The organism is Tateyamaria sp. Alg231-49 (assembly GCF_900143535.1).
Lineage (GTDB): Bacteria > Pseudomonadota > Alphaproteobacteria > Rhodobacterales > Rhodobacteraceae > Tateyamaria.
On sequence record NZ_FRFA01000017.1, the window covers coordinates 1 to 56,518 of the forward strand.

At 56.8% G+C, this 56,518-nt stretch carries 58 protein-coding genes, 1 tRNA gene and 1 pseudogene (1 of these 60 cut by a window edge); 22 read left to right on the top strand and 38 right to left on the bottom strand.

Annotation, left to right across the window (positions count from 1 at the left end; translation table 11 throughout):
- The 7 genes and pseudogenes from DHN60_RS18410 to DHN60_RS18440 form a co-directional block, all read right to left on the bottom strand.
- Nucleotides 1-192: pseudogene (locus DHN60_RS18410) on the bottom strand (IS481 family transposase); the annotation flags it as partial.
- 114 nt (nucleotides 193-306) lie between these two features.
- A complete protein-coding gene (locus tag DHN60_RS18415) occupies nucleotides 307-984 on the bottom strand; it encodes an aspartate/glutamate racemase family protein (protein ID WP_108838789.1) in 678 nt (225 codons plus the stop codon).
- A gap of 6 nt (nucleotides 985-990) precedes the next feature.
- Nucleotides 991-1,713: an ABC transporter ATP-binding protein gene (locus DHN60_RS18420; RefSeq protein WP_108838790.1), complete on the bottom strand. Its 723-nt coding sequence runs from the start codon at nucleotides 1,711-1,713 to the stop codon at nucleotides 991-993.
- A gap of 3 nt (nucleotides 1,714-1,716) precedes the next feature.
- Nucleotides 1,717-2,499: an ABC transporter ATP-binding protein gene (locus tag DHN60_RS18425; RefSeq protein ID WP_108838791.1), complete on the bottom strand. Its 783-nt coding sequence runs from the start codon at nucleotides 2,497-2,499 to the stop codon at nucleotides 1,717-1,719.
- A complete protein-coding gene (locus tag DHN60_RS18430; protein ID WP_108838864.1) occupies nucleotides 2,496-3,473 on the bottom strand; it encodes a branched-chain amino acid ABC transporter permease in 978 nt (325 codons plus the stop codon). The genes DHN60_RS18425 and DHN60_RS18430 overlap by 4 nt, the downstream gene beginning before the upstream one ends.
- 7 nt (nucleotides 3,474-3,480) lie before the next feature.
- On the bottom strand, nucleotides 3,481-4,350 hold the full coding sequence (locus tag DHN60_RS18435; protein ID WP_108838792.1) for a branched-chain amino acid ABC transporter permease: 870 nt from the start codon (nucleotides 4,348-4,350) through the stop codon (nucleotides 3,481-3,483).
- Between the two features lie 92 nt (nucleotides 4,351-4,442).
- On the bottom strand, nucleotides 4,443-5,630 hold the full coding sequence (locus DHN60_RS18440) for an ABC transporter substrate-binding protein (protein ID WP_108838793.1): 1,188 nt from the start codon (nucleotides 5,628-5,630) through the stop codon (nucleotides 4,443-4,445).
- A 230-nt stretch (nucleotides 5,631-5,860) separates the two neighbouring features.
- Between DHN60_RS18440 and DHN60_RS18445 the strand changes: the two genes are divergently transcribed.
- Nucleotides 5,861-6,580, top strand: a complete 720-nt coding sequence (locus DHN60_RS18445; RefSeq protein WP_108838794.1) for a GntR family transcriptional regulator — start codon at nucleotides 5,861-5,863, stop codon at nucleotides 6,578-6,580.
- Nucleotides 6,581-6,685: 105 nt separating this feature from the next.
- Here DHN60_RS18445 and DHN60_RS18450 read toward each other — a convergent pair whose 3' ends face one another.
- The 7 genes from DHN60_RS18450 to DHN60_RS18480 form a co-directional block, all read right to left on the bottom strand.
- The gene (locus DHN60_RS18450) at nucleotides 6,686-7,393 is read right to left on the bottom strand and encodes an IS6 family transposase (RefSeq protein ID WP_108838795.1); all 708 of its coding nucleotides are present in this window, start codon (nucleotides 7,391-7,393) and stop codon (nucleotides 6,686-6,688) included.
- 182 nt (nucleotides 7,394-7,575) lie between these two features.
- Complete coding sequence (locus DHN60_RS18455) at nucleotides 7,576-8,958, bottom strand: FAD-binding protein (RefSeq protein ID WP_108838796.1); 1,383 nt, start codon at nucleotides 8,956-8,958, stop codon at nucleotides 7,576-7,578.
- Complete coding sequence (locus DHN60_RS18460) at nucleotides 8,942-9,805, bottom strand: oxaloacetate decarboxylase (protein WP_108838797.1); 864 nt, start codon at nucleotides 9,803-9,805, stop codon at nucleotides 8,942-8,944. The genes DHN60_RS18455 and DHN60_RS18460 overlap by 17 nt, the downstream gene beginning before the upstream one ends.
- On the bottom strand, nucleotides 9,802-10,422 hold the full coding sequence (locus DHN60_RS18465) for a cysteine hydrolase family protein (RefSeq protein ID WP_108838798.1): 621 nt from the start codon (nucleotides 10,420-10,422) through the stop codon (nucleotides 9,802-9,804). The genes DHN60_RS18460 and DHN60_RS18465 overlap by 4 nt, the downstream gene beginning before the upstream one ends.
- Entirely contained in the window at nucleotides 10,419-12,482 is a 2,064-nt protein-coding gene (locus DHN60_RS18470; RefSeq protein ID WP_108838799.1) for a hydantoinase/oxoprolinase family protein, read from the bottom strand. The genes DHN60_RS18465 and DHN60_RS18470 overlap by 4 nt, the downstream gene beginning before the upstream one ends.
- On the bottom strand, nucleotides 12,479-14,173 hold the full coding sequence (locus DHN60_RS18475) for a hydantoinase B/oxoprolinase family protein (protein WP_108838800.1): 1,695 nt from the start codon (nucleotides 14,171-14,173) through the stop codon (nucleotides 12,479-12,481). Before DHN60_RS18475 ends, DHN60_RS18470 begins: the two co-directional genes overlap by 4 nt.
- Entirely contained in the window at nucleotides 14,170-14,736 is a 567-nt protein-coding gene (locus DHN60_RS18480) for a tautomerase family protein (RefSeq protein WP_108838801.1), read from the bottom strand. Before DHN60_RS18480 ends, DHN60_RS18475 begins: the two co-directional genes overlap by 4 nt.
- A gap of 170 nt (nucleotides 14,737-14,906) precedes the next feature.
- Between DHN60_RS18480 and DHN60_RS18485 the strand changes: the two genes are divergently transcribed.
- From DHN60_RS18485 to DHN60_RS18510, 6 genes are read left to right on the top strand one after another with little or no spacing between them, the layout of a single operon-like run.
- The gene (locus DHN60_RS18485; RefSeq protein WP_199913700.1) at nucleotides 14,907-15,701 is read left to right on the top strand and encodes a GntR family transcriptional regulator; all 795 of its coding nucleotides are present in this window, start codon (nucleotides 14,907-14,909) and stop codon (nucleotides 15,699-15,701) included.
- The gene (leuC, locus tag DHN60_RS18490) at nucleotides 15,698-17,104 is read left to right on the top strand and encodes a 3-isopropylmalate dehydratase large subunit (protein ID WP_108838803.1); all 1,407 of its coding nucleotides are present in this window, start codon (nucleotides 15,698-15,700) and stop codon (nucleotides 17,102-17,104) included. The genes DHN60_RS18485 and leuC overlap by 4 nt, the downstream gene beginning before the upstream one ends.
- Nucleotides 17,104-17,781: a 3-isopropylmalate dehydratase small subunit gene (gene leuD / locus DHN60_RS18495; RefSeq protein ID WP_108838804.1), complete on the top strand. Its 678-nt coding sequence runs from the start codon at nucleotides 17,104-17,106 to the stop codon at nucleotides 17,779-17,781. Before leuC ends, leuD begins: the two co-directional genes overlap by 1 nt.
- 30 nt (nucleotides 17,782-17,811) lie before the next feature.
- Complete coding sequence (dctP, locus tag DHN60_RS18500; RefSeq protein WP_108838865.1) at nucleotides 17,812-18,825, top strand: TRAP transporter substrate-binding protein DctP; 1,014 nt, start codon at nucleotides 17,812-17,814, stop codon at nucleotides 18,823-18,825.
- Nucleotides 18,826-18,880: 55 nt separating this feature from the next.
- Nucleotides 18,881-19,387 carry a TRAP transporter small permease gene (locus DHN60_RS18505; protein WP_108838805.1) on the top strand — a complete coding sequence of 169 codons (507 nt, stop codon included), beginning with the start codon at nucleotides 18,881-18,883 and terminating at the stop codon, nucleotides 19,385-19,387.
- Nucleotides 19,387-20,694 carry a TRAP transporter large permease gene (locus DHN60_RS18510; protein WP_108838806.1) on the top strand — a complete coding sequence of 436 codons (1,308 nt, stop codon included), beginning with the start codon at nucleotides 19,387-19,389 and terminating at the stop codon, nucleotides 20,692-20,694. Before DHN60_RS18505 ends, DHN60_RS18510 begins: the two co-directional genes overlap by 1 nt.
- A gap of 95 nt (nucleotides 20,695-20,789) precedes the next feature.
- On the opposite strand, the gene DHN60_RS18515 is transcribed toward DHN60_RS18510, so the two are convergent.
- Nucleotides 20,790-21,494 carry an IS6 family transposase gene (locus tag DHN60_RS18515; RefSeq protein ID WP_108838807.1) on the bottom strand — a complete coding sequence of 235 codons (705 nt, stop codon included), beginning with the start codon at nucleotides 21,492-21,494 and terminating at the stop codon, nucleotides 20,790-20,792.
- Here DHN60_RS18515 and DHN60_RS18520 point away from each other — a divergent pair.
- Nucleotides 21,487-23,010: a recombinase family protein gene (locus tag DHN60_RS18520; RefSeq protein ID WP_234423709.1), complete on the top strand. Its 1,524-nt coding sequence runs from the start codon at nucleotides 21,487-21,489 to the stop codon at nucleotides 23,008-23,010. The two genes, DHN60_RS18515 and DHN60_RS18520, sit on opposite strands and share 8 nt — an antisense overlap.
- Nucleotides 23,011-23,360: 350 nt before the next feature.
- Here the strand turns inward: DHN60_RS18520 and DHN60_RS18525 are convergent.
- The 4 genes from DHN60_RS18525 to DHN60_RS18540 form a co-directional block, all read right to left on the bottom strand.
- Nucleotides 23,361-23,437, bottom strand: a tRNA-Arg gene (locus DHN60_RS18525).
- Nucleotides 23,438-23,507: 70 nt separating this feature from the next.
- Complete coding sequence (locus DHN60_RS18530) at nucleotides 23,508-24,890, bottom strand: HAMP domain-containing sensor histidine kinase (RefSeq protein ID WP_108838809.1); 1,383 nt, start codon at nucleotides 24,888-24,890, stop codon at nucleotides 23,508-23,510.
- A 12-nt stretch (nucleotides 24,891-24,902) separates the two neighbouring features.
- A complete protein-coding gene (locus tag DHN60_RS18535; protein ID WP_108838810.1) occupies nucleotides 24,903-26,321 on the bottom strand; it encodes an NAD(P)/FAD-dependent oxidoreductase in 1,419 nt (472 codons plus the stop codon).
- A 5-nt stretch (nucleotides 26,322-26,326) separates the two neighbouring features.
- Complete coding sequence (locus tag DHN60_RS18540; RefSeq protein WP_108838866.1) at nucleotides 26,327-27,085, bottom strand: TVP38/TMEM64 family protein; 759 nt, start codon at nucleotides 27,083-27,085, stop codon at nucleotides 26,327-26,329.
- 274 nt (nucleotides 27,086-27,359) lie between these two features.
- Here DHN60_RS18540 and rpmH point away from each other — a divergent pair, with 274 nt between their 5' ends.
- The 3 genes from rpmH to yidD are packed head-to-tail and all read left to right on the top strand — an operon-like array spanning nucleotide 27,360 to nucleotide 28,144.
- Nucleotides 27,360-27,494, top strand: a complete 135-nt coding sequence (gene rpmH, locus DHN60_RS18545; RefSeq protein WP_012177012.1) for a 50S ribosomal protein L34 — start codon at nucleotides 27,360-27,362, stop codon at nucleotides 27,492-27,494.
- Between the two features lie 24 nt (nucleotides 27,495-27,518).
- Entirely contained in the window at nucleotides 27,519-27,914 is a 396-nt protein-coding gene (gene rnpA / locus DHN60_RS18550) for a ribonuclease P protein component (RefSeq protein ID WP_108838811.1), read from the top strand.
- On the top strand, nucleotides 27,911-28,144 hold the full coding sequence (gene yidD / locus DHN60_RS18555) for a membrane protein insertion efficiency factor YidD (protein ID WP_108838812.1): 234 nt from the start codon (nucleotides 27,911-27,913) through the stop codon (nucleotides 28,142-28,144). Before rnpA ends, yidD begins: the two co-directional genes overlap by 4 nt.
- Here yidD and DHN60_RS18560 read toward each other — a convergent pair whose 3' ends face one another.
- The gene (locus DHN60_RS18560; protein WP_108838813.1) at nucleotides 28,145-28,669 is read right to left on the bottom strand and encodes a DUF3833 domain-containing protein; all 525 of its coding nucleotides are present in this window, start codon (nucleotides 28,667-28,669) and stop codon (nucleotides 28,145-28,147) included.
- Between the two features lie 100 nt (nucleotides 28,670-28,769).
- On the opposite strand from DHN60_RS18560, the gene ttcA reads away from it, so the two are divergent.
- The 9 genes from ttcA to DHN60_RS18605 all read left to right on the top strand — a co-directional run bounded on the left by ttcA (nucleotide 28,770) and on the right by DHN60_RS18605 (nucleotide 37,657).
- Complete coding sequence (ttcA, locus tag DHN60_RS18565; RefSeq protein WP_108838814.1) at nucleotides 28,770-29,648, top strand: tRNA 2-thiocytidine(32) synthetase TtcA; 879 nt, start codon at nucleotides 28,770-28,772, stop codon at nucleotides 29,646-29,648.
- A 73-nt stretch (nucleotides 29,649-29,721) separates the two neighbouring features.
- The gene (locus DHN60_RS18570; protein ID WP_234423710.1) at nucleotides 29,722-31,269 is read left to right on the top strand and encodes a bifunctional diguanylate cyclase/phosphodiesterase; all 1,548 of its coding nucleotides are present in this window, start codon (nucleotides 29,722-29,724) and stop codon (nucleotides 31,267-31,269) included.
- A gap of 215 nt (nucleotides 31,270-31,484) precedes the next feature.
- On the top strand, nucleotides 31,485-33,347 hold the full coding sequence (yidC, locus tag DHN60_RS18575) for a membrane protein insertase YidC (protein ID WP_108838816.1): 1,863 nt from the start codon (nucleotides 31,485-31,487) through the stop codon (nucleotides 33,345-33,347).
- 2 nt (nucleotides 33,348-33,349) lie between these two features.
- The gene (locus DHN60_RS18580; RefSeq protein ID WP_108838817.1) at nucleotides 33,350-34,102 is read left to right on the top strand and encodes an MOSC domain-containing protein; all 753 of its coding nucleotides are present in this window, start codon (nucleotides 33,350-33,352) and stop codon (nucleotides 34,100-34,102) included.
- Entirely contained in the window at nucleotides 34,102-34,752 is a 651-nt protein-coding gene (yihA, locus tag DHN60_RS18585; RefSeq protein WP_108838818.1) for a ribosome biogenesis GTP-binding protein YihA/YsxC, read from the top strand. The genes DHN60_RS18580 and yihA overlap by 1 nt, the downstream gene beginning before the upstream one ends.
- Before the next feature lie 87 nt (nucleotides 34,753-34,839).
- The gene (gene argB / locus DHN60_RS18590) at nucleotides 34,840-35,703 is read left to right on the top strand and encodes an acetylglutamate kinase (RefSeq protein ID WP_199913699.1); all 864 of its coding nucleotides are present in this window, start codon (nucleotides 34,840-34,842) and stop codon (nucleotides 35,701-35,703) included.
- A gap of 57 nt (nucleotides 35,704-35,760) precedes the next feature.
- Nucleotides 35,761-36,555, top strand: coding sequence for a sterol desaturase family protein (locus DHN60_RS18595; protein WP_108838819.1), 795 nt, complete (start codon nucleotides 35,761-35,763; stop codon nucleotides 36,553-36,555).
- On the top strand, nucleotides 36,552-37,166 hold the full coding sequence (locus DHN60_RS18600) for a ferredoxin (protein ID WP_108838820.1): 615 nt from the start codon (nucleotides 36,552-36,554) through the stop codon (nucleotides 37,164-37,166). Before DHN60_RS18595 ends, DHN60_RS18600 begins: the two co-directional genes overlap by 4 nt.
- Entirely contained in the window at nucleotides 37,163-37,657 is a 495-nt protein-coding gene (locus DHN60_RS18605) for a histidine phosphatase family protein (protein WP_108838821.1), read from the top strand. Before DHN60_RS18600 ends, DHN60_RS18605 begins: the two co-directional genes overlap by 4 nt.
- A gap of 27 nt (nucleotides 37,658-37,684) precedes the next feature.
- Here DHN60_RS18605 and DHN60_RS18610 read toward each other — a convergent pair whose 3' ends face one another.
- The 17 genes from DHN60_RS18610 to rplO all read right to left on the bottom strand — a co-directional run bounded on the left by DHN60_RS18610 (nucleotide 37,685) and on the right by rplO (nucleotide 53,266).
- Nucleotides 37,685-38,452, bottom strand: a complete 768-nt coding sequence (locus DHN60_RS18610) for an amino acid ABC transporter ATP-binding protein (RefSeq protein WP_108838822.1) — start codon at nucleotides 38,450-38,452, stop codon at nucleotides 37,685-37,687.
- A gap of 15 nt (nucleotides 38,453-38,467) precedes the next feature.
- Entirely contained in the window at nucleotides 38,468-39,766 is a 1,299-nt protein-coding gene (locus DHN60_RS18615) for an amino acid ABC transporter permease (protein WP_108838823.1), read from the bottom strand.
- 3 nt (nucleotides 39,767-39,769) lie between these two features.
- Nucleotides 39,770-40,984 carry an amino acid ABC transporter permease gene (locus DHN60_RS18620; RefSeq protein ID WP_108838824.1) on the bottom strand — a complete coding sequence of 405 codons (1,215 nt, stop codon included), beginning with the start codon at nucleotides 40,982-40,984 and terminating at the stop codon, nucleotides 39,770-39,772.
- Between the two features lie 167 nt (nucleotides 40,985-41,151).
- On the bottom strand, nucleotides 41,152-42,168 hold the full coding sequence (locus tag DHN60_RS18625) for an amino acid ABC transporter substrate-binding protein (RefSeq protein WP_108838868.1): 1,017 nt from the start codon (nucleotides 42,166-42,168) through the stop codon (nucleotides 41,152-41,154).
- A gap of 225 nt (nucleotides 42,169-42,393) precedes the next feature.
- Entirely contained in the window at nucleotides 42,394-43,098 is a 705-nt protein-coding gene (locus DHN60_RS18630; protein ID WP_108838825.1) for an ATP12 family chaperone protein, read from the bottom strand.
- Nucleotides 43,095-43,754, bottom strand: a complete 660-nt coding sequence (locus DHN60_RS18635) for an HAD-IA family hydrolase (protein ID WP_108838826.1) — start codon at nucleotides 43,752-43,754, stop codon at nucleotides 43,095-43,097. Before DHN60_RS18635 ends, DHN60_RS18630 begins: the two co-directional genes overlap by 4 nt.
- On the bottom strand, nucleotides 43,754-44,791 hold the full coding sequence (locus DHN60_RS18640; protein ID WP_108838827.1) for an RluA family pseudouridine synthase: 1,038 nt from the start codon (nucleotides 44,789-44,791) through the stop codon (nucleotides 43,754-43,756). The genes DHN60_RS18635 and DHN60_RS18640 overlap by 1 nt, the downstream gene beginning before the upstream one ends.
- Nucleotides 44,788-45,168, bottom strand: coding sequence for a fluoride efflux transporter CrcB (gene crcB / locus DHN60_RS18645; protein ID WP_108838828.1), 381 nt, complete (start codon nucleotides 45,166-45,168; stop codon nucleotides 44,788-44,790). Before crcB ends, DHN60_RS18640 begins: the two co-directional genes overlap by 4 nt.
- Nucleotides 45,169-45,199: 31 nt before the next feature.
- Nucleotides 45,200-46,504: a replication-associated recombination protein A gene (locus DHN60_RS18650; protein WP_108838829.1), complete on the bottom strand. Its 1,305-nt coding sequence runs from the start codon at nucleotides 46,502-46,504 to the stop codon at nucleotides 45,200-45,202.
- Nucleotides 46,505-47,881 (bottom strand): trypsin-like peptidase domain-containing protein, encoded by a 1,377-nt coding sequence (locus tag DHN60_RS18655; protein WP_108838869.1) that lies wholly within the window; start codon nucleotides 47,879-47,881, stop codon nucleotides 46,505-46,507.
- 125 nt (nucleotides 47,882-48,006) lie between these two features.
- Nucleotides 48,007-48,426: a 50S ribosomal protein L17 gene (gene rplQ / locus DHN60_RS18660; RefSeq protein ID WP_108838830.1), complete on the bottom strand. Its 420-nt coding sequence runs from the start codon at nucleotides 48,424-48,426 to the stop codon at nucleotides 48,007-48,009.
- 194 nt (nucleotides 48,427-48,620) lie between these two features.
- Complete coding sequence (locus DHN60_RS18665) at nucleotides 48,621-49,637, bottom strand: DNA-directed RNA polymerase subunit alpha (RefSeq protein WP_108838870.1); 1,017 nt, start codon at nucleotides 49,635-49,637, stop codon at nucleotides 48,621-48,623.
- A gap of 116 nt (nucleotides 49,638-49,753) precedes the next feature.
- Nucleotides 49,754-50,146 (bottom strand): 30S ribosomal protein S11, encoded by a 393-nt coding sequence (gene rpsK / locus DHN60_RS18670; protein ID WP_108838831.1) that lies wholly within the window; start codon nucleotides 50,144-50,146, stop codon nucleotides 49,754-49,756.
- A 12-nt stretch (nucleotides 50,147-50,158) separates the two neighbouring features.
- On the bottom strand, nucleotides 50,159-50,527 hold the full coding sequence (gene rpsM, locus DHN60_RS18675; RefSeq protein WP_108838832.1) for a 30S ribosomal protein S13: 369 nt from the start codon (nucleotides 50,525-50,527) through the stop codon (nucleotides 50,159-50,161).
- A gap of 183 nt (nucleotides 50,528-50,710) precedes the next feature.
- A complete protein-coding gene (locus tag DHN60_RS18680) occupies nucleotides 50,711-51,289 on the bottom strand; it encodes an adenylate kinase (RefSeq protein ID WP_108838833.1) in 579 nt (192 codons plus the stop codon).
- A 24-nt stretch (nucleotides 51,290-51,313) separates the two neighbouring features.
- The gene (gene secY, locus DHN60_RS18685; protein ID WP_108838834.1) at nucleotides 51,314-52,678 is read right to left on the bottom strand and encodes a preprotein translocase subunit SecY; all 1,365 of its coding nucleotides are present in this window, start codon (nucleotides 52,676-52,678) and stop codon (nucleotides 51,314-51,316) included.
- Between the two features lie 117 nt (nucleotides 52,679-52,795).
- Nucleotides 52,796-53,266: a 50S ribosomal protein L15 gene (gene rplO / locus DHN60_RS18690; RefSeq protein WP_108838835.1), complete on the bottom strand. Its 471-nt coding sequence runs from the start codon at nucleotides 53,264-53,266 to the stop codon at nucleotides 52,796-52,798.
- Between the two features lie 395 nt (nucleotides 53,267-53,661).
- Here rplO and DHN60_RS18695 point away from each other — a divergent pair, with 395 nt between their 5' ends.
- The gene (locus tag DHN60_RS18695) at nucleotides 53,662-54,843 is read left to right on the top strand and encodes an ammonium transporter (protein ID WP_108838836.1); all 1,182 of its coding nucleotides are present in this window, start codon (nucleotides 53,662-53,664) and stop codon (nucleotides 54,841-54,843) included.
- Nucleotides 54,844-55,449: 606 nt separating this feature from the next.
- A complete protein-coding gene (locus DHN60_RS18700) occupies nucleotides 55,450-56,157 on the top strand; it encodes a hypothetical protein (protein WP_108838837.1) in 708 nt (235 codons plus the stop codon).
- On the opposite strand, the gene DHN60_RS18705 is transcribed toward DHN60_RS18700, so the two are convergent.
- A protein-coding gene (locus DHN60_RS18705) for a 2-hydroxychromene-2-carboxylate isomerase (RefSeq protein WP_108838838.1) crosses the window boundary here: on the bottom strand, nucleotides 56,123-56,518 show its 3' portion. Its footprint extends 258 nt past the window's final position; 396 of the gene's 654 nt are visible here — the last part of the coding sequence; the start codon falls outside the window, past its right edge; its stop codon occupies nucleotides 56,123-56,125. The two genes, DHN60_RS18700 and DHN60_RS18705, sit on opposite strands and share 35 nt — an antisense overlap.

Below are 56,518 nucleotides of genomic sequence, written 5' to 3' on the forward strand. Positions count from 1 at the left end.
GAGAACGGTTGAGCGCGGCTCTTTTGGCCCGGTCTTCAAGTCCTCCACCGTCGCCCGCTTGCGCCACTTTGCAACGGTCTTGGGGTTGATACCCAACTCCTTGCTTAGCTGCGCGAGCGAAGCTTGCGATCGCTGTATTGCAGCTCTGACGGCGTGCGTTGTCGTGGCGCTCCCGTGACGAACTTGTCCCATAATGCTTCCTTCCAAGCCTGAGAAAGGATCGCACCATCAAACCGCGGGATCAAACACCTAATGTCGCTACTACAAGTTTCCACATTTTGTTTCCTTCATCTTGACAACTCCCCGTTAGGCATAGGCTCCAATTTTTGACGTGCTCAACTGGTTGTTCACGAGCGCTTCTGCAAAGGTAACACCAGCTGCAACACCATCGATTACTGGTAGCCCAAATTCCTCGCTGAGCTCCGCCATAAGGGCCGCCATCCCCGCACATCCCAGAACGATTGCTTCTGTATTGTCTTGAGCGATTGAGTCGCGAATTTCAGACCTGATTTTGAACAATGTTGCCGGATCGCCCTCTTCCAGTTTCAGGACGGGAATGTCGGTTGCCCGAACGCTTGCGCATTTCTGGGCCAATCCATAGCGCATTAGGTTGTTTTCCAGACCAGGTACAGAGCGTGAGAGCGTTGTGATGACGCTGAACTTGTTGGCGATCATGCTGGCTGCGTGATAGCCAGCCTCGCCGATGCCTAAAACGGGTACTTTGACCAACGTCCGCACCGCATCAACGCCGGTGTCATCGAAACAGGCGATCACAATCGCATCCACATCGGGATGCCGCGCAACTTCGGCCAGCAGGCCGGGAATGCAGGTCGCGACATCCAGAAAACCCTGAATGCTGGCCGGTCCATCTTGCGAGTTGGTGGCGATGATCTTGGTATCCTGGCGGGCAACGGCCCTTGCAGCAATCGCAATTTTATCCGTCATGGAGCTGGTTGTGTTCGGGTTAACAACTAGGATTTTCATATCAGCTCACACCTCGCCGCCAAGATAGGCGGCCTTGATCCGGTCATCGTGCAGCAATTCCTTGGAGTTACCTTCGATGACAACGTTTCCGGTGGCCATGGCGTAGGCACGGTGCGAAATACTCAGCGCCATGCGGGAGTTCTGTTCCACCAGCAGAACAGACACACCTTCGTCGCGGTTGATCGCAACAATTGAACGGGCAATGTCCTGCACCAGCTTGGGGGCTATCCCAAGACTTGGCTCATCCAGCAGCAACAGTTTGGGCTTTGCCATCAACGCGCGGCCGATCACCATCATTTGTTGTTCACCGCCAGATAGCGTCCCTGCCGCCTGAGAGTAGCGTTCTTTCAGGCGAGGAAAGCGGGTCAGGATGCTATCGAGGGTAAGCTGAATGTCTGCTTTGTCGCTTCGGGTGAAGGCCCCCATCATCAGGTTGTCTTTGACCGACATGAACGGGAACACGCGGCGACCTTCGGGCACCATGGCGATGCCGCGTTTGACGATGTCCGAAGGATCGGCGCCGTCCACGCGCTCGCCTTGGAATGTCACAGAGCCCTTCACAGGCTTTGCCAACCCAGTGATGGAGCGCAAGATTGATGACTTGCCCGCCCCATTAGCCCCGATCAGGGCAACGGTTTCACCTTGGTTCACGTGCAAGGACACACCTTTCAGCGCGTAAACATGATCGTAGTAGAGTTCGACGTCTTTGAAATCCAACATGGCTGTCATGATTTACATCCCGATCTCATCGTCGACGCTGCCAAGATAGGCCTCGATGACTTTTTCATTGTTCTGGATTTCAGACGGCGTGCCCTCGGCGATTTTTTCGCCAAAGTTCAGGACCACAATCCGATCCGAGATATTCATGACGGCAGGCATATCGTGCTCCACCAGCATGACCGTCACGCCGCGTTCATCCCGCACAGAGCGCACCAGATTGACCATATTCATGGTTTCATCATGGTTCATCCCCGCAAATGGTTCGTCTAGCAGCAGCACCTTTGGGTCCGTCGCAAGGCCGATCGCAATGCCAAGCGCGCGCAGGCTGCCCTGCGGCAAATTGCTGGCTTGTTCATTGCTGATCTCGGACATGCCCAGAAAATCCAGCAACTCGTCCGCATATTTTTCAAAGGCGGTCACATCGTCCTTGGCCGTCTTTGACCCCCAAAAATATCCCGCCAGCGAGGCCTTGGCGCGCAGGTGCTGCGCCACCACGACGCTTTCACGCACTGTCATGCTTTTGAAAATCGTGGTTTCCTGAAACGTGCGCACGACGCCTTTGCGCGCCACGATATGCGGCTTGAGGTTCGAAATTCGCTCGCCCTGATAAGTCACTTCGCCAGATGTAGTCGGCGTGAATGATGCAATCATTTTGAACAGCGTGGATTTGCCCGCGCCGTTTGGGCCAATCACTGACAGGATCTCGTTCTCCGCCACGTCGAAGCTGATCGCATTATTGGCGATCAATCCACCGTATTTCTTGGTGACGTCCTTGACCTGAATGAGCGCAGTCATTTGCCACCTCCCTTGCCGAACCGAACACTAAGCAGGCCGTTTGGCAAAAAGCGGATGATAAGGATCAGGAGCGTCGCATAAATCAACATTTGATATTTTCCGAACTCGAACAGAAGGTCCCACCCGAAGTAGAGAACCAGCGTGCCGAGCATGGGACCAAAGACATAGCCCAAGCCTCCGAGGAAACAGTTCAGCATGAAGTCAACTGAGTCCTTTACCACGAAGGTCGCAGGGTAGACCGACTGCGAAATCGACCCGAACATCGCTCCACCAAGGCCACCGAAAAAGCTAGAGATCGCAAAGATCAGGATCCGGATGTAGGTAATGTTCACTCCGATCGAGCTGGCCAGCTCTTCGTTCTGCTGCATGGAACGGCACAAATGCCCCAGACGCGAGTTCACCAATCGGTAGAGCGCCGCATAAGTGATGACCATCAAGATGGTTGCCGTGAAATAGAACGCCATCCTCGAGTTTTCCAAAGTGGAGAAATCAGGAACCAGGGGGATGCCAAAGATCGAGATTGCGCCGGGCAGAGGAATATTGGTGATTCCCTTGGCGCCGTTCGTGATGGGCAAGGCCAGCGCAGTCAACGTCGCCACTTGGGTTAACACCAGCGTGATCATTGCAAAATAGACCCCGCGCAGGCGCAGGATTGGCAGTCCAATCAAAACTGCAATCAATGCAGCGAACAATCCCGCCGCCGGCAGTGATATCCAAAAAGACCAACCAGCCTTGACCACAAGGATCGCAGAGACATAAGCACCGACCAGCGCAAAGGCGCCCTGTCCAATATTGATCCGGCCGATATAGAACGTCAGCCAGACCCCCGCACTTGCAATGGCCAGAAGCGCCACAGAAGTAAGTGTGAAGTAGAAGTCCGATCGGCCTGTGGCTGCGATGAATAGGGGCACGCCCACAAAGACAACGGCCAGAAAGGCGGCAACGCCGAAGATTTGGGTTTTTGAAAAGTTCAACACGCCATCACCCCCACGGTTTGCCCATTAGACCCTGAGGCCGGATAGCGAGGAAAATCATCAGCGATACAAAGATCAGGAGATAGGTGATGTCGCCATATTGCGACAGGTAGGCCAGGCCGAAGGCTTCCATGAAGCCAAGGATAAAGCCGCCCCATATCGCGCCTGAGATGACGCCTGCACCGCCGATCATTACCATCATAAACGCCTTGATCGATGTCGGACCGCCCATGCCAAGGTTGACGCCCGTGATCGTGACCAGCAAGCCGCCCACAAGACCAGCAAGCATTGCGCCAAGCGCGAAACCGATCATCGAATAGCGGTCAACGTTGACGCCCATCAGCTGTGCGGCTGTGCGGTCTTGTGCCAGCGCACGCAGCGCTCGGCCTGTCTTGGAATATTGCATCAAGGCGATAAAGGCGACGATAGAGAGGATTGCGAGAACACAGATCAATATGCGGTCATAGGGCATGATCAGACGGAAATCCCAGTTGAAAACCCCATCGACGATTTTGGGAACACCCCGCTGCTTTTCGCCAAAAATCAACAGGATCAGAGCATCCAGCAGGAATGCGATACCCGCTGCAAGAAGCATCGTGCTTTCTTCCCGCGCAGAGCCTTTGATAACCGGGGCGAACAAGTATCGTTCAATGAGCGCGCCGACAATGGCCAGAGTAATGCAGGACATGAACAGCGCCAGCACAAACGGCACACCCCATTGTCCATAAAATGTATATGTGACGAACCCGCCGATGACATACATCTGCCCGTGGGCAAAGTTGAGCACATTCATAAGGGCGAAAATCAGGGTCAATCCGAGTGCGATCATCGCATACTGAGAGCCCAGATAGACCCCATTGGCCATTACCTGTTCCATGAGCATCTTCTTTCTATGATAAACCTCGACTTAAACGCCGAGCGGAAACTGCTTCCGGAACATGCCGGAAGCAGTGTGTCGTGCGCGGTGATTTAGTCGACGCGTGCGATGAACATCGTTTCGAATGCACCGTCTTGATAGACATTGACCACCAGCGGGACCGCGATCTGACGCTTTTGACCAAAGGAGGTCATGCCCACATATTTCAGCTTTTCATCACCATTCATGTATGGGTTTGGTGCCTCAAAGCCGTCCATTGACGCTTGGAAGGCAGCCACGTCGTCGATGGCTTCCGGCGTGGCTTTGAGTGTTTCAAGGATATACTCAAGCGCGTAGACCTTGGTGTTGGACTCGTCGTTGTATTCACCGAACATGGATGTGTAACGCTCGACGAATTCGTTCATCATCGGTGACGCCAGCTCAGGTGTGGATGCACCACCAACCGAGATAAAGCCATTGGCCAGATCACCGGCACCTTCAGCCAGAACGCCCGCGTCCTGAGCGGTTTCGGTCGAAATCATGCCTTCAAAACCCAACTCGCGCGCTGAGCGAAGCAGCTGTGGTGCGTTGGCAGGGGACACACCAGACAACACGAGCAGGTCAGGGCGCGTGCGCAGGATTGGCGTCAGCACCGGGGTGAAGTCTGTCGTGTCCACTTGGTAAGTGACGTTGTCAGAAACGACTTCGAGGCCCAGTTCTTTTGCTGCGGCCACGCCACTGTCGCGCTGGCTCAGCGGATCAGACTCATTAGCGGCAATGAAAGCAACCGTTTTGACACCTTCGTTGTCCATCAGGTGCTTATAGATCGCGGGACCTGACTGGTAGTTGGCGATCATACCCAGCACAGCGTTTGACGCAGGTGCTGAATACAGTTCTTTCGGAAAAGCATATGGGAAGTACATGATGTCGTTGGCTTCGGCCACCGGACGCACGGCTGCCGCCCCATCGTCAACGTTTGGTCCGACGACGTAGTGAATTCCCTCTTGAGCCATTTTTTCCATGCCCGCGATCGCACGCTTGGGGTCCTTCTGGTCATCAAATGACACAATTTCAATGTCATAGGTCGTGCCGCCGATGGTGTAACCTCCGGTCTCATTAATCCAAGCCGCACGCGCTTCCATCGACCGTTGATTGGAAATTCCCCACGCCGCAGCAGGGCCGCTGGTCACGCCAACAAACCCAATTTTCAAAACTGGGTTCTCAGCGAAGGCAGCAGTTGCGCCAAACGCTGTCAGTGTTGCCGCCGTTAAAGCCGCTTTCACTAGTGATCTTCGTTGCATTTCTTAACTCCCGTTGATTCAGATTTCGACGCGTTTCGCGCCATTCTTGGCCGGCAGTTAGATGGAATCCCCATGCATGCCGCATCATCAGTTCACGATTGTTAACAATCCTTGTCAACGTTTTTTACATTTTGGTCGACAAATTCTAAAGCTTGGCCGTACACTGATTGAAGTTTAAGTGTTTACGTCCAACCCAAGTCGGAAAATCCGTCAATCTTGAAAGTCATCTTGTGTCGTCCAACCCGCAGCAAAGCAGAATAGCTACATCGGACCCAAAGTCGGGATCAGATGAAAACACCATTGTTGAACGTATCTACAAGGCCGTCATGGAACAACGTTTGGCCCCGAATACCAAACTGAGTGAGGCGCGCCTGTGTGAGACATTCGGTGTCGGTCGCATGCGCGTTCGGCGCGCACTGCTTCTGCTCTCAAGTCAGGGCATCATTGAGCTTCAGTCAAATCGAGGTGCTTATGTCGCCTGCCCCGACAAGTCCGAGGCGAACGATGTATTCGCGGCCCGGATGTTGATTGAGCCACCACTCGTACGGCAACTAGCTCAGAACTCGGATGATTGTAATCTGGAACTCCTCATAAACCACATTGCTCTCGAGGATGCGGCCCGCGAGAAAAAAGAACGTACTGAAATTATTCGACTTTCAGGTGAGTTTCACACAAAAATCGCCCAAGCGTCCGGAAACAAATTCATTTTCCGTATGATGCGCGAATTGGTCACGCGGACGTCACTCATAGTCGGCCTCTTCGGATCATCAGAAAACGCCAGTTGCCCAGATGATGAACACAGCAACATCCTGAAGGCGATCCAGTCCCATAACCCGGAACTCGCCGAGCAGTTACTCATATCTCATCTCAACCACATTCAAAGCGGTCTCGATATGGAAGCGCGCCAGGAGGCCCCGGATGACTTGGCAACTATTCTTGGATCGGATTGATCAAGGTTGACTGCGAATTTCAGTAGCGCAGAACAGTTTGATGCGCCCAGGGGGTGCTGTCAGACGAATTCGAACCAGTCTCAGTTTTCCTCGGAATACGTGAACCTATCCGGAACAAAGCTGACGCCACTCGGAGAGAGCAGCGCTTCGGCCCAGTTTGAAATTGTCTCGTGAGTAAAGATGTCGCTCCTGATTGAAGTGGTTATGGACCGAAGAATGAACGGCGGCGAATTTCTGCAAACATCGCATTTGCCTGAAGCGGAGCATCGCCCGTTCTCGTCGTCGAAACGGCAGGTGAGAATTCTCAGCACGATTGTTCAACCAGCGACCCGTTTCCTGTTTCGTTACGTTTCCAATGTCCTTCATCGCAGCACCGTAGGATCGGAGTTTGTCCGTAACGATAACTTCTGGGCTGCCGTATCGTTTCATTGATTTCCTGAGGAATTTCAACGCAGCTTTGCGGTCCCGACGCTTAGTAACATAGCTTTCCAGCACTTCGCCTTCGTGGTCCACAGCACGCCACAGGTAATGCGTATCGCCGTTGATCTTCACGAATACCTCGTCCATGTGCCACTGCCAGTTCGAATAGGATCGCATACGGCTGACCCTGTTTCTGCGGATTTCGGCGGCGAACATCGGGCCAAATCTATTCCACCAGAACCGAACCGTTTCGTGGCTGATTTCAATGCCCCGTTCATGTAGCAGGTCTTCAACGTTGCGAAGAGACAGAGGAAATCGAACGTACATCATTACCGCCAGGCGGATGATCTCAGGGCTGGTTTTGAAGTAGCGAAAAGGGTTGGGTTTTGTCATCCGACAACGCTAGGTGACCGCCCCGCCCGCCTCAAGCCGATTTGCTCTGACAATGCCTCACGGCTCGTTTTGAAATAGCGAAATGGATCAGGTTTGTTCATCCAACGAGGCTACGAAACCACCCTGCCCGTCTCAAGCTAATTTGCTCTGACAGTACCCCACCGTCGCCTTCGCGTTGTGTTTCAAGAAAGGCTTAGGGTGGTCTGACCAGAAATCCGCCCTAATACCAATGCGCTGAGAAGGCCGTTGCCGGACAAATACCCACTGTCGCTGCTTCCAGACACACCGCAGGCTGCACCCCCACCAGCGAACAACGTGTTAAAAAGCGAACCGTCAGTTCTCAGAACTTGCCCGAATTGGTTCACGCGCAATCCACCTTGCGTATGAAACAGCGCGCCCGTAACCCGCACGCCATAAAAGGGCTGGGCAAGCGGCGTTTCTTTGAAGCTCCGACCGAACGCGTCAAGCGCTCCAAGCGGAAGGCTCGACAGCGTTTCGCATAACTCCCTCGCGGGTAAGCCCAAAATATCTGCTAAACCTTCAATACTCTCACTTTTTTTTACGGCACCTACGGCCTCGGCGCGCTTAAAGTCTTCGAATTGCCGCGCGATCGCGGCGATACGGTCATCAAATATTGCGAAGGCTTCGCCACCGGGCTGGGCTAGCACTGCGCGGGCGGCTTCGGAATATCCCTGGGCTTCATTCCAAAAACGGTGCCCATCTCGGTTAACTTGAAATCCGCCCTCAGTGATGACCGCCCAAGTGATCAAAATCCCATGCGGATGGGCCACATTTCCGTGCCCTTGATACGCGCCTAGATGCTCCGTCTGTGCCCCAATAAGTTCGGCCCAAAGAACGGCCTCTCCACGATTGCCATCATGCCCAAACCAAAGGGCATCTTCGATCTCTGGCATGTGTTGCGCCACCAGATCGCGATTACCGCCGAAGCCATTGCACGCAAGGATGAGCCGCCCGCAACCGATAGTCTCGACCCCACCATCGGGGCGTGTGACGCGAACACCAGTGATTTCGCGGTTGTCATAAAACAACGCCTGCGCGCGCCTCTCGCAGATGATATATATCTCAAGCACTTCACAACGCGTGCGTAAGGCGTCGATGAGTTCCGCGCCTGAGCGTGTGGGAAGCCCGTGCATACGGCGGCGCGAATGACCCGGATAATCGAAATCGGACACAACCGAAAACGGTAGGCCGTGTGTGTCAGTCAGCCAATCAATAACCTCGGCAGCATGGCCTGCCATCAGATCGACCAACCTTTGATCGTTCTCACCCTTTGCTTTGGCCTGAATGTCCTGCGCGAATAAGCCCGCGCTATCCTCGATACCCGCAGCACATTGGACATTGGTGCCTGCTGCCGGGATCAATCCGGCCGACAACGCAGTTGATCCGCTTGGCACCGCATCGGCTTCGATTAACAGAACCTGCTGGCCTGCTTCATGAGCCGACAAAGCCGCGACCATGCCGCAGGCTCCCGCGCCGATAATCAGGGTTTCGCAGGTGATGTCATAACTGTCTGGCGGGGGCAGAACCTCAGTCTTTTGTGCCATATCGCACCCCAAGTTCGAGCTGCTCTTTCGTACCGATCACATCGTTCAATCCGCCAAAATCAAACATGCGGTCGGCAAATTGTTTGTTGGAGCCATTTGCATGCAGGCTTTGATAATAGTCCCGCGCCGTGCGCGCCAAAGCCCGAACAATTCCACCCGGGAAAATCACGATTGAGAAGCCTCGCTGTTCAAGATCGCCTGCTCCCGTGATCGGTGTCGAGCCACCTTCGACCATATTGGCCAAGAGCGGAATGCGGTCCGCGAATTGAGCGCCGATTGCTACCAGCTGCTCGCGCGTCTGTGGCGCCTCGACGAAAAGGATGTCTGCTCCAGCTTCGACATAAGCCTCAGCGCGATCCAAAGCGGCCGAGAAGCCTTCAACGGCGATGGCATCCGTGCGGGCGACGATCAGCGTCTCATCGCTGGCGCGGGCATCGGCCATAGCAGCGATCTTCCCGGCCATCTCTGTGGTGGAGATCAGAGACTTGTCGGCAAGGTGGCCGCAGCGTTTGGGATAAGTTTGATCCTCTAATTGCAACGCAGATGCACCCGCACGCTCATAAACACGCATGGTCCGTTGCGCATTCAACGCGTTGCCAAAACCGGTGTCCGCATCAATGATTACAGGCAAAGGCGTTCGGTCCGCGATCAGCGCCATGGTGTCCGCCATCTCACTGGCAGTGCTGAGCCCAATGTCGGGTCGTCCAAGGCGGGTATAGGCAACTGCAGCGCCACTAAGATACAAAGCCTCAAACCCTGCATCGGTCGCCAGGGCTGCGGTCAGGCCATCGTAGACCCCCGGTGCCACGAGTATTTCGTTCTTTTGAAGCCGCCCTTTCAGGCTCATGTCGAACCCTCCAGCCATTTTTGCGCATCGGCACAGATCATCTGATGCGTGACCGTTCCCAGAGACAGAAGCGTGGCATCATGTACATCTTGCTTGAAGGCCGCGCACCCATCGCTCAGCATAACAGTCTCAATGTTGCGCAGATGTGCGTCGCGCAGGGTTGAAGCCACACCACCGTTGGTAACGATCCCACCGACGATAAGGTGATCTATTCCAACCGCGCGCATGATATATTCCAACCGTGTTTGATAGAAGGCGGAATAGGCGACCTTCTCGATCACGAAATCTGCTGGATGCAGGGTGTCTACAACCGTGTGGCCGAACGATCCCGGGGCGAAATCCCCTTTGCCAAGGAACGGACGAAGCTCTTTAAGGTGCGGTGCGATCAATGGCGTCCCGTCGCGGTCCGGCACCAACGTGAATTGAGCTGAGAAGTATCGCCCCCCCTTCGCGTGAAGTGCTGCAACAAGCGGGGCCACGCGACTGGGCAAAGCCGCAATCGACGCCGCTGATCGGCCCGCGCGTCCGTAGGCCCCTTCGGGATGGATAAAGTCGTTTTGCAAATCAATGGTCAACAACGCTGTGCGGGATAGGTCCCATGTCTTTGGATCGCTCATGACGTGGCCTTCTGAGGTTCAATGATAGTGTTGCCAAATGCGTCTATGCGACCTTGCAAATCAGGTTCGATCAGCACTGTGGTATCGGGTTGCGTTAGAATTGCAGGGCCTTTGATTACGGCGCCGACAGGTAAGGACAGCCGGTCATAGATGGCCGTGTCGTGCCACTGGTTGCCGAAATGGACGGGTCGCGTCGAAGTGGGTGTAACATCGCCTCGCGACGTCGGAGCCAAGGTCGCCAAGTCGAACTTGGGGCGTTTGCCGGTCACGGCGCTGCGCAGGTTCAGAATGCGTCGCACGCCGCCGTTTAACAGCCGCCCAAAGGTTGCCTGATAGGCCGTATCAAACGCCCGTTCGATCTGCGCTTTTGTAGGTGACGTGACGGTGCCGCCTGTTACCGTGACATCAATAGGAACCGAGACCGTATGGGTTTGGCCGATATAGGCCATGTCCAACTCAAAGCTCAAAACACGACTGTCGAACTTCGTTCGCGAGGTTTCAAGCAAGGCCATACCCTGATCGACATGCGACTGCATAAACTCTGCAAGCGCACCCTCGTCCAACGTGCCGACTAGCGTATTAATGGTCTGCACAAAGTCCTGCCGCATATCCGCAATCACGCAGCCCATAGCCGAGGTAACGCCAGGGTAGCGTGGCACAATCGCGCGAGAAATGCCTGTTTCCGCGAGCATGGCTCCGGCATGCAGCGCCCCCCCGCCCCCAAAGGGCATGAAGGCAAACCGTTTCGGATCAAACCCGCGCTCGATCCCGACAAGTCGGATCGCCCCTGCCATGCGGCTGTTTGCAACCGTCAAAATTGCCTCTGCAGCCTCCAATGTCGTCAGTTCCAAGAGTTTTCCGACGTGTTTATCAATTGCTTTCGATGCCGCTTCGACATCAAGGCGTTCCAGCTTGCCCCCGATAGGATTGTCCGGATCAATGCGGCCCAACACGACATTGGCGTCAGTCACAGTCGGGCGGTCATTACCAAGCCCATAGGCGACCGGGCCGGGGTTTGAGCCCGCACTTTCCGGCCCAATGTTCAGCAAACCGCCCTTGTCGACCCACGCAATAGAGCCTCCACCCGCGCCAATTGTTGTGATCTCGATCATCGGCGTGCGAACAACCATGCCGAAATCGATCGAGGTTTGGGGCGACAGAATTGATTGGCCATCATGGATCAGAGAGACGTCAAAGCTTGTCCCGCCCATGTCCCCTGTGATGACGTTGTCAAATCCTGCCGACCCGGCAATGTATCCAGCCGCAATCACGCCCGCCGCTGGTCCAGACAAAGCGGTGCGCACTGGCAGCTGGCAAGCCGTGTCAACCGCCATCACGCCACCATTGGACTGGACGATCATAAATTCGCCGTCAAACCCACCGTCGCGCAGCGCCGATTCCAACCGGCCCAGATACCCTGATATTTCCGGCTGCAAATAGGCATTCAAGGCGGTCGTCGAAAACCGCTCAAACTCGCGAATTTCGGGCAAGATTTCGTGGCTTGCCGAGACGTGCGCGTTTGGCCAAACTTCCCGCACCACAGAAACGGCTGCCGCTTCGTTCGCAGGATTGGCATAGGCGTTGGCAAACAAGATGGCCACCGCCTCGCAACCATCGTCTTGCAACCGTTTGGCCGCAGCACGCACGGCATCCAGGTCAACCTGCGTGCGGATGGAGCCGTCTGCCAATGTACGCTCTGGCACCTCAAGTCGATTGCGCCGGTCGACAACGGGATCAAAATCTCCGCGCAGACCCCAAGTCCGAGGCCTATCACGCCGCCGCATTTCAAGCACATCGCGCAAGCCTTCGGTGCAGATAACCCCCGTTTTCGCGCCCTTGCGTTCTAACAATGCGTTTGTGCCAGCCGTCGTGCCATGCACAACGACCGAGACTTCCGAAAAATCGTCCACCTCGCGGCCGATCCCGTCGAGAAAACCACCCGACTGATCTGGCCGCGTCGTCGGCACCTTGGCCACTGTCGCCGTGCCGTCCGTTTCGTTCAAAACAAAAACATCCGTGAATGTGCCGCCCACATCAACACCGATCATACGTTTGCTCATAATGCCACCTCGCGCCATGCAGTGCCGTAGGTTTGATCCGCAGCCTCTGAACTCACCAATCCCCGCGCGACGTCCCGCGCAATGTCAGCAGCTGCGCGGGCTCCAACCGGGCCATACCCGCCACCGCCGGGTGTTTCCAAGCGCACCGCCTGGCCTTGTCGTAGCTTTATCCCGCGCATCTTTGAAACGAGCGGCGGGTTTTCCCAACCCGCGTATTGTTCATAGGAAAAGACGTTCATAGCACCATCCCCCCCCTCCGCGATGCCTTTCGGGGCGAACCGCCCCCGTTCCCCGAACAGGAAAGCTTCCGCGCCGTTTTCCTCCAAAACCTCAATCTCATAGATTGCACCGACACCGCCCCGATGTGCGCCATGCCCACCACTGTCAGGCCGCAACCCCCAAGTGCGGAACATCACAGGATAGGCCGCCTCAAGTATCTCCATTGGTGGGATTGTCGCCGTAGAAATCGGCGCATTGCCGTGGTTCAGGCCGTCACTCTCGACCGATCCACCATGCCCGCCACCATAGAAACTAAACATCACCCAAGGCTGACCGTTCGCACGTTTGCCTGCGATAGAAAGCGCGTTGATCGTGCCGTAAGCATTGGCCACAACACGGGTCGGCGCTGCTTTGGCAAAGGCCGAAAACACCACATCAATCATGCGTAAAATCGTTTCGGTATACCCGCCAGTTGGCGCCGGAAATTCCGCCGAGAGCAACGAACCTTCGGGCACAATTACGTCAATCGGGCGCATGACGCCTGCGTTCGCGGGCAAGGTCGGGAAAATGTGTTTGACTGCCACATAAGCCGTCGCAACCGTTGTCGGCAACGCGATATTCACGGGGCCTGCACATTGCGGGGCCGAGCCGGTGAAATCGAGCGTCATCTGATCGTCTTTGATCTCCAAGGCGACTTTGATCGACAGCGGTTCATCCACGATCCCGTCATTGTCGAGAAAATCCTCGGCCTCCCACCGACCATCTGGCAGGTCTTGCAACTCTGATCGCATCAACGCCTCGGCTCTGTGACCAAGCGCATCAAGCGCAGATGCGACGGTCTGGCCTCCGTATTCATCCAGCAATTCGTCCATCCGTTTGATCCCCAGATCTAGCGCTCCAAGCTGGCCATTCAGATCGCCCATCGCCGATTGCGGCAGACGCGTGTTCCGCAGCAGAATATCAATGATGTCCTGATTGATTTCACCGGCCCGCGCCAGTTTGACGGGGGGCAGCACAAACGCCTCTTGAAAAACATCTGTAGCGGCGGGGTTGTAGTTGCCCGGCACCGCGCCGCCCACATCGTGCCAGTGCCCGACCGAAGCCAGGTAGCAAAACAGTTTTCCATCGCGGTAATAGGGTCGAACCAACCTCATGTCGCTAAGATGCGTTCCCCCGATATGCGCGTCGTTGAAAATGTAGATATCCCCATCGGCCAGATCGCCATCCTTCGCCGCCTTCCCAATGACGGCTTGAACGGCAAAAGACATAACGCCCACAAAAATCGGCAGACCAGATTTGCCCTGAACCAGCGTGTCGCCGGATGTTGCGTGATAGAGCCCATGGCTCGCGTCATGCGCTTCTGCGATGATTGGATTGAAGGCCGCGCGAAACAGTGTCGCGTCCATCTCATCAGCAATTTGCTCCATCCGCCCAGCGAGAACGGACAAGGTTATCGGATCAATATCCGTCATGCGTTGGCCCTTGTTTCAGCGATGTCATTCCAGACATCTTGTTTGGTGAGTGTTTGACCCACGACTTCAAAACGATCAATGAACCTGATGCCATCAAAAGTGGTTCCATTTGGCCATTCGCCCGAAAGCGTGCCGTGACAATAGACGATGGCCGCACAACCCGCACTTTGCATGGTGTCGAAGCCATCATAGGTTTTGGTGACAAATTTATATCGGGGCGCCGCCCAGTCGATCAGCTGCTGCAACTGATGCATAGGCCCCGTGCCCGGGAATTTCATAACAAACCCGTTGGCAAGGAAGCCTTGCGCAAGATCGATGTCTCGCGCCTCCATCGCTGAAAGGAAAGACCGCACCAAAACCGCCGGATCAGGCTTGGCGGGTGCGGATGTGCGTGTTGTTCGGCCACGGTAGTAATTCTCGGACGGCATGTCATGGATCATCACCGTCACCAATTCTGGTGTGGCAGGAACAACAAGGCGCACGGCATCTGTGAGCGCCTCGCCCAAGCGCCGCTTTGCGTCTTCATCATAGCCCTCCAAGACGTGCATCTCAACAATCGGCATGTGACCCTCCCAAACGCATTTGTCTGCTTCATAATACAACTTGTGTATTTTCGTTAAGTCAACTTTTTCCTTGCAAAACGACGGCCGGTTGGTTTTCTTTATATCAGCGGCACCGTTCAGGTGACGTTTGGGAAGGACATTCAGCGTTGGAAGTCACCGGTTCAACCACTTTGCCAGAGGGCGCAAAAGCACGCCGCGTGTACCTGTCTCTGCACGATCAGATCTCAGACGGAAGGTTGTGCGATGGAGAAACTTTGCCCGGGGAACAAAGGTTGGCTGAGACCTACTCTGTATCACGCGTCACCGTGCGCCGGGCCTTGGACGCGTTGAATGAAGCTGGTCTTATCGAGAAGCGTGTTGGCAGTGGAACGACAGTGCGCAGCAAGTCTTTGGCCGAAAAACGTGCGGCAATGAACTTCAACACGTTGATGCCGCAACTGGTTGAGATGGGACAATCGACGACGGCACGGCTCTTGTCGTTCTCCTACAGCCTACCGCCGGACTACGTGGCACATGCGATGGGGCTGGACCCTTCAGACAAAGCGCAAATAGCGACCCGTGTGCGATTGGCCGACGGGGTTCCGTTCTCACACCTCACGACCTATGTGCCGACGCGCATCGCGCAGAACTATTCGGAAAATGACCTGGCAACGACGCCGCTCTTCAAGCTTTTGGAACGCAGCGGGGTGCAAATCGACGCCGCGCACCAATCAGTGTCAGCCAGCCTCGCCGGACCGGAAGTGGCTGAAGCTTTGAGCATCGCCGAGGGGTCCGCTCTACTGTCTCTAAAGCGTGTGGTGCGCGATGTGGATGGTAACGGCGTTGAATACCTGTCCGGGCTATATCGCCCTGATATGTTCAGCTTAGAGATGCCACTTGCCCGCGTTGGGGATGGTGTTGGGCGCCACTGGGAACCCGCCATCGGGCAGACCGATCAAGACCTGCAAGAGCAATCCCGCTCATGAGCAAACCGCAAACCCTTCTTGATAAGCTCTGGTCAGCGCACGAAATTCTCAAGCGCAAAGACGGTGTGTCTCTTTTGTGGGTAGACCGACATCTCGTGCATGAGGGCTCTCACCACGCATTTGCCAACATCACCGCGCGCGGGGCATCCGTTTCGCACCCAGACAAAACCTTTGCCGTCGTCGATCACTACGCGCCAACACGGGATCGGGCGCACATTGCGGATCCGCAGATCGCAAGGATGATTGACACACTACGCCGAAATGCCGGAGAGCATAAGCTTCGTTTATTCGACCTGCATGACCCGGCACAGGGTATTGTGCATGTTGTCGGACCAGAACAGGGCCTGACCTTGCCCGGGCTTTTGATCAACTGCGGCGACAGCCACACCTCGACCCATGGTGCGTTCGGGGCTTTGGCGTTTGGCATCGGCGCAACCGAAGTGGCGCATATATTGGCCACGCAAACAATCTGGCAGAAAAAGCCTAAAGCGATGCGGATTACGGTCGACGGAGACCTCGGAGCAGGTGTCACTGCGAAGGACATCGCGCTCAATTGGATTGCCCAGCTGGGAGCAGGTAGCGCGCAGGGTCATGCGGTGGAATACGCCGGCAGCGCAATTAGCGCCTTGTCGATGGAGGGCCGTATGACACTGTGCAATCTGTCCATCGAGGGCGGCGCGCGTTTCGGGATGATCGCTCCGGACGAGGTCACCAAGGCCTATGTCAAAGATCGCGCTTATGCGCCAAAAGGCGATGATTGGGCAGCCGCTGTGAAAGCGTGGGACGCACTGACATCCGACCAAGACGCCGCGTTTGAGATTGATGTCCACCTAGATGCCGCAGAAATCGCGCCCACTGTCACATGGGGAACCAGCCCCGAGCAGGCCTTGCCCATAGATGCCACCCTTCCTAACCCTGCAGAGATGGGCAAACAAATGGCTGAGACGGCGTCTGAGGCGCTCGCTTATATGGGGTTAACTGCTGGACAAAGCCTTGCAGGGACACCGGTTGATCAGGTTTTCATCGGGTCTTGTACCAACGGCCGGATTGAAGATTTGCGCGCCGCCGCCGCAGTGATGGCGGGCCGCCGCGCCAAAGTGCCGGGACTGGTATCACCAGGGTCACAAATGATCAAAACGCAGGCTGAACAAGAGGGTCTAGACAAAGTCTTCACCGATGCTGGGCTTGAATGGGCTGCGTCCGGTTGCTCTATGTGCGTCGGAATGAACGGAGATCTTGTGGGCAGTGGCAAGCGTTGTGCCTCCTCGACCAACCGCAATTTCAAAGGCCGTCAGGGACGCGGGTCTCGCACCCATTTAATGTCACCTGTGATGGTGGCGGCGGCTGCGGTCACCGGCCGGATTTGTGACGTGCGCCCGATGCTGCAAGAGCGATACATCTGATGGCGGGGTGGCACAGACATGATGGGCTGGCAGCGGCATTGCCGCTTGCAAATGTGGATACGGATCAATTGATCCCAGCCCGTTTCATGTCGGTGCCGCGCTCGGAAGGGTATGCCGACTACCTTTTGCACGACGTTCGCAGAGACGACACCGGAGCGTTGCGCTCTGATTTCAACTTAAACAACACACCGCAAGCAAGTGTTCTCATAGCTGGTGCAAATTTTGGCGGTGGTTCATCGCGGGAGGCGGCGGTTTATGCGCTTGTCGATGCTGGGTTCCGCGCCGTGTTCTCGCCAAGTTTCGGCGACATTTTCGCAAGCAATGCTATTAATAACAGCCTGTTACCTGCGCGCATTGACGACGAGACGTATACGGCGTTGCTGGCTCTGGTTGGTCAATCAACATGTCCTGTCCGGATTGATCTAAAAGCCGGGCGTGCCACGTTTGACAACAAGGTTGTAGACTTCGCGCTTGACGACACATGGCGCACGAAACTCATCAACGGATGGGACGACATCGATCTAACGCAACAACATGCCCCGGAGATCGCGAAATTTGGAGATATTTACGCTCAAGCAGCGCCGTGGGCAGCCCCTCGGTACCTGATTGAAACACGCAGCATCTGCTGCACAAACCGACATCTGGGAGGTGTCATACAAAAAGGGCGAAAGGTCTAATTTCGCTTACATCAAATGGGAGAACATCAAATGAAGATGACTATATTGGGCGGGATTCTCGCCAGCTCGACATTGGTAGCAAACGTCGCGCACTCCGAAGAGACGATCTCGGCGGTCCACGCATTTCCTGAAAGCTTGATCTACACAAAAAGCTTTTTGTCGTTTGTCGACAAAGTAAACGAGGCTGGTGAGGGTATTGTACAGATTGACGTGCGCGGCGGACCAGAAGCTATCGGCATGTTCCAGCAGCCAGATGCCGTACGCGATGGTATCGTTGACATGGTTTACACGCCTGGCTCGTTCTATGGGGGTGCACTTCCAGAAAAAGACGCGATGGTTGCGTCAAACTTGACGGCTGTAGAGACCCGTATGAACGGTGGCATTGAGCTGATCGACCAAATCCACCAAGAGAAGATGGGATTGAAATATCTCGGCTGGTTCGACAGTGGCGTATGTTACAACCTTTGGACGCGGAACGAGCCGACATTTGATGCTGAGGGCAACCTTGAGGTCGACGGCCTCAAACTGCGCGGCAACAACGTCTATAACGCCTTCTTCACCAACTACCTGAACGCGCAAGTCATCGACCTACCAACCGGCGAGGTTTATTCAGCGCTGCAACGCGGTGTGGTGGATGCAACGGGCTGGACACAAATTGGTCTGATCGATCTGAAATGGAACGAATTCCTGAACTACCGGATCGAGCCTTGTTTCTTCTCAACTGACCTTGGTGTGATCGTGAACAACGAGAAATGGGATTCACTGTCTGACGAGGCCCGTAAGATCGTTCAAGACGTGGCCATTCAACACGAGAAAGACAGCGTCGCCGCATTGCGCGCCAAGCGCGACGAAGACTTTGAAGCGTTGGATGCGGCTGGCATGAAAGTTGTATCCCTCGAAGGCGACGCCAAGGCGAAATACCTCGCCGCTGCCCGTGAAAAAACATGGGAACGTATGAAATCCGTGATGTCCGAGCAACCGGGCGGCACAGACAACTACGATCGCCTGCTAGAGCTCTTCTACGATCTCAACGCAGCCAAATGAAATGTGACGGGCTGGTCGTGATTGCCAGCCCGACTTTTCATTAAGCGATAATCAGATGCCGATGATCTCCAAAGCCCTCGCGGTTCTTGTCAACCTTCTCGCAATAATCGCAGGCGCGACACTGGTGTGGTTGATGATCTCCGTCATAACCTCGGTGCTGATGCGAAACGCAGGATTACAGCCCTTTGCATGGCTCTTCACCTCGGCGGAATACGGACTTCTTTATATGACCATGCTCGGTGCGCCTTGGCTGGTGCGCGAGAAGGGTCATGTCCACATCGAATTGGTCACCGCCGCGCTGCCTGACGGAGCACGCCGCATTGTCAGCCGCATTGTGGCAATCGCCTGCGTCTTGGTCTGCTTGATCCTTGCGTGGAAAGGCGTCGAGTTGTTCCTCAAAAACATCGAACGCGGCGACTACGATACCCGCGCATATTATTACCCTCGCTGGATGTTGACGATCGCCTTCCCAATTAGCTTTGGCTTGATGGCAATCGAATTCTCGCGGTTCATTTTTGGCAGCGAGCTGATGCACTCTGGCGAAGCAGGAATCCACGAATAATGGAATGGTTTGAAGCGCTTGCCCTACTGGTCGGTTCGATCATCTTTTTGATGGCTTTGGGCATGCCGGTCGCCTTGGCCTTCCTCGCTGCAAACATCTTGGGCGCTTATATCTTCATGGGCGGAGAACGAGGCGTCGGACAGCTTCTCAACAACGGCCTCGGCTCCCTGACGAAATATGCGTTGGTACCTATTCCGCTGTTTCTCTTGATGGGCGAGATTTTCTTTCACACCGGGCTTGGCGGGCGGATGTTTAACGCCATCGACAAACTGCTTGGGCGGCTGCCGGGCCGCCTAAGCTATGTCACCGTCTTGGGCGGAACCGCATTTTCCACTCTTTCAGGTTCCTCCATGGGATCGACGGCATTGCTTGGCACCCTGATGGTCCCAGAGATGGGGCGGCGCGGCTACAAACCCCATATGAGCATTGGCCCGATCCTTGGAACCGGTGGTTTGGCGATCATCATACCGCCCTCTGCCTTGGCCGTGCTGTTGGCCACGCTCGCGCAGATTGATGTGGCCGCTTTGTTGATCGCAGGTGTCATCCCCGGTCTAATCCTTGCCAGCTTCTACATCGCAACAATCTGGGTTCAGACCAAAATCGACCCTACAGCAGCCCCGGCCTATGACGTCGAGCCAATGACATTGGGTCAGAAACTGAAAACGCTCTTCACCGAAGTTGTCCCAATGGTTGGCGTTATGGTCGTCATCATTGTGCTGATGATCCAAGGCTTTGTGACCCCGTCCGAGGCTGCGGCTTTCGGCGCTCTTGGCGTGCTAATCCTTGCCGCCGTCTTCCGATGTCTGACAATCGAGGCGATGCGCAAGTCCATTACCGGAGCCCTGCGGGTGACCCTGATGGCCTATTTGATCGTCTTCGGATCAGCGACGTTTAGCCAGCTTCTGGCCTTCTCTGGGGCTTCAAGGGGATTGGTAAACTGGGCGACCTCTTTTGATCTCGCCCCGCTGGCTATGCTTCTGGTTATGTTCGCCGTGCTGCTGCTCCTCGGTATGTTCATGGAGCAAATCTCAATGATGTTGCTCACCGTGCCGATCTTTTTCCCATTGGCGCAGACCTTGGGCTTCGACCCAATTTGGTTTGGCCTCATCATGTTGTTGGCCCTTGAGATCAGCTTTACGACACCGCCCTTTGGCTTGCTGCTATTCGTAATGAAAGGTGTGGCCCCACAAGGCACAACAATGAAGCAGATCTACACGTCCGCCTTTCCATTTATCGGATGCTCGCTGGTGTTAGTTGCGCTTTTGATCGCGATGCCACAACTCGCACTTTGGCTTCCGTCCCTGTAACCCAGAAGTAGAAGCATGATCAGATCAATAAGCTGAAGTAGCGGTGCTGTCAGACCAATTCGAACTCGTCTCTGCTAGGACAATATGACTGCCCTTTATGCCGCACCGAGACCGCGCCACTCAGCCAGAGCGTCGGCTCGGTTGAGTTTGAAATTCGTTCGAGTCGAGAGGCTGCGTTCCTGATTAAAGTGATTGTAGACAGATGCGTGAACGGCGGCGAATTTCTGCAAACTTCGCATGCGCCGGAAGCGAAGCATGGCCCGTTCTCGTCGTCGAAACGGCAGGTGCGAATTCTCCGCTCGGTTGTTCATCCACCGGCCCGTTTCCTGCCTGTCTGCGGCGCCGATCTCTTTCAGCGCAGCACCATATGAGCGCAGCAGGTCCGTGACGAACACCTCCGGGCAACCATGCTTACGCATTGCTTTCTTTAAGAATTTCAACGCCGCCTTCTTATCACGGGTCTTCGTGACGAAGCTTTCCAGGACTTCGCCTTCATGATCGACGGCCCGCCAAAGGTAATGTTGCTCACCGTTGATCTTCACGAACATCTCGTCCAGATGCCACCACCACCGGCTGGATTTCATCCCCTCAATCCGTCGCTTTCGGATCTCGGAAGCGAACATCGGGCCGAACCGGTGCCACCAGTATCTCACCGCTTCGTGGCTGACATCGATGCCGCGTTCGTGCAGCAAGTCTTCGACATTGCGAAGCGACAGCGGAAAACGAACATACAACATAACCGCCAGACGGATTATCTCTCGGCTCGTTTTGAAATAGCGAAATGGATCAGGTTTGGTCATCCGACGAGGCTACAAAACCGCCCTGCCCGCCTCAAGTGATTTTGCTCTGACAGCGCCGATGGCGGACATCGATGCCGGACGCATCGACATGGTGGTGGTCTACAAGATCGACCGGCTGACGCGGTCTCTGGCCGACTTTGCCAAACTGGTGGAGCGGCTGGAGAAAGCTGATTGTTCTTTTGTGTCTGTCACGCAGGCTTTCAACACATCTTCTTCCATGGGGCGGTTGACACTGAACGTGCTGTTGTCCTTTGCCCAGTTCGAGCGCGAGGTCACCGCTGAGCGGATCCGCGACAAGATTGCGGCGTCCAAGAAGAAGGGATTGTGGATGGGCGGCATTCCTCCGCTGGGATATGATCCGCACCCTGACAAGGCCCGGCGCGAGTTGGTTCCAAACGCGCAGGAAGCGAATGTGGTTCGGCAGATCTTCCAGCTTTATGAGACACACCGCTGTCTCAATGCAGTTGTGCGAGCCGCCGACGAACAAGGGCTGCGCTCCAAGCACCATGTCTTTACAACAGGCCGAACCCAGGGCGGCACCCCGTTCAGCCGAGGTCAGATATACCACCTGCTGACGAACCCGGTGTATCTCGGGTTGATCCGGCACAAGGATCAAACCTTTGATGGCCAGCACCCGGCGATCATCGATCAGCCTCTCTGGGACAGTGTGCAACAGCACCTCAAATCGGCCAGCGCACGACGCCGCGGTGCACCTTCAGGCCAGTCATCAAATTCGGATGCGCCACTCAAAGGGAAAGTGCGCGATGAGACAGGCGATGTTCTCACGCCCACACATACGACCCGCCATGGAAAGCGGCAGAGATATTATGTCTCCAACCGCCTGATCTCAGGCGGTGCCGATCCAACGGGATGGCGCCTGCCGGCCAAAGGTTTTGAGACAGCTGTCGTCAAAGCCATCACGGACCATCTACGCGAGCATGCAAAACGGCATACCGTTCTGGACAATTGTGACGTGCCCAAATTGAACGCCACGGCCACGGCCGTTTTTGGACTGGCCGATGCTCTGGAGGACGACGGCTGCAAACGCGCGTCCCCTCTGATCCGGTCGATCGCACTCGACCCAAACACGCTATCCATTGATCTCGACCCCGACACGGTCGCCGGCGCAATAAACCTGCAGGCCTCCTCGCTGAACGCCGCGCTTTGTGAAATCTCGACACCCTTCACGTGCAAACGCCGAGGTGTGGAGACACGTATTGTCGCGGGCGATCGCTGCCCCGACCCAGATCAAACCCTGATCCGCGGGTTGCGCAATGCGCACGATTGGGCAGAGGCTCTGAAGTCCGGCGAACCACTTAAGCACCTCGCCCAGCGCGTCGGACATTCCGAGCGCTACATCAGGCGCGTCACATCATTGATCTCCCTGACGCCTGGATTGCAGATCGCGATTCTGGGCGGCACGCAACCTGCACACCTCAATCTAGAGACTCTTGTTCGCGGGAACATCCCACTTAGTTGGGCCCATCAGGATCATCTGTTTGGAACCCATTCCTGACCTTCCCTGCTCAGCGAATTGCATTCCCTGATAGGTCGCTCTGAATTCCCTGTTTGTCAGATTAAATTCCCTGTTAAGTGCTTTAGGAAAGTTCCATGTAAGCGACTGTTATTAATCCCGTAAAACCACCCGCAGAACCTCGAATTCGACCAAAATGCAGGAATTTCCCTGTTAAATGGCTGTTATCAGGGAAAACGGACCGGCGAATTCAGGTAACTGAGACAAAGGGAGATTGCTGCGGATGAAACGGCAGCACGGTCCGTCTCAGGGCAAAACGGCACCTCGCAACCGACGGAATACACGCGGGAATTCCAACCAAAACGGACATGGGAAAATGAGACAGGGGTGGGTGGCGGACCGAGGAGGATTCGAACCCCCGACCCCCTGATTCGTAGTCAGGTACTCTATCCAGCTGAGCTATCGGTCCACTGGCGGGCGGTTTAGTCTTGTGGCCGCGGCTTTGCAAGAGGCTTATTGAGCCAAAGAGGCCAAGCCGCTCAAATACCGTCGCCCTTGGGCAAACGGATCGAAAAGACGGTGCCTGTCGGCCCGGTCCGGTCCAGTTCCAATGCACCTCCATGGGCGCGGATCAATTCGGACGCGATGGCGAGGCCAAGGCCTGTGCCGCCTTTGCTTACTCCGCCCTGAAACGGTGTGAACAGGTGGTCTTGCGCGCGTTTGGGCAAACCGGGTCCTGTATCTGCGACTTCAATCCACCAGTTGTCGTCGTCTTCATAGGCAGAGACATTGATTTCAGCAGGTTTGCCGCTCGCAACAATCGCCTGACGGGCATTACGTACAAGGTTGGAGATCACTCGAAACAGTTGTTCAGGGTCTGCACGCAGCGTGAACATCGGCGGGATATTTTCGCTCAATGACAGATCGTTGTCTCCAACCGCCAGTCGTTCGCTATCGAGCACGTCTGCGACGATATCATCCAGCGTCAACATGGTGAGCGTGGGGCTGGGTTCTTCGGCCTTGCCAAAGGCAAGCGTGCTTTCGCAGAGGTGGACGGCGCGGGTGATCGATCCCACCAGCTTGGGGGCCATGCGGCGCACCAGAGGGTCTTCAGAGCTTTCTATCCGGTCTGTGAACAATTGTGCCGAGGTCAGGATGTTACGCAAGTCGTGGCTGATCTTGGACACCGCCGATCCCAGTTGCGCCAACCGGTCCTTTTGACGCAAAGCAGCGATCAGCTCGGTCTGCATGGCCCGCAAGGCCTCTTCAGCTTCTCGCAGTTCGGTCACACCTGCATTCGGCGTGATGATCCGCCGCGCATCCTCAGGGGCGGCAGCATAGCGCTGCATGTGCCCGACGACGCCGCGGATGGGTTTCACGATGATCGCGCGCACCGCGATGAACAACAGGAATGCTGTTACGATAGAGATAACCGCCGACAGGATTAAAATCCGGATGCCATAGTCGATCATAGCCATGCGGAGCGGTGCCGTTTCAACCGTGATCTCGATCAGCAACCCAGCCTCGCGCACAGGTGCGCCGATCACGCGGATCACCTCGTTTTCCGGTTCGGCCAGCCGCTTCATAGCGTCCCGGATGAGAACCATCGCAGTGCCATCCCTCAAATCAAAGGTCGCATCGATGGGGCGCGGCATCGGCGTAGCCAGCATCAATTGGCGTACTTCGTCCCGACGCAGCACAACGTTGAAAACACCTGCATTTTCCAGCAATTCGGCCTCAAGTTCGCTGTCGATCATGTCGTCGGCCAACAGGGCAAGCGATGCGATCTGCGCCCGTTCCAACCGGTTTTGCAGATAGTCTTCGCGGAAACGCGCAATGGACGGCACAAAGATCAAAACTTCGGCCAGCATCACGAAAATCGTCGTGAGGATCAAAAATCGGCCAGAGAGGGAATTTAACATACTGTAATCTGCTCAGGGAATGAAGCGCTGCACAAGCCCCACAACCCGTTTGACCAAATCACTGTCAAACAAGCGCGGGCTAAAATAGGCTCCAGCGGCGCGTTTATTGACCTCGCCGATGGTGGGATAAGGAGCGACCATGGCGGCGACCTGGCTCATCTTCATCTTGTTAGCCAAAACCAGTGCCCAGAGATTTATCAATTCGCCTGCTTGATGGCCAGCGATAGACACGCCCACAGGGCGGCCTTTGACGACCATAACCTTGATCAAACCTGACGTTTTGCGTTCGGCAATTGCGCGATCGTTGTGTTCATAGTGAAAACGGACAACCTCCAGCCTATCGCCGTGTTCGTCCTTGGCTTGCGCCTCGGTCAGCCCCACTTGGGCCAGTTCGGGATCAGTGTATGTCGCCCAAGGTATGTGGCTGGTTTTGGCTTTGGACGGCAATCCAAACAGCATCGAGCGGATGATGACCCCCGCATGGTATCCGGCCACATGAGTGAATTGCAGTCCACCTGCCGCGTCTCCGATGGCGTAGACCCGTTTGTTCGTCGTACGAAGCGAGGCATCGACTTTGACGCCGCTGCGTGTAGTTTCCACCCCCGCGACATCAAGCTTGAGGTTGTCGGTGTTTGCCTTGCGCCCAACCGCCACCAACAGATGCGAGCCGGTAAAGCGTCTCCCATCCTCGGAGTGGACAGTCACTTCGCCATCAGAACCTTCGATCCGCGACGCCTTGGCATCTTCAACAATCTCGACCCCCTCGGAGCGCAAGTTATCCAGTACGATTGCAGCCATCTCCGGGTCATCTTTGCCCAGCGCTTTGGCCCCTTCGATTACGGTTACTTTTGATCCAAGGCGCACATGCGCCTGCGCCATTTCCATTCCGATGGGTCCACCACCGATAATCAACAGGTGCTCAGGCTTGTCACGTAAGTCCCAAAGGGTTTCGTTGGTCAGGTAAGGCACCGTATCGATACCATCGATGGGCGGAACAAACGGACTAGACCCGGTTGCGATCACGATACGGCGCGCGCTGATGACCGTATCACCGGCCTGCACTTCGGTGTCCGAGATGAAATGCCCAAACTCCCGGATCACGTTGACCCCAAACCCTTCGAACCGCTCTTGGCTGTCCACAGGTTCGATCTGTGCAATGACATCTCTTATGTGGTCTTTGGCTGCCGCATAGTCGACCTGCGGGACCACATTGGCCACGCCGTAGCCATCGCTGTGGCTTTGCCCATATGCCGCCTTGCCGCTGGCAATAAGCGCCTTAGAGGGCACGCAGCCGTAGTTCAGGCAATCGCCACCCATCTTGTGCCCTTCGAGCAGGATAACATCCGCGCCCATCTGGCTGGCCCCCGCAGCGACCGACAGGCCGCCCGACCCGGCGCCGATCACAAGAACATCTGTCTTGATCTGTTTCATGGGCTTCAGATCCCTTGTTTGCCGCGTGCGGCCTTGAGCAATATGGGTAACGCGGCAAGAGCGCAGAGCCCAAGTATGGGCAGCAAGATCGCCGGTTCAAAGATAATGCCCAGATCAGGCGTTTCGCCGCGATCAAACACCTCGCCCAAGCCCGCACCAACGGATGTGTAAACAACCGCACCCGGAATGATCCCCAGAAATGTCGAAATCGCGTAGCGCCCAAGCGGCACCCCGACAAGCGCTGGCACCAGATTGGCAACAAAGAACGGAACCGCAGGCACCAGACGGATCAGGAACAACATTGACCACTGGTTGTCATCGATCCCCGCCTTGATCTTTTTGATCAACCCGTCGCTGGTGTCCATCTTCTCCACCAGCCGTTCACCCAATCCCCAACGGGCAGCGAGGAAAATCGCTATGGCCCCAAGCGTGGCCCCCGTCATGTTAAAGAGCGCACCGGGAAACGTTGCGAACAAAAACCCACCCGTCAGTGTCATGACCGCAGCACCGGGCAGCGAAAACCCGACGATCAGAGCGTAGGCCCCCATAAACACCAGCGCCGTCAACGCATAGTGCTTGTCACGGACGGCCAACAGCGCCTCGCGGTTGTCCGCCAACGTTTGAAAGTTGAAGTAGTCTTTCAGCGTGAAGGCACCGATCGCAGCCACAAAAAGGATGATGATCAAGGGCAGTTTATGCATCAAACCACTGCTTCTGGGCTGGCTGGTGTCGGACACTCTGTCTTCCTTTTTGTCGTCGCGCATCATTTGGCCCCGGCTGTTGGGGCTGTTGTGACTTGAAACTGGCCGTGCCACACCCCAGAAAACAGGTCCTTCACGCGGCGTTGAACGGAAGTGCAGGTTTCAGGGCCAAAGTGAAACAATTGGAGCGCCTTGCCGCCGGATTTGTTGCAAGAGCATGACATTTTTGGTCTGCAAGGGTTTGACTTGCCTGCGGGCGCCCTTTAGAGGACGGGCTTCGAATACTGCCTGACCCCGAATCCGCGGGACATAGGCCAATAGATCCGGAGCCAAAGCGATGAAACGCACCTTTCAACCTTCCAACCTCGTGCGCAAGCGGCGTCACGGTTTCCGTGCGCGCATGGCAACCAAAGCCGGCCGCAAAATCCTGAACGCCCGCCGCGCCCGCGGCCGGAAGTCGCTCAGCGCATAAACGCGCGCCACCACAGGTTTCCAAATGATCCCGCCCGAGGCCCCTTTGCCCAACGACGCCGTTGGACAGGGAACGCCCCCGGCGGGTCATTTGCGTTTGGAGATCCTCAAGGCCCGCGCTGACTTTTTGCGGGCGGCGCGGGCCAAGCGGGTGGTGACCCCCGGTTTCGTCTTGCAGTACCGGCCCCGCGATGAAGGTGACGTGATCCGCGTCGGTTTCACGTGTTCGAAAAAAGTGGGCAACGCAGTGGCCCGCAACCGGGCCAAACGGCGCCTGCGTGAAATCGCGCGCCTCGTTTTACCAGAACACGGCAGCGCCGGCATGGACTATGTGTTGATTGGACGGGCCGAGGTGACGGCAAACCGCCCTTTCGATGTGATGCTGGATGATCTGCGTCAAGCGCTGAGCCGCGCAACGTGACCCCGCTGGCCTTCGTCCTCTCGCTGCCGGTGCGCGCCTATCGTCTGATGTTTTCGCCGTGGGTCGGATTCAATTGCCGCTATCAGCCCACGTGCAGCGCATACGCGATGGACGCATTGAAAAAGCACGGCGGAATCAAAGGAACGTGGATGACCCTGCGCCGGATCGGGCGGTGCCATCCATGGGGTGGAACAGGGTATGACCCCGTACCTGAACGCGACGATCCGTAATTACTGCTTTTCGAATGTGATGATCACGTCACCGATGTCGATGCCCGCACGCTTCATATAAGCACGGTTCAGCAAACGATCTTCGTTTAGCAGCCACATCCAGTCATCAAAGGTCACGCGCAAGGTACCGTCAGGCACGGGCAGGTCAATCTGGTATTGCCAGTTGAACGTGTCCCCACGCTCTTCACCCGTCGCCTCGCCAATCACACCGGGGGCAGTGCCGCTCCAGGTGTCTTCGCCCGTTTTAACCAAGGTCCAGACGCGCTGTTCGGTGCTGGCATCTTCGTAGATAAAATCTTCAACCAGTGTCAGTGTCTGCCCATCCCATGTGCCGTTGATCTCGACGTCAAACCGACGGCGCACGGTGCCAAACACATCCTGAAACTGACCGTAAGCAAGCACTTGTCCGTCAAAAAACTCTTCCAGGTTCAGCTTGCGCTCAGACAGTTGCGCATCCTCAAGCTGTGGTTTGCCGGTACACGCAGCCACAAGGCCGATGGCCAGCACAAGAAAGATACGCAACATCATGAAATCCCTTCAACGTTGTGAAGGATACGCGCCTCTGCCCCTTTTGGTTCACCCGTCCCGTGATATAGAGCGGACATGCCCAGCAACAGGTACCCCCATGTTAGATGACAGCGACGATATCCATCCTCTTTTCGCAGGCGCGCCCAGCACGACCGAATTCAAAAAGCTGCGCAAACGCATTGTGCGCAACACGCGTGAGGCGATTGAGCAATATGGGATGGTCGATGCAAACGCACCGCGCCAGAAATGGCTGGTCTGTTTGTCCGGGGGCAAAGACAGCTACACGTTGCTGGCCGTGCTTTATGAACTGCAATGGCGCGGGCTTTTGCCCGTCGATATTCTGGCCTGCAATCTGGATCAGGGGCAGCCGGGGTTTCCGGCAACTGTCTTGCCCGAGTTTCTTGAGCGCATGGGCGTTCCGCATCGGATCGAGTATCAGGACACCTATTCCATCGTGATCGACAAAGTGCCCGAGGGGCGTACGTTTTGCGCACTCTGCTCGCGGCTGCGGCGTGGCAACCTGTACCGGGTTGCGCGCGAAGAAGGGTGTTCGGCCGTCGTACTGGGCCATCACCGCGACGACATTCTTGAGACGTTTTTTATGAACCTCTTTCACGGCGGACGTCTGGCCACGATGCCACCCAAACTGGTGAACGAAGAGGGCGATTTGTTCCTTTATCGCCCGCTCGCCCACGTGGCAGAGGCCGATTGCGACAAGTTTGCCCGAGCCATGAACTACCCGATCATTCCGTGTGATCTGTGTGGCAGTCAGGACGGTTTGCAGCGTCAACAGGTCAAACAGATCCTCGATGGGTGGGAGGCCAACAGCCCCGGGCGTCGTCAGGTGATGTTCCGTGCATTGATGAATGCGCGGCCCTCGCATCTGCTTGATCCGAAGCTCTTTGATTTTCAGGGGCTTGCCCTGCAATCAGGACCAATTGATGAAAATTCGAAGGACATTCCGGACTTGGGTTAAACACCGGCTTACGAAGGCGGCGTAGCAAAGGTTGGCGTCAAAAGCTGACGCGTTGCACGCAAGAGGACTGAAAATGCGCCTTCGCCCACCTACGACCTTGTCCGAATTTTGCGATAGACTGGTGTCAGCGCTGTCAGGCCCGCAGATGCTGGCATTCATCCCCGCACTTTGTCTGGCTGGATACTGGATGGGGGGGGAGGTGACCCTTGTCGCAGTTGCGTTGCTCGTCCCGATGGCCTGGATGATGTTAGGCGGTCTGGACAAACTGGTCAAAAATCGTGTCGCACGCATGCCGGTTTCAGGACTGGTGGAACCCGATGCTTTTCGAGAACGGGTGCAAGGGATGCGAGAGGATGTCATTGGCACCGAATACAACAGTGCCCTTATCGCGATTGAGTTGGATGATTTCGCGACATTGAAAGGGCGTTTTGAACCCAACGCCGTTGATCGTGTGCTCAAGGCGGTCGGGCAACGCCTCAAATCCGTGTCACGCGATACCGATGTGATCAGCAAGGTCGGCGACAGTCGGTTCGCGATCTGCCTTGCCCCCGTCAAGCATCTGGATCTGGAAAGCTGCATCCAGATGAGTGGACGCATTCAGCAGGCCATTGAAGAACCAATCGCTCTGGACGGAGCAACTGTGTATGTCACCGCAAGCGTTGGGTTTTGCCTTCAGGCCCGCGCCCCAAAAACTAACAGCCAGGATTGGATCAACGCCGCCCTCGCCGCTCTGAATGAGGCTCAAAGGCGCGGGCCCACATCTGTGCGCGCCTATTCGACAGAACTCCATTCACGCTTGAAAAGCCGCGCAAACCTGCGCGAAGAAGTGGCTGCTGCATTGGAACAGGGCCAAATCCAACCCTGGTTCCAACCCCAGATTTCCACTGATACGGGCAAGGTCTCTGGGTTCGAAGCACTCGCACGCTGGATACACCCCGTTCGCGGTGCAATTTCACCGGTCGAATTTCTGCCCGCCATTGAAGAAGCGGCCCTGCTCGAGCGCTTGGCCGAGGTGATAATGTATCACACTTTCACAGCGCTCAAAGCATGGGATGCTGCTGGCGTGAACGTGCCCCAGGTCGGCGTGAATTTCAGCGGTTCGGAACTTAACAATCCACGCTTGTGTGAAAAAATCAGTTGGGAACTAGACCGTTTCGACCTTGCGCCCGAACGGCTGACTGTAGAAATCTTGGAAACCGTGGTGACGGATACGCTGGGTGACACAATCACATTGAACATCAATGCGTTGCATGACCTCGGGTGTCAGATTGACTTGGATGACTTTGGTACCGGACATGCCTCACTCTCTGCCATCCGGCGCTTTGGGGTGGGGAGGATCAAGATTGATCGGTCTTTTGTGATGAAAGCAGATCGTGACCCCGAACAACAACGTATGATCAGCGCCATTTTGACAATGGCTGAACGGCTGGGCATTGAAACCCTGGCTGAAGGGGTCGAAACCGTTGGCGAACATGCACTGCTTGCGCAGTTGGGATGCGATTATGTGCAGGGCTTTGGCATTGCGCAGCCCATGCCGTTCGAAAAGACCCTGGACTGGATCCGTACCCATGAAGCCAAGGTGCAAGACGCGCCCGCTATACCGCTGCGTCGTTCAAATTGATCCCAGTTGACGAGCACGACCGCAGTACAAAAGCGCGTCGGCTTCGCAATCTGTGCCACGTAACCTGTCGGTGCGCCCTTTCCCGCGTTCGCACAGCACGGACGAACGCCTTCTGCCGCGCCTCTGGAGGGTAAATCAGGCCGAATCCGCTTGACCTTTGTCCCTGCACTCTGTTGAACCCGACCAACGTTTCAGACAGCAGGTGGCAGTCCCCGATGGACGATCAGAACAAGAACCTCATTCTTGCAACAGCGCTCAGTTTCCTCGTGATCCTCCTCTGGTTTGTCCTGTTCCCACCGCCGGAACCGGACATTCCTCTGGATGCGACAGCACCCGCCGCCTCGACCGCCGACAGCGGAGACAGCGCTGTGCCCGCCGCACCGCCCATCTCGGGCGAGGCCACGACAGCGCCAGCCACGCAAACCGCCACCGCGGACCCAACCGCAGACGCGCCACGTGTTGCGATCGACACAGCCCGCCTCAGCGGCTCGATCTCACTTGCCGGCGGCCGCCTGGATGATTTGCGTCTCAAAGACTACCGCGAAACGCTAGAGCCAGACGCCGATATCGTCACCATGCTGTCCCCCGTCGGAACAGCAGGGGCATATTATGCGCTGCATGGCTGGGCACCGGGCAGCGGTCTGGAAGCAAACGCAGTCCCTGACCCAAATACCCTCTGGACCGTAGTCGAAGGCGACACACTGACCCCATCAACCCCTGTCGCACTGGAGTGGGACAACGGGATCGGTCAAGTTTTCCGCCGCGACATCAGCGTTGACGAAGACTATATGTTCACCGTCACACAATCGGTTACCAACACGGCAAACACAGCCGTGCGCGCCGCGCCCTATGGCATGATCACGCGGCACGGTATCCCCGCTGACATCCGCAACTTCTTCATTCTGCACGAAGGCGCCGTGGCCATGGCAAACGGCGAATTGGCCGAAACCAACTGGGATGACATTCCGGACGCCGACATTGATCCAAATTGGGGCCGTCCAGCCATCGTGACACCAGACGTTGCCGAAGGTTGGATCGGATTCACCGACCACTTCTGGCAATCTATCCTGATCCCCACAGGCGTGCCCAGCTTTGAACAGGCACTGACATATGCGCCGCGGACCGATGTGTTCCGCGCAGTCACCCGCCTGCCCACGCAGGACATTGCACCGGGGGCCACCGTCAGCGTCACCACGCAACTGTTTGCCGGAGCCAAGGAATGGGATGCGATCCGCGACTACCAGCAGGCCGGGGTCGAGGGATTCATCGACAGTATCGACTGGGGCTGGTTCTTTTTCCTGACCAAACCCATCTTCTGGCTGCTGCATGAAATGAACTTGATCATTGGGAACATGGGCTGGTCCATCATCGGCCTGACCCTCGTGATCAAGGCAATCCTGTTCCCGCTGGCCTACAAATCCTACGTTTCCATGGCGAAGATGAAGGAATTGCAGCCTCAGATGGAGGCGCTCAAAGAAAGCGCCGGCGACGACAAGCAAAAGCTGCAACAGGGCATGATGGAGCTTTATAAAAAGGAAAAGGTGAACCCGGCGGCAGGCTGTTTACCGATCCTGCTTCAAATCCCGATCTTCTTTTCGCTCTACAAGGTGATCTTTGTCACGATCGAACTGCGACACGCGCCGTTCTTTGGCCCCTTCCAGGACCTCAGCGCACCTGATCCAACGTCGATCATGAACCTGTTTGGGTTGCTGCCTATCGCCCCACCAGAACCAACGTCGATCATGGCGCTGATCTTTATCGGCATCTTGCCAATCCTTCTGGGCATCTCGATGTGGCTGCAACAGAAACTGAACCCGGCGCCCACAGATCCCACACAACAAATGATTTTTGCGTGGATGCCATGGGTGTTCATGTTCATGCTCGGCGGGTTTGCCAGCGGCCTCGTCGTCTACTGGATCGCCAACAACACGATCACGTTTACGCAGCAGTACCTGATCATGCGCAGCCAGGGGTACAAACCCGACCTCTTGGGCAATATCAAAGGCAGCTTCAAAAAGACCGCCAAGGCCGATGCTGCCAACTCGACCAAAGCGCCGAGCAAAAAGGGCGGGAAGTAGCGATGCGTGTTGCTTCGCTCCACCGCTATCCGATCAAGAGCCACGGGCGCGAACAGATAGATGCGGTGACCCTGACCGAAGGGCAGACGATGCCTTGGGATCGGGTATGGGCGGTGACCCATGAAGCGACGAAATTCGACGTCGCATCCCCTGCCTGGGTGTCTTGCCGCAACTTTATGATCGGCTCTCGCACACCCGGTCTGGCAGGTATCTGGGCCACGTTGGACGAGGCGACGCGCCAAATCTCTCTGCGCCATGCCGACCTTGAAGACATCACATTTTGCCCGGATGACGCCGATGATGTCGCGCGGTTCTTGTCTTGGGTTGCCCCACTTTGCCCCCCCGAACGTGACGCGCCTTCCGGGATCGTCAGTGCACCAGACCGGGGTATGACGGACAGCCCTTTGGCCGCTGTGTCGATCATGAATACGGCGAGCCATGCAGACGTTGCGTCCAAGATGGACACCCCAATCGAGTTGGAACGCTGGCGTGGAAACATCTTTCTGGATGACACGCCAGCATGGGCGGAAATGGAATGGTTGGGTCGGGACATACGCGTCGGCGATGCAGTCTTGCGCGTGCGTGAACGGATCAAACGCTGCTCCGTGACCAACACCAATCCGGTTACGGGTGTACGTGACACCGATACGCTGGATGCTCTCAACACCCATTTCGGACATCAGGATTTCGGCGTTTATGCCGAAGTCGTCACGTCTGGCGACATCAGCATTGGCGCAAAGGCGGAACTCCTCTGATGCAACTCCCCTTCCCCATCGCCGAGACGCCTGATCCGCAAACCGAAGAACGCGGTCGCTTGCTGTTTGCAGGCGAGACCGAGTTTGTGAAGGGCGTGGTTGCCATGTCCGGCCTGCCCCCCGCTGATCGGCTTGAGGTCTGCTTTGCTGGCCGTTCGAACGTGGGCAAGTCCTCTTTGATCAACGCACTGACCGGTCGCAAGGGACTGGCGCGGGCCTCAAACACGCCCGGGCGCACGCAAGAGATCAACTATTTCACCGCGCAGGACAGCCACTATCTGGTAGACCTGCCCGGCTATGGCTACGCCAATGCACCGCTGCCCATCGTCGAAAAATGGCAAAAACTGCTGAAACAGTACCTGTCGGGCCGCCAAACCCTGCGCCGAGCATTTGTGTTGATCGACGCGCGCCACGGCGTGAAAAAAGTGGATGAGGAAATCCTATCCCTACTCGACAGTGCCGCCGTCACATTCCAATGCGTGCTGACCAAGGCGGACAAGGTCAAGGCGGCCGACCGAGAACGCGTGCTGGACCAAACCCGAACCGCCCTGTCCAAACACCCCGCTGCGTTCCCAGAGATTGTGCTGACCTCCAGCGAAAAAGGTGACGGTATCCCCACTTTGCGCGCCATTATCGCCACGCTTGTGTGATGCGAACCGCAGCCAGGTGCGAAAAATCTTGGCCCACGCGCGACGCTCGGGCAAGACAGGGCGCAACCCGAAATCAGTGATCAACAGATGAAACCCCAAGACATGAACCGAGACTGGATCGCCACCGCCCGCACGCTCAGCCAAGCCCTGCCCTATTTGCAGCGATACGCCGGCGCGACCGTCGTGATCAAGCTGGGCGGTCACGCCATGGGTAGCGACGAAGCCATGGAGAGCTTTGCCAGCGACGTTGTTCTCATGCGTCAGGTGGGTGTGAACCCTGTTGTCGTGCATGGCGGCGGGCCGATGATCAATGACATGCTCACCCGCCTCGACATCCAGTCTGAGTTTGTGAACGGGAAACGTGTCACCGACGACGCCACAATGAACGTGGTCGAAATGGTGCTGTCAGGCGTTGTGAACAAGCGCATCGTGCAAGCCATCAACCGCGCCGGTGGGCGCGCGGTGGGTCTGTCGGGCAAGGACGCCAACCTGATGATCTGCGATCAGACTGACCCGCAATTGGGTCTGGTCGGCACCCCCGCACAGATGGACCCCTCGATCCTGAACACCCTGTTCGAAAAAGCGATGATCCCTGTGATCGCCCCACTTGGCGCAGGTCGCAATGGCGAGACGTTCAATATCAATGGCGACACTGCGGCAGGCGCTATCGCCGGTGCACTCAAGGCGGATCGGCTGTTGCTGCTCACGGACGTCTCAGGCGTCAAGAACGCGAACGGAGAGGTGGTAACCGACCTCACAGCCGATCAGATCCGCGCATTGACCCAAGAGGGCGTGATCGCGGGCGGCATGATACCCAAGACCGAGACGGCGCTGGATGCAATCGCAAGCGGTGTACGCGCCGTCGTCATTCTGGACGGGCGTGCGCCAAACGCCTGTTTGCTCGAGCTTTTCACCAATCACGGGGCCGGATCCATCATCCGCCCAAGGTGACGCAAACGTGTCTATTGGCCACATTGCGCTGGTCCGCGCGCGCTATACATTCGCCACATGGAAAATGAAGCAACCATTCGTCTGGTGATCTTCCTCGGCCTGTTTGCCGCTCTGGCCGCTGCTGAAACGCTGGCGCCACGCCGCGAGCGCAGTCAAAAGCGAAGCAAGCGCTGGGTGACGAACTGGGGCATCACAATTGCCAATACAGTGCTGTTGCGACTGATGGCCCTGGCGCTGCCTTTGCTGGCCGTGGGTGCAGCAGTCGATGCGCAGGCACAGGGCTGGGGTCTCTTTAACGCGATCACCCTGCCCGGCTGGATCGAGGTGATTGCCGCGATCCTGATCCTTGATTTCGTGATCTGGGGTCAACACCTGATTACGCACAAGGTGCCACTGCTTTGGCGCTTACACCGGGTCCATCACGCCGATGTGGATATGGACGTGACAACCGCAATCCGCTTCCACCCAATCGAAATTGCCTTGTCCATGATCCTCAAGATAGGTGTTGTATACCTGCTTGGGCCCGCCGCGTTGGCCGTGATCCTCTTTGAAATCATGCTGAACGGCACGGCCATGTTCAACCACGCCAATATCCGGCTGCCGCTTTGGCTTGATGCCATTGTGCGCCGCGTGCTGGTGACGCCTGACATGCACCGGGTTCACCATTCGGTGCACCGGGATGAACATGACAGCAACTACGGCTTTGCACTGTCGATTTGGGACCAGATGTTTGGCACCTACATCGCGCAACCGCGCGCCGGCCACGACGACATGCAGGTTGGGCTGGAATGGCAAGACGACCGCCCCGCCCGTTTTGGCTGGTCCCTCAGTTTGCCGTTTGCACGGAAATGACCCTCGATCAGATTGAAAAGGCGGTCTCGCCACATGGCCTTATGGTGATGGGAAGCGATGGAACACGTGTTCTGATCGGAACAGATGCTGGGTGGTGGGACGTGTTTCAGGCCAGTCCTGAATATCGTGACAACGCAAAGGATCCTGTAGATCGCTGGTCCAAACGCATCCTAGGCGCTCTGGCGTTACAAATCGGGGCCGAGGCGCAGTTCCCCTCCGATGGCCCGCCCTACGCCCCCTTCATCGCGTGGGCGCTGGCGACGGGCCGGTTCTGGCAAAGTCCAACGGGCATGATGATCCACGACACCGCTGGGCTGATGATCTCCATTCGTGGCACTTTAGAGCTACCCGGCCCAATACCTGCGACACCAGCGGGACAAAGCCCATGCGACACCTGCTCTGACCGCCCATGCGTCACTGCCTGCCCTGTGAACGCTCTGAGCGCGACGGAGCCCTATGACGTGCCGGCCTGTAAGACCTTTCTCAACACGCCGGACGGTGACGCCTGCATGACAATGGGCTGCCACGTGCGGCGCGCTTGCCCGATCAGCCAACGCTTTGCCCGCCCAGACGAACAAAGCGCATTTCATATGAAGGCCTTTCGCGGATGACTGTAACACTGATCCTGATGCGACATGCCAAATCGGCGTGGGATGATCCCAGTCTCGATGACCATGATCGCCCACTGAACGACCGCGGCAAGGCTTCGGCCCAAGCGATGGGAGACTGGTTACGCGCGCAAGGCCACCTGCCTGACACGGCGATCAGCTCCAGCAGCACCCGGACTGGTCAGACTTTTGCAGAATTGCGATTGGACATCCCTGTCAGTTTTACCCGCACGCTGTATCACGCCGGGCCAGAGGTCATGATGGAAGTCCTGCGCGACCAAACAACGCCAACTGTACTGATGCTTGGCCACAATCCCGGGATCGCGGACTTTGCCGACAGGTTGGTCGAACAGCCACCGCGCCACCCGCGCTTTGCCGACTACCCGACATGTGCCACAGCGGTGATCACGTTCGAGGCCAAAGGCTGGAACGACATCGGCTGGCGCGAAGGCCAGCCGATTGATTTCGCAATCCCGCGAGAGGTGATGGAGTAAGGCGGATCAAGGCCCGCCTTACGTGTCTCAGTGCCCGAGGATCTGGCTCAGGAACAACTGCGTCCGGGGGCTCTGTGGATTGTTAAAGAACTCTTCAGGTTCGTTCTGCTCAACAATCTGACCTTCATCCATAAAGATCACGCGGTTGGCCACCTGACGGGCAAAACCCATCTCGTGGGTCACACAGAGCATGGTCATGCCTTCTTCGGCCAGTTCGACCATTGTATCCAGCACTTCCTTGATCATCTCAGGGTCAAGAGCCGAGGTCGGTTCGTCAAAGAGCATGATGCGCGGACGCATGCACAGCGAGCGGGCAATCGCCACACGCTGTTGCTGACCACCCGAAAGCTGACCGGGATACTTGTCGGCCTGATCGGGGATTTTCACCTTCTCGAGAAAGTGCATCGCGATCTCTTCGGCTTCCTTCTTGGGTGTCTTGCGCACCCAGATCGGTGCCAACGTGCAGTTCTCAAGGATCGACAGGTGCGGGAACAGGTTGAAGTGCTGAAAGCACATGCCAACCTCCGACCGGATCTTGTCGATGTTCTTGAGGTCCGAAGACAAGACGGTCCCGTCCACAGTGATCTTGCCTTGCTGGTGTTCCTCCAGCGCGTTGATGCAACGGATCAGAGTGGATTTACCCGACCCCGACGGACCCGCAATCACGATCCGCTCACCCTGATAGACGGTCAGGTCAATGTCGCGCAGCACATGGAATGTACCGTACCACTTGTTCATATTTTCGATCGAAATTGCGACATCGGTCGAAATATTCTGTGCAACTTGTGTGTTCATGTCAGCCACTCCTTATCAGCGGTGATCGGTCGCGAGTTGGCGTTCGAGCCACTGCGAGTATTGTGAGATGCCGTAACACACGACAAAGAAAAGAAGGGCTGCAAAGCCGAGCAGTTCCCAGTAGACCCCGTTCCACTCGGTCGAAGCGAGGATCGGACCCCGGATCATACCCAACAGGTCAAACATCGAGATGACCGAGACCAGCGTTGTGTCCTTGAACAGACCCACAGCCACGTTGACGATACCCGGGATCGAGATCTTCAACGCTTGCGGCAGAATGATCAGCCGCATCGCTTGGGCATAGTCGAGCCCAAGGCTGTCCGCCGCCTCGTATTGGCCGCGTGGAAGGGCCGCAAGGCCACCCCGGATCACCTCAGCGATGTAAGCCGCCGAGAACATCGTGATCATGATCACAACCCGCAAGAAAAGGTCAGTCGTTGTACCGGGTGGGAAGAAGTAAGCCAGCATAACACTTGCCACGAACAGCAAGGTGATCAGAGGCACACCGCGGATGAATTCAATGAAGATCACGCAGATCCACTTGATCAGCGGCATGTCTGACTGCCGACCCAGCGCCAATGCGATACCCAACGGCACCGACAGCGACACACAGGTCACGCCCAGCATCATGTTCAACATGAAGCCGCCCAAGTCACGGCTCGGCACGGCGGACAGCCATGCGCCTTCGTTCGCATTATCCGGAATGATCCAACCACCAATCGTCCAGATCACAAACGCCGCAGCAATCCCGCCAAAGAAACCAGCAGCAAAGCTCCCGGCCACAAGTCGGCCATAGACCACATATCCTGCAACGACCCCGGCCAGCGCAAGGATCGGCGTCAAGATCGTGCCGCCCCAGATCAGGTAGTAGGCAACAAAAGGAAACAGCGCTGTGATGATCAGCAATTTGCGCGGCAGTTTGTAAAACAGAACTGGGGCAACGGCCGCGAAAAAGACGAGGAACGCCAATGATGGACGCCAATACTGGTCAGCCGGGTACTTGAACCCAAAGATCAGCTGGTTCCATCGCTCTGTCAGAACCGAGAAACAGGCAGCGGAAACGCCGTCCAGCACTTCGCGGCATTCGGCAAGGCTGGACGTGGTCCAGACACCTGACAGGATCCAGGGCAATGTGCTCGAAAGGATCAGATAGATGAAATAGGCCGCAACGATGGTCAGCAGCGAATAGAGCGGGGTCGAGAACAAGTTGTCCTTGGCCCATTTCACTGGCCCCGTTGTCGAAAACGGCGGTGGCGATGGTGGCACTGTTTCCGTGCGCACGAAGGCGACGGAGTTGGCAGATGTGTCTGACATGGCTCAGCGCTCCTTCAGTTTAACAGAGTTGTTGTAGACGTTCATGATCGCCGAAATGCACAGCGAAATCGTCAGATAGAACAGCATCAGCAGAAGAACGCACTCGATGGCCCGACCCGTCTGGTTCAGCGTGATACCCCCAAGCGTCGCGGTGATATCAGCATACCCCACAGCGATAGCCAGCGAAGAGTTCTTGGTGATGTTGAGGTATTGCGAGATGAGCGGCGGGATGATGACGCGCAATGCCTGCGGCAGCACCACAAGGTTCATGATCCGACCCGAACGCAGACCAAGAGCACCAGCGGCTTCGGTCTGACCTTTGGAAATCGCCTGAATACCTGCTCGTACGTTTTCGGCGATGAAAGCGCCGGTATAGATCGAAAGGGCAAACCACAGCGCGATCAATGGGCCGCCGATCTTGATACCACCGGCAAAGTTAAAGCCCTTGAGTTCTGGGTATTCCAGTCCGATGGGGCGCCCCATGATGAAAAACAGCAGCAGCGTGGGCACAAACAGGATGGCAAGGCTTGGCCAGCCCATAGGCAGCAGACGGCCCGTATCATAGAGCAGCTTAGTCGCATATCGACGGTAGGCAAACACACCGATGATCGACAGGATAAAGACGGCCACAACGATCAAAGATCCCGGTCCCCAGACCGGCGCCGGGATGTAGACACCGCGGTTGGTAAACGCAAAGGCGTTCATCACCATGGATGCTGTTGCATCGTCACCCCTGAAGGCCCGTGGGGCAGGCATCACCGCAGTCATGATCGTGAAGATGATGATGATCCAGATCAGAACCGGAATGTTGCGGAAGATTTCGACGTAAAACGACATCAACTTGGAAACGAGCCAGTTGTTTGACAAGCGCAGCACACCGGCGATCACGCCAAAAATGGTGGCTGTGATACAAGCCAGAAAGGCCACAAGCAGCGTGTTCAGAATGCCGACAAGGGCGGCGCGCGCATTGGTGGACTGGCTGTTGTATTCCACCAGCGCCTGATTGATGTCGTATCCGGCGGGCGAGCCGAGGAATTGGTAAGAGATGTTCAGACCGGCAGCCGCCAGGTTGCTGAACAGGTTTGATCCAAGGAACGCAAACGATGCGATCAGCACAATCAGCGCGATGAACTGGAACGTATAGGATCGGTATCGGGTATCGTTCAGCAACATCGACGGGCGGAATGCGCCCTGTGGTGGGTCGGTGATCGTGGACATACAGTTGTTCCCCGTAGATCCGGCCTTGATTAAGGTGCGTCTGAAGCGCGGGGCCGGGTTTTCAGATTTGGCTGTTGGCTTTGGACATCTCGCCGCTGTTTTCAGCGATCCCGTGCCCGGATGCGCAAGGGGCGCAGGAATTACCCTGCGCCCCTTGGCTATTCAATTTAGCGGAATGGAGGCGAATACAGCAGGCCGCCTTCTGTCCACTGAGCGTTCAGGCCACGGGCCAGACCGATTGGTGTGCTTTCGCCGATTGTGGCTTCAAAGATCTCACCGTAGTTCCCGGAGACGGACAGTGCTTTCATCGCCCAGTCAGCGTCCAGACCCAGCATCTCGCCCAAGGTACCTTCGGTACCCAGCAGACGGTTGATTTCTGGGTTGTTGGTGCCGCTGGCCATCTCGCCGATGTTGGCGGATGTGACACCCAGCTCTTCCGCTGTGATCAGCGCGTTCAGAGTCCAGCGAACAACATCGCCCCACTCGTTGTCACCGTGACGGACCAGCGGGCCCAGCGGCTCTTTCGAGATGATTTCTGGCAGCAGAACGTGATCACCAGGTGCTTCGAATGTGGCACGTGTCGCGGCCAGACCAGATGCGTCTGTTGTGAAGACGTCACATGCACCGGCAAGGTACTGCTGCTGTGCTTCGGCATTGGTTTCGATTGGCACTGGCTCGTAGCTGATGTTGTTGGCACGGAAGTAGTCCGCCAGGTTCAGCTCGGTTGTTGTACCCGTCTGGATGCACACAGTCGCGCCGTCCAGTTCAGTCGCGGAGGACACGCCCAGCTCTTTTGGAACCATGAAGCCTTGGCCGTCATAGTAGTTCACGCCGACGAATGTGAACTTGAGGTCCACGTCGCGGCTGAAGGTCCATGTTGTGTTACGCGCCAGCATGTCGATTTCGCCGGATGCAAGTGCGGTGAAGCGCGTCTTGCCCGTTGTCGGGACGAATTCAACGGCTGTTGGATCACCCAGAACAGCCGCTGCAACAGCGCGGCAGACCGCGACGTCAAAACCGTTCCATTCGCCGTTGGCGTCTGGTGCCGCAAAGCCAACCAGACCGGTGGTCACGCCACAGTTAAGTGTTCCGCGTGCTTTTACGTCGTCAAGCGTGCCAGCTGCCGCAACGCCGGCAGCAACGCCAGCGACGGAGAGCGCGCCAAGAAATACAGATTTTTTCATTCTTACCTCTTCCTGATACACCGCCATGTTTTGGCGGTTTGACCGACGCACATTGAGTGTTCCTGCACGCCGGACGGACTCCCAGAGGGGTTCATCCCCACCTAGTGGGCAGGACCTTGGTCGGATTCCGGCTTAAACGTCAAGGGGAGTGACGCCAAAAGCGGCGCAATCTGATGAATTCTTGGGCATTTTTTCGGCACATATCCACAGGGCCGCGAATTGCCTTTACGCAGCGTCAAAGAAGGATTTTGCATGAAAAAAAGAGGTTTTCTTGATTTCGGCAACGCTTTCCGCCTCTTCATCAGCGCCCCATTGTTCCTGTTGCCAGATTTCATCGACCCGGCTGGTTGCCCATACGTCAATCAATAGGTTCATATCTTGGGCAGCAGCAAAACCAAGGATCAGCGACCCGGAAAGGCTTACAAGATCGTGAAACGCCGCCAATTGGAATTCGCTAAGTGCGTGTACTTGGTCAGACAGCCGCTTGAGGGCATCGGCATCTTGTGATTCGTGAATGACGCCGGTCCGCGGGTGTAGACGTGCCCCAAGATGCTCTGCAGCCCACGCCAAGTATGGATCCCAAGAGGCGCTTTGGCGTTCAACAAGTTCGGCGGGCGCCTCGGCGCGATAGCACAATAGGTCGGCATCCCCATAAGCCGCCAACATGTCGGCCACTTCGGCCTTTTGAATGGCCACTTTGTCGATGGCCGCATTCGCAGAACGGGTGAATGGCATGGAAGTCGGGTCTACCACGTCTTCCTGGGCGTCCCATTCGGCGGCAATGGCATCGGCCATGGTCTGGGTGGGTACGATCAATCCGGCTTTCGCCGGTGTCTTCACGGATCGCCCGTCCAGATGGATGGCCCAGCCATCGCTCCCTTCAACGGCAGCCACGTCTTTCCAGAACCGCCTTTGTTTCCACTCGCTCATGCGGACGCCTCCAAAACCTTTTCGATGGCCGCAGGCAGGTCGGCAAAACTGTCGACAACTTGGTGTGCTGCGCCCAATTCGGTGCGCGGATGATATCCCCAGGCAACGCCAATTGCGGCGACACCTGCGTTGGTCGCCATATCCATGTCAAATCGGGTGTCACCCACCATCACAGCGTCACTGGCCTCAATCCCTGTCTCATCCAGTGCGGCATGGATCATCGACGGATGCGGTTTTGAGGGGTGAAAATCAGCGACCTGCCGGGTGACGAACATCCCCTCCAGCCCGTGGGCCGCGATCAAACTGTCGAGGCCGCGCTTGGATTTCCCGGTTGCGACCCCCAGCAACACGTCATCGCGCCCAGCAAAGTGGTCAAGGGCGTCACGCGCACCGGGATAAAGAGGGGACGATGCCGCACCCTTGGTGGCCCGCAAATGCGCATAAGTGTCCTTGTAGGACCGCACCATGCGCTCCGTATCCGCCTCAGGGGCCAGTTGGACCATGGCCACATCCAGCGATAGGCCAACGATACTCAGGATTTCGGCGCGGGCAGGCACGGCCAGACCAACATCGCCAAAGGCAGCTGTCATGCTGGCCACGATATCACCCTGGCTGTCTACCAGCGTGCCATCGACGTCAAAAACCACCAGACGCATCAGATATCCTCAAACGGGTCTTCTGCGGCCAGATCTTCGGTCCAGCCAAACGTCTCCCATGTCGCGGCCATGTGGTCGGGCAAGTGGGCCGTGATCGTAACAGGTTTGCGGGTGTGAGGATGTTCAAACCGCATCATGCGCGCATGCAGATGGAGCTTTTTGCTGATCACGCCGCCAATCTGTGCGCCCCAGCCATCACCCATGTTGTCCTGACCCGAGCCACCGTATTTGCCGTCGCCCGCAATCGGATGACCAATCTCAGCCATATGTGCACGCAACTGGTGGGTGCGCCCCGTGATGGGCTCCATCGCGACCCATGCAGCACGGGAGGCGACACGGTATAGTGTGGCGTAAAGCGTGCTCGCGCGTTTTGCACCGGGCGTGTTCTCGACCTCGCGCGGGTGCACGGCGATCATCTTTTCGCCCTCGCCGCCCTTGCCGCGCCCGGGCGCCTTAACCAGTCCGTACTTGATCTCGCCCAGATAGGGTGTCGGCACACCGGCCACCAAGGCCCAGTAAATCTTGCGCGTCTCGCGGTGGCGCATGGCCGCCGTCAACGCCTTGGCCGCCAACCGGGTACGGGCCAGCAGCAATACGCCAGAGGTGTCCTTGTCCAGACGATGCACAAGGCGCGGCTTGTCCTCAAACCCAAAGCGCAGTGCTTCTGCCATCCCGTCCACATGGCGGGTCTGGCCCGAACCGCCTTGGGTCGGCAGACCGGCAGGTTTGTTGATCGCGATCACATGATCGTCGCGATAAAGCACGCAAGACTGGATCAACTTGGTGTCAGCCTCGGACACGCCAGTGCGCACCACGGGCGGCGCTTTGCTGTCGGGAATAGGCGGGATGCGCACGGCCTGCCCTTCTTCGACACGGGTGTTGGATTTCACCCGGCCACCATCGACACGGCATTCACCCTTGCGGCACATCTTTTCGACCATGCCTTGGCTCAACTGCGGAAAGCGGCGCTTGAGGAAGCGATCAAGGCGTTGGTCGCCCTCGTCCTCTCCAACAGTAATTGTTTGTACACCGCTCATGACAACACCCCGCGCGCCGAGACAAGACCAAGGGCAAGCGCACCAACCGAAAGGCCTACAGAAAACAATATGTACAAGCTCGCCGAGACAATCTGGCCACGCTCGATCAGGTTCACCGTCTCAAGTGAAAATGCCGAAAACGTGGTGAAACCCCCAAGGATACCCGTCATCACGAAAGGCGACAGATGCGTCAGCCCACGCTGCGCGGCGACCACCACAAAAACGCCCATCAGGAACGATCCGATCACGTTGACCATGATGATGGCGAGCGGAAACTCAGTGCGACCAAACGCGCGCAACACGGCCACGCCAGTCAGCCAGCGCAACGACGCACCAATCGCCCCACCAAGGGCCACAGAAGATAGGGTTGTAAACATGCGCGGTCTCTTTACCAGCAGCGCGCAAGAGTCAACTCTGCCGCTTGGTCCTGAGACGCGCAAAGTAATCCAGCCGCTTTTTCAGATCCCGCTCAAACCCACGCTCGACAGGTTGATAGAGGTCGGGGCGCTCCATCCCGTCAGGAAAGTAGTTCGCACCGGAAAATCCGTCTTCGGCATCATGATCATAGGCATAGTTGTCGCCATATCCCTGATCCTTCATCAACGCCGTCGGCGCATTAAGGATGTGTTTTGGCGGCGGGTGCGATCCGGTTTGTTTGGCCGCCTTACGCGCGCCCTTGTAGGCCACATAGGCCGCATTGGATTTCGGGGCCAACGCCAGATAGACCAACGCCTGCGCCAACGCCAATTCGCCCTCAGGAGAACCAAGCCGCTCGTACGTTTCCCAAGACTGCAAACACACCGCCTGCGCCTGTGGATCAGCAAGGCCGATATCCTCAATCGCCATCCGCGTTATACGGCGGGCCAGATAACGCGGGTCCTCGCCCCCTTCCAACATCCGCGCAAACCAATAGAGCGACGCATCCGGGTCTGATCCCCGCACCGATTTATGTAGTGCTGAAATCAGGTTGTAGTGGGCGTCGCCCGACTTGTCGTATTGTGCCGCACGGCGCATCAGACGGGTGGCAAGGGCATCTCTGTCTAGCCTCTCGTCAATTTTCCACGCGGCGACCTGTTCGATCAGGTTCAGCAGTGCGCGCCCGTCTCCATCCGCCATTTCAAGCAGCGCTGCACGCGCCTCGGCTTCGAGCGGGAGGGCCATACCCAACTCATGCTCCGCCCGTTGCGCCATCAATTCAAGGTCTGCGAGGTCGAGCCGTTCCAGCACCAAAACCTGTGCACGAGACAGAACAGCAGCGTTCAACTCAAAGCTTGGGTTCTCTGTCGTGGCCCCAACCAGCAGGATTGTTCCGTCCTCCATATGCGGCAGGAACCCATCCTGTTGCGCCTTGTTGAAGCGGTGGATTTCGTCAACGAACAAAAGCGTGCCCTGCCCGTTCTGACGCCGGATGCGGGCCGCTTCGAACACTTTTTTGAGGTCCGGGACACCTGTGAATATCGCCGAGATTTGGACGAAATGCAGGTCTGTGTCATGGGCAAGTAGCCGGGCGATGGTCGTTTTGCCCACGCCGGGCGGACCCCAAAAGATCAACGATCCCAGCGCGCCTGCCTCAAGCATCACCGTCAGCGGTGCATCCGGCCCCAGCACTTGGCGTTGGCCAATAACCTCGCTCAACGTTTTGGGGCGCAGGCGGTCAGCAAGGGGGCGGTGTCCGCTTTCCGCCACTTCACCGGTGTCAAACAGGTCAGCCATCTAAAAGCGCAACATGACGCGGCCGCCGCGTCGCAGCGCTTGAACACGGGTGCCACGGCGCGCATTCCCTAAGGCCTCAGCTGCATCCTTGGGATACTTGATATCTCGTCGATCAATGGCTTGAAGGATATCACCCACGCGCAGCCCAACACGCGCGCCAAGTGTCCCAAGACCAGTGACCACAACCCCTGATGCCTCCAACGGCAGGCGCATTTCCGCGATCACAGCGGGGTTGATCTGCGCCACCGACAGTCCCGGCAAGGCGGCATCTTCAGGTAACGTGATCTCGCCGCGCGGCGGGTCCTCCGGCGGAGGGATCATCTTGACCTTCACATCCGACAACTCTCCATCGCGAAGACGGGTCATAACAACCGTGTTTTCTCCGCTGGACAGCCCCATGTGAAAAAGCATCTCGCCCGGGCTGTGCACTTCCTGGCCGTCCACGGCGATTACAACATCGCCCACGTCAAATCCGGCCTCTGCCAGTGGGCTAGCCGGGTGGAGGCCCGCAAGTATGATCCCGCCGGGTCGATCCAATTCCAGCATCTGTGCCAGATCCGAATCCACAACTTGCCCGGTCGCCCCAGCCCAGGGGCGTTGAAACCGGTCATTGCCCTCTTCCGCCTGCCGGACAAAGGCCGCGATCAGGTCCGATGGAATGGCAAAGCCAATCCCGTTCGATCCACCCGACCGGCTCAGGATACGTGTATTCACGCCGATCAGCTGCCCGTCCATCCCGACAAGCGCACCGCCTGAATTTCCGGGGTTGATCGGAGCATCTGTCTGGATGAAGTAGCCGAGACCGCTGCCGCCTGCCCCACCAGAACGGGCAAGGCCGGAGACGATCCCCGAGGACACTGTCTGGCCGACGCCAAACGGATTGCCGATGGCCAGCACCAATTCGCCAACTTCTACCGTTCCGCTGTCTCGCAGCGGCAGAAACGGCAGATCTTCGACTTCATCAATCTGCAAAATAGCGAGGTCACTGTCAGCATCCCCAAGCAACACACGAGCACTATATTCGCGCCGGTCATTGAGCACGATGCGGATGTCCGTAGCCTGCCCGACCACGTGATAGTTGGACACAACAATGCCATCCGAGGACAGGATTACGCCAGAACCAAGAGAATTCTGCACGCGCGGGCGCGGCTCTCCAAAGCCTTCGAAGAAACGTTCAAAGAACGGATCATTCATCAACGGCGTACGCTGGCGGCTCTGGGTGACGACCTTGGCATAAATGTTGACAACTGCGGGGGCCGTTTCACGCACAAGCGGCGCAAAACTTAAGGAAATCTCGGCTTGGCTTTCCGGCAACCGCGTCTGCGCACTGGCCATCAGGGGCAGGACACAGAACAGAAAGGCGATGAGATACTTCATGGTCATTAGGATATGCAAATGACCAACTGGGAATGCAAGGCGGCATCCCGTGTGAAGCCGAAGGTCACAAAAGAAAAACCCCCGCCGAAGCAGGGGTTTGATCAGATTTCATCGAGGGCAGAAGATTACTCTTCTGCGGCGTCTTCGGCAGCAACGCGGGCCTTGTCGGACGCGCCTTTGGCGTCACGGTCGCGGTCAACGAATTCGATGATGGCCATGGGCGCCATGTCGCCATAGCGGAAACCCGCCTTGAGGACACGCACATAGCCGCCCTGACGTTCGGCGTAGCGTGGGCCAAGAACGTCAAAGAGTTTGGCAACGTACTGCTCTTCTTTCAGCTTTGCACCGGCCTGACGGCGGGCGTGCAAGTCGCCACGTTTGGCAAGCGTGATCAGCTTTTCAACGATCGGGCGCAATTCTTTGGCCTTGGGCAATGTTGTCTTGATTTGCTCATGTTCGATGAGCGAGCCTGCCATGTTCGAGAACAACGCTTTGCGGTGTTCATGGGTCCGGTTCAGGCGGCGGTAACCACGTGCGTGACGCATTTTCTAGTCTCCAATTTGGTGCCCTCTACGGGCTGTTTTACTTTGTCCGGCCTTCGATGCGTGTCTCAGGCTCTCCTTGGGGTCACCGTTTTCCGTAGGAAAGCGGGTAACCCGAAAATTGTCCGCCCAGAGGCGGGCAATGAAAGGGCATATGCCCAGTCGTCAGGTGGGCGTAACCGCCCACCCAAGTGGCTTTAGAAGTTGTCTTCGAACTTCTTGGCCAGATCTTCGATGTTGTCCGGTGGCCAGTCTTCGACGTCCATGCCGAGGTGCAGACCCATGCCAGACAGCACTTCCTTGATCTCGTTCAAGGACTTGCGGCCAAAGTTTGGCGTGCGCAGCATCTCTGCTTCGGTCTTCTGGATCAGATCGCCAATATACACGATATTGTCGTTCTTCAGGCAGTTTGCCGAACGCACAGACAGTTCCAGTTCGTCCACTTTCTTCAGCAGAAGCGGGTTGAACTCGAGACCATCATCATCATCCGCACGAGACGCAGACTCAGGCTCGTCAAAGTTGACGAAGATGCCCAGCTGGTCCTGAAGAATACGCGCGGCGAAAGCCACGGCATCGTCAGGCGTGATAGAGCCATCGGTTTCGACCTTCATGGTCAGCTTGTCATAGTCCAGCACCTGGCCCTCACGGGTGGGCTGCACATCATAGCTGACTTTTTTGACGGGCGAATAGATCGCATCGATCGGGATCAGGCCGATTGGTGCGTCTTCTGGCTTGTTCTTTTCAGCCGAGACATAGCCCTTGCCTGTGTTCACAGTCAGTTCCATGAACACGTCAGCACCGTCGTCGAGGTGGCAGATAACCAGATCGCGGTTCAGCACTTCAATGCCGGCGCTTTCGGAAATGTCACCTGCGGTGACAACACCCGGGCCTTTGGCCGAAATCGACAGACGCTTGGGGCCTTCGACTTCCATGCGCAAGGAAACCTGCTTGAGGTTCAGGATAACGTCGGTGACGTCCTCGCGCACACCGGCGATGGACGAGAACTCGTGCAGCACGTTGTCGATCTGCACGGATGTGATCGCCGCACCTTGCAGCGACGACATCAGCACGCGGCGCACCGCATTGCCCAGTGTCAGACCAAAGCCGCGCTCCAGCGGTTCGGCGACAACAGTCGCTTGACGCGCGGGTTCATTGCCCGGCTTCACTTCCAATTGTTGTGGCTTGATCAACTCAGCCCAGTTCTTATGGATCATGCGTCCCTCCATTCTTGCCTGCTCTCCATGTCCTAAAAGATCAGGCGCCCGAGGTTTCAAAAAGCGTATTGGGACCGCACGTTGTCACGCGGCCCCGATCGAAATTCATGTGTCGCTTAGACGCGGCGACGCTTGGGTGGGCGGCAGCCGTTGTGAGCCATTGGCGTCACGTCTTTGATCGACGTGATGTTAAAGCCAACAGCAGCCAGCGCGCGCAGTGCCGATTCACGACCCGAACCGGGGCCCTGCACTTCGACTTCGAGCGTCTTGACGCCGTGATCCTGAGCCTTTTTGCCCGCATCTTCCGCAGCCATCTGGGCAGCGTAAGGTGTGGACTTCCGCGAGCCTTTGAAGCCCATGGTTCCAGCGCTGGACCATGCAATAGCGTTGCCTTGCACGTCCGAGATCAGGATCTTGGTGTTGTTGAATGAAGAATTCACATGCGCCACTCCAGCGGCGATGTTTTTGGAGACCTTTTTCTTGGTCACCCGGCGAGTATCACGTGCCATTGGTGCGTCTCCTTATTTCTTCTTACCGGCAATGGCCTTTGCGGGGCCTTTGCGGGTGCGAGCATTGGTGTGGGTGCGCTGACCGCGAACGGGCAGGTTGCGACGGTGACGCAGGCCGCGGTAGCAACCAAGGTCCATCAAGCGTTTGATGTTCATCTGCGTGTCACGGCGCAGGTCGCCTTCGACGGTATAGTTTTCGTCGATGTACTCGCGCACTTTCAGGACTTCGGCGTCGCTCAGCTCGTTCACACGACGGCTGGCGTCGATCCCGACGGCTTCGCAGATTTCTTTGGCGGATGTGTTACCGATGCCTGTAATGTAGGTCAGTGCAATCGGAACGCGCTTGGCTGTGGGGATGTTGACCCCTGCAATACGTGCCATGAAGGCTTTCCTTTTCGTTGCGAGCCCGTAGTTCCGGGCCCTTTTTTCACAACATAAGGCCCAAGGATTTTGCCCCCGGGCCTGCCGCTGATCAGGTGATCCGACGGGACGCGTTCCCGTCTTTGATTCTCGTTAGAGATGGCGTGGAATAGGCGTTGTTTTGTGAGGCGTCAACCCCTGTGCCTATACGTCAAGAACTTTGGCAATCGCTGCTTTCACATCTGCCATTTCGCCCAGGCCGTCGACACCGCTCAACTGACCCTTCGCATAGTAATAACCGATCAGCGGAGACGTCTTTTTATAGTACTCCATCAGGCGTACTTTGAGGCTTTCAGCGTTGTCATCCGCGCGCACCGGCTGACCGGCGGCTGCGGCTTCGGCCGCGCGTCCAACGATGCGGTCAACCAGCACGTCGTCATTCACTTCCAATTCGATCACGGCATCCAGCGTCTGACCTTGCTCTTCCAGCAGCGCGGACAAAGCGTCGGCTTGGGCCAATGTGCGGGGGAAGCCATCAAAGACAAAGCCGTTGGCTTTGACTGTTTCAAGCTGTTCGCGGATCAGACCGATGACGATTTCGTCTGTGACAAGGTCACCGCGCGCCATCACGTCCGCAACGATCTTGCCCATCTCAGAGCCAGAGTCCTTGGCCGCACGCAGCATATCGCCGGTGGAGAGTTGTACCATACCACGCTCATCGGTGAGAAAGCGCGCTTGTGTTCCTTTGCCCGCACCTGGCGGGCCCAGCAGGATAATGTTCATCTTTGTCCCCCTCCCGTGCGGGCCTTAGCGGCGCACAGGGCTCCGTTTGCGGCGGCCCTTTGAGCCTTTTCCGCGCAACTGTGATTTTTCGATCAGACCTTCGTACTGATGCGCAAGCAGATGGCTTTGCACCTGCTGGATGGTGTCCATCGTTACCGAAACAACAATCAGCACAGACGTGCCGCCAAAATAAAATGGAATGGCGAACTGACCGCGCAGGATTTCAGGCAACAGGCAAACCAGCGCCAGATAACCCGAACCAAGGACCAACACACGGTTGACCACGTATTCCAGATATTCGGCTGTCTTCTTGCCCGGACGTATTCCGGGAACAAAACCGTTCTGGTTTTTGAGATTGTCGGCCACGTCGTCTGGCTTGAAGCTGACGTTGAACGTGTAGAAATATGCAAAGAACACGATCATCAGGACGAAGAACGCCAGATAAAGCGGCTGACCGGGACCAAAGTTGGCCAACAGCCAAGACATGATCGGGTTGGTCGAATTGCCCGAAAACGTGCTGATCGTGATCGGCAACAACAACAGGGACGAGGCAAAGATCGCTGGGATCACGCCTGCTGGGTTCACCTTGACAGGCAGGTTGGACGACCCGCCATCATAAACCTTCATCCCCACCTGACGGCGCGGATACTGGATGTGGATTTTGCGCAGCGCGCGTTCCATGAACACCACAAACATGATGGTGGCGACCACCATCACTAGCACGCCAAGAATAACCGCAGGGCTAATCGCACCGGAGCGGCCCGAGGCAAAGAACTGCGCAATCGCGGCAGGTACTTCGGCAATGATGCCTACGAAAATGATCAAAGAGATACCGTTGCCGATGCCGCGTGCAGTAATCTGCTCGCCCAACCACATCAGGAACATGGTGCCACCCACAAGGGTGATCAGGCAGGCCATGCGGAAGTTCAGGCCCGGATCGGTGACCAGATCACCAGATTCCAGTGACACGGCAAGGCCATAGGCCTGCAAGGTGGCCAGCGCCACAGTGCCATACCGGGTGTATTGGTTGATCTTCTTGCGCCCCTGCTCGCCCTCTTTCTTGAGTTGTTCAAGCTGAGGCACCATCGAGGTCAAAAGCTGCACGATGATCGAGGCCGAGATGTAGGGCATAATGCCGAGGGCAAAGATACCCATACGACCCAGCGCACCACCGGTGAACATCGACACCATACCGCCGATGCCTTGTCCCGCCTGCTCCATAAACTCGCGCAGGGCGGCGCCATCGATGCCCGGAACCGGGATAAATGTACCAAGGCGGTACACGATCAGCAGACCAAGAGTGAACAGGATGCGGTTGCGCAGGTCAGTGGCCTTGCCCAGAGCGCTCCAGCTCGTGTTGGCGGCCATGTTCTCGACGGCAGATACCATGCGGGCGTTGTCCTTTGAACAAAACACCGCCCATGCCGTTTTCCGGCGGGCGGCGCTATAGAAAACTTGAGGTCTATGTAAGCCGCTGTGACGCGGCTCACAAGGCGTGTTTCAGGCTTACTCGGCCGCCGCTGCAGCAACAGCGAGCTTGCCGCCCGCTTTTTCCACTGCGTCTACAGCGGATTTGGACGCGCCGGTCACCTGCAGATCAACTTTACTTGTGATCTCGCCTTTGGCCAGAACGCGGATACCGTCCAGCTTACGACGCACTGCACCAGAGGCGATCAATGCATCTTCGGTGATGGCGGATTTCGCATCCAGCTTGCCTGCATCGATGAATTTCTGGATCAGGCCAAGGTTGATGACGGCGAATGCCTTGCGGTTCGGCTTGTTAAAGCCGCGCTTGGGCAGACGTTGGTACAAAGGCATTTGGCCACCTTCGTAACCGTTGATGGCCACACCCGAACGGGATTTTTGACCTTTGATACCACGGCCACCCATTTTACCGGTGCCGGAGCCTGGGCCACGGCCAACGCGTTTGCGTGGTTTGGTTGCGCCAGGATTATCGCGCAGTTCATTCAGTTTCATGTCGCTTCTCCTAAGCCGGAAGCACCCCCGAAGCGGAATGGGTGAACACGGCGTTTCTTGATTTTGATTCTCAGCAGCGCATCGCGCCACCGGGGGCGTATAGACCGCCAAAGGAAGCAGCGCAACAGTTTGGAACGCCGGGCATCATCCAGCCTCCCGCGCGCCCCCAAAAGCTCCTCAAACGCCAGCACACAATATAAGCGCGATAGCGTCCGAAGCGGAGTCCCTGAGTTCGCAGTTTGCACAATTAGTAACCAAAGCAGATGCATTTATGCACATTTTTTCATCATTTGTTGTTTGCTGAAAATTACGGCGCTCATATTTGCCTTTGCCTCTTTTTCTCGCACCTTAAGCCCGGTTTGTGTCCGCCAGGCTAAATTTGGGAGGAATCTACGATGGTCGGAGCAGATACAGCTTGGATTATTGTCGCAACAGCGTTGGTACTGTTGATGACGTTGCCGGGGCTTGCGCTCTTTTACGGTGGGCTTGTGCGTTCGCGCAACGTGCTGAGTGTTTTCATGCACTGCTATGCTATCGCATGCCTGATGAGCGTGCTTTGGCTGGTGGCGGGCTATTCCATAGCCTTTGGCTCTGGCACTTCGGGGATCTGGGGCGGTCTGGACAAGATGTTCCTGAACGGCGTGGATGCAGAGTCGCTGTCCGGCACTTTGCCTGAAATCCTGTTCTTTGCCTTCCAAATGACATTTGCGATCATCACGCCAGCGCTGATCGTCGGGGCCTATGTTGAACGCGTCAGCTTTGGCTTTGTACTCCTCTTCTCCGGCCTCTGGATGCTTCTGTGTTATGCGCCAGTCGTACACTGGGTTTGGGGCGGTGGCTTTTTGGCAGATGGCGGCATATTTGGCGAAACGGGCCTCAAGGATTTCGCCGGCGGTGTCGTCGTGCACGAAACCGCAGGCATTGCCGCTCTTATTTTGGCCGTCATGTTGGGGCCACGCCGGGACGCAACAAAACCACCTCACAACCCAGGATACGTGATGATCGGGGCGGCTCTTTTGTGGGTCGGCTGGTTCGGCTTTAACGGTGGCTCGCAGCTGGCGGCAGATGGCGGCGCAGCTATGGCGTTGACCGTCACGCATATTTCGGCCGCGACAGCTTCGCTGACATGGGCGCTTTGGGAACGGATCCGTTATGGAAAAGCATCGCTCGTCGGCATCGTCACCGGCACAATCGCCGGGCTTGCCTCGATCACACCTGCGTCGGGCTTCGTCGGTCCGGTCGAGGCGCTCATCATCGGTGCCATCGCGGGCATCTTGTGTCAGGAGGCCGTCCGTCTGGTGCGCAATGTGCTCAAAATCGACGACACGCTGGATGTGTTCGCCGTCCACGGCGTCGGCGGCATCTTTGGCACACTGATGATCGCCATCTTTGGCGCGGGCAGCTTTGCCGCTCAGGCAGGCAGCCTCGTGATTGTCGGCGTGTTCTCGGTGGTGGTGACGATCATCATCGCCTTGGTCTGCAAGGCGCTTGTGGGTCTGCGTGTCAGCGCGGATGTCGAACAGGAAGGTCTCGATCTGGCTGTTCACGGCGAAAGCGCTTACGACCACAACGGTTAAAACTCTTGCGCTCCGATCTATGGGTCGGGGCGCACTCTTAGCTTCATCACATGGTGGATTGCCTCACTGTGTTGGTGCAAACGGCCGGATCACCGCAGGTTCCTGCTGAAAAGCTCCTCAACTCAGCACATTGGTAGAAATACGTGGTTCAGGCTCTTTCAAACCTGACTCTCCAACCACAGCATGGCGCTTAATCAACTCAGACGCTCGCGCCTGAGCCATCAGAGATTAAGGATGCTGCCCAAGAGCTAAGCCAAGGCCCTCAGTGTGGCTTCATCCAACAAACTCGCATCATCTCGTGAACGGACCTCCATGCATCAATGAGCAAGTAGTCCTGCGCTTTTGCCGCCGGGAATGACTGTAGGTGGTTGTATAGCAATAGGGTAGCTCACTTCGGCCGCCACGCATTGGCATAAAACACTGTTATGCAAAGAAAATAGGCAGTTTTAAAACTCACAAAGGTAAGGAATTCCAGACTCTCTGCCGCGTCCGAATTCTGCGTACAAATGCAGTGAACAGTATCGGTATTTGGCGCAATTTTCGCCTCGCTCGTCATATTTTTCTATTTTTTGATGCCCCACATTTGCGAATTCTTGGAGAGACAAATTGCTCGAAGCCATTTTTCAGGAAGATACATTCTGGCGAGTCCTGAGCACCGAGACGGTGCTGCAATACACAACCTCTGGCAACATATTGCGAACACTTGGCCTCGCCTCGGCCATGCTCAGCATTTATGCCTTTGTCCCCTACATTCGCGACACTATCGCACGGCGCACACAGCCACAGCGGGCATCCTGGCTGATCTGGTCTGTGCTGGGTTGCATCGCTTTGGTGTCGCAGATCGTCGAAGGCGCCACGTCCTCACTTTGGTTTTCGCTTTTCCAAGTCGGCGGCACGATCACAGTGTTTCTGATCACCTTCCAACGCGGCAGCGGTCCGCTTTTTCGAGAGGGTGACATGAAGGTGCTTGGCGCAGCGGCGGTTGGGCTGATCCTTTGGTCGCTGACCGACAATTCGGTTTACGCATTGGGCACGACGATTGGTATTTCGATGATCGGTGGCTGGGTTACAGTCAAAAAGGCCTATCTCTTCCCCGAAACCGAAACCATGTCCACATGGGGCTGGTCGCTGTTGGCCTCTGCTCTCGCTATGCTGTCCGTCGGAGCTTTGAACTGGGTACTTCTCGCCTATCCGCTGTACCTCTTTGTTCTATACAGCGCCATCGCGACGGCCATCCTATTGGGTCGGGCTCGCAATGCCCGCGCCAAGGCCTTTCAGTTTAGTCTGGTGAAGGTGCATCAACCGGTGGATTGACCCACGCACTGCTGGCAAACGGGCGATTGATCGCCCGTTCGAGCATCTCAAGCCGGTCCTGCCCATAGAACACTTCTCCATCCAGCACATAAGTCGGCGAACCGAGTACGGATGCCTTCAAGGCGGAATCGGCATTGATCGCGTAGCGCGCAGTCACTTCAGGCGTTCGCGCCAGCGCCATCAGGGCTCCGGCATCATGGCCTAAGGCGTCGGCCAAGGCCGCCAGTGTCGCCTCATCCGACAAATCCGCATCATCCCGCCAGTGGGCTTGCAGCACCGTATGGGCCATCGCATCCACAACGGCCCCGCGATCCCCCAACGCCATGATCATGCCGCTGGCCAGCGTATAGTCCGCATCATG

Coding starts and splice junctions, on each gene's coding strand:
- DHN60_RS18595 (WP_108838819.1), top strand. CDS start 35,761: ATGGAAAATGAAGCAACCATTCGTCTGGTGATCTTCCTCGGCCTGTTT.
- rplQ (WP_108838830.1), bottom strand. CDS start 48,426: ATGCGTCACGCACGTGGTTACCGCCGCCTGAACCGGACCCATGAACAC.
- DHN60_RS18455 (WP_108838796.1), bottom strand. CDS start 8,958: ATGGCACAAAAGACTGAGGTTCTGCCCCCGCCAGACAGTTATGACATC.
- rpsK (WP_108838831.1), bottom strand. CDS start 50,146: ATGGCACGTGATACTCGCCGGGTGACCAAGAAAAAGGTCTCCAAAAAC.
- DHN60_RS18470 (WP_108838799.1), bottom strand. CDS start 12,482: ATGAGCAAACGTATGATCGGTGTTGATGTGGGCGGCACATTCACGGAT.
- DHN60_RS18620 (WP_108838824.1), bottom strand. CDS start 40,984: ATGTCCACGATCACCGACCCACCACAGGGCGCATTCCGCCCGTCGATG.
- DHN60_RS18610 (WP_108838822.1), bottom strand. CDS start 38,452: ATGAACACACAAGTTGCACAGAATATTTCGACCGATGTCGCAATTTCG.
- DHN60_RS18640 (WP_108838827.1), bottom strand. CDS start 44,791: ATGAGCGGTGTACAAACAATTACTGTTGGAGAGGACGAGGGCGACCAA.
- yidC (WP_108838816.1), top strand. CDS start 31,485: ATGGACGATCAGAACAAGAACCTCATTCTTGCAACAGCGCTCAGTTTC.
- DHN60_RS18480 (WP_108838801.1), bottom strand. CDS start 14,736: ATGCCGATTGTTGAGATGCACGTCTTGGAGGGCTATGATGAAGACGCA.
- DHN60_RS18425 (WP_108838791.1), bottom strand. CDS start 2,499: ATGACTGCGCTCATTCAGGTCAAGGACGTCACCAAGAAATACGGTGGA.
- DHN60_RS18560 (WP_108838813.1), bottom strand. CDS start 28,669: ATGTTGCGTATCTTTCTTGTGCTGGCCATCGGCCTTGTGGCTGCGTGT.
- DHN60_RS18680 (WP_108838833.1), bottom strand. CDS start 51,289: ATGAACATTATCCTGCTGGGCCCGCCAGGTGCGGGCAAAGGAACACAA.
- DHN60_RS18505 (WP_108838805.1), top strand. CDS start 18,881: ATGCCGATGATCTCCAAAGCCCTCGCGGTTCTTGTCAACCTTCTCGCA.
- DHN60_RS18570 (WP_234423710.1), top strand. CDS start 29,722: ATGCGCCTTCGCCCACCTACGACCTTGTCCGAATTTTGCGATAGACTG.
- rpsM (WP_108838832.1), bottom strand. CDS start 50,527: ATGGCACGTATTGCAGGGGTCAACATCCCCACAGCCAAGCGCGTTCCG.
- DHN60_RS18615 (WP_108838823.1), bottom strand. CDS start 39,766: ATGTCAGACACATCTGCCAACTCCGTCGCCTTCGTGCGCACGGAAACA.
- DHN60_RS18465 (WP_108838798.1), bottom strand. CDS start 10,422: ATGAGCGATCCAAAGACATGGGACCTATCCCGCACAGCGTTGTTGACC.
- DHN60_RS18655 (WP_108838869.1), bottom strand. CDS start 47,881: ATGAAGTATCTCATCGCCTTTCTGTTCTGTGTCCTGCCCCTGATGGCC.
- DHN60_RS18605 (WP_108838821.1), top strand. CDS start 37,163: ATGACTGTAACACTGATCCTGATGCGACATGCCAAATCGGCGTGGGAT.
- ttcA (WP_108838814.1), top strand. CDS start 28,770: ATGTTAGATGACAGCGACGATATCCATCCTCTTTTCGCAGGCGCGCCC.
- DHN60_RS18450 (WP_108838795.1), bottom strand. CDS start 7,393: ATGACAAAACCCAACCCTTTTCGCTACTTCAAAACCAGCCCTGAGATC.
- rnpA (WP_108838811.1), top strand. CDS start 27,519: ATGATCCCGCCCGAGGCCCCTTTGCCCAACGACGCCGTTGGACAGGGA.
- DHN60_RS18650 (WP_108838829.1), bottom strand. CDS start 46,504: ATGGCTGACCTGTTTGACACCGGTGAAGTGGCGGAAAGCGGACACCGC.
- DHN60_RS18475 (WP_108838800.1), bottom strand. CDS start 14,173: ATGACGGATATTGATCCGATAACCTTGTCCGTTCTCGCTGGGCGGATG.
- crcB (WP_108838828.1), bottom strand. CDS start 45,168: ATGTTTACAACCCTATCTTCTGTGGCCCTTGGTGGGGCGATTGGTGCG.
- DHN60_RS18625 (WP_108838868.1), bottom strand. CDS start 42,168: ATGAAAAAATCTGTATTTCTTGGCGCGCTCTCCGTCGCTGGCGTTGCT.
- secY (WP_108838834.1), bottom strand. CDS start 52,678: ATGGTATCTGCCGTCGAGAACATGGCCGCCAACACGAGCTGGAGCGCT.
- dctP (WP_108838865.1), top strand. CDS start 17,812: ATGAAGATGACTATATTGGGCGGGATTCTCGCCAGCTCGACATTGGTA.
- DHN60_RS18540 (WP_108838866.1), bottom strand. CDS start 27,085: ATGCGCGACGACAAAAAGGAAGACAGAGTGTCCGACACCAGCCAGCCC.
- rplO (WP_108838835.1), bottom strand. CDS start 53,266: ATGAAACTGAATGAACTGCGCGATAATCCTGGCGCAACCAAACCACGC.
- DHN60_RS18600 (WP_108838820.1), top strand. CDS start 36,552: ATGACCCTCGATCAGATTGAAAAGGCGGTCTCGCCACATGGCCTTATG.
- DHN60_RS18665 (WP_108838870.1), bottom strand. CDS start 49,637: ATGATCCATAAGAACTGGGCTGAGTTGATCAAGCCACAACAATTGGAA.
- DHN60_RS18420 (WP_108838790.1), bottom strand. CDS start 1,713: ATGACAGCCATGTTGGATTTCAAAGACGTCGAACTCTACTACGATCAT.
- argB (WP_199913699.1), top strand. CDS start 34,840: ATGAAACCCCAAGACATGAACCGAGACTGGATCGCCACCGCCCGCACG.
- DHN60_RS18580 (WP_108838817.1), top strand. CDS start 33,350: ATGCGTGTTGCTTCGCTCCACCGCTATCCGATCAAGAGCCACGGGCGC.
- yihA (WP_108838818.1), top strand. CDS start 34,102: ATGCAACTCCCCTTCCCCATCGCCGAGACGCCTGATCCGCAAACCGAA.
- DHN60_RS18515 (WP_108838807.1), bottom strand. CDS start 21,494: ATGACCAAACCTGATCCATTTCGCTATTTCAAAACGAGCCGAGAGATA.
- rpmH (WP_012177012.1), top strand. CDS start 27,360: ATGAAACGCACCTTTCAACCTTCCAACCTCGTGCGCAAGCGGCGTCAC.
- DHN60_RS18415 (WP_108838789.1), bottom strand. CDS start 984: ATGAAAATCCTAGTTGTTAACCCGAACACAACCAGCTCCATGACGGAT.
- DHN60_RS18630 (WP_108838825.1), bottom strand. CDS start 43,098: ATGAGCGAGTGGAAACAAAGGCGGTTCTGGAAAGACGTGGCTGCCGTT.
- leuD (WP_108838804.1), top strand. CDS start 17,104: ATGGCGGGGTGGCACAGACATGATGGGCTGGCAGCGGCATTGCCGCTT.
- DHN60_RS18695 (WP_108838836.1), top strand. CDS start 53,662: ATGGTCGGAGCAGATACAGCTTGGATTATTGTCGCAACAGCGTTGGTA.
- leuC (WP_108838803.1), top strand. CDS start 15,698: ATGAGCAAACCGCAAACCCTTCTTGATAAGCTCTGGTCAGCGCACGAA.
- DHN60_RS18510 (WP_108838806.1), top strand. CDS start 19,387: ATGGAATGGTTTGAAGCGCTTGCCCTACTGGTCGGTTCGATCATCTTT.
- DHN60_RS18440 (WP_108838793.1), bottom strand. CDS start 5,630: ATGCAACGAAGATCACTAGTGAAAGCGGCTTTAACGGCGGCAACACTG.
- DHN60_RS18435 (WP_108838792.1), bottom strand. CDS start 4,350: ATGGAACAGGTAATGGCCAATGGGGTCTATCTGGGCTCTCAGTATGCG.
- DHN60_RS18535 (WP_108838810.1), bottom strand. CDS start 26,321: ATGAAACAGATCAAGACAGATGTTCTTGTGATCGGCGCCGGGTCGGGC.
- DHN60_RS18635 (WP_108838826.1), bottom strand. CDS start 43,754: ATGCGTCTGGTGGTTTTTGACGTCGATGGCACGCTGGTAGACAGCCAG.
- DHN60_RS18530 (WP_108838809.1), bottom strand. CDS start 24,890: ATGTTAAATTCCCTCTCTGGCCGATTTTTGATCCTCACGACGATTTTC.
- DHN60_RS18460 (WP_108838797.1), bottom strand. CDS start 9,805: ATGAGCCTGAAAGGGCGGCTTCAAAAGAACGAAATACTCGTGGCACCG.